Origin of the sequence: Anaerovirgula multivorans, assembly GCF_900188145.1 — a bacterium.
Lineage (GTDB): Bacteria > Bacillota > Clostridia > Peptostreptococcales > Natronincolaceae > Anaerovirgula > Anaerovirgula multivorans.
In genome coordinates this window covers 1-57,671 of sequence record NZ_FZOJ01000020.1, presented here as the reverse complement: position 1 = coordinate 57,671, position 57,671 = coordinate 1, and the positions used below count along the sequence as shown (strand labels likewise).

The 57,671-nt window shown below is 34.2% G+C and carries 52 protein-coding genes and 1 riboswitch (1 of these 53 running past the window's edge); of the genes, 8 read left to right on the top strand and 44 right to left on the bottom strand.

Features of this window, described 5'->3' with window-relative positions; genetic code table 11:
• The 6 genes from CHB72_RS17140 to CHB72_RS17120 form a co-directional block, all read right to left on the bottom strand.
• A protein-coding gene (locus CHB72_RS17140) for an ABC transporter ATP-binding protein (RefSeq protein ID WP_089284100.1) crosses the window boundary here: on the bottom strand, positions 1–336 show its 5' portion. Its footprint begins 444 nt before the window's first position; 336 of the gene's 780 nt are visible here — the first part of the coding sequence; its start codon is at positions 334–336; the stop codon falls past the left edge of the window.
• Positions 326–1,309, bottom strand: a complete 984-nt coding sequence (locus tag CHB72_RS17135) for a FecCD family ABC transporter permease (protein WP_089284099.1) — start codon at positions 1,307–1,309, stop codon at positions 326–328. The genes CHB72_RS17140 and CHB72_RS17135 overlap by 11 nt, the downstream gene beginning before the upstream one ends.
• A 7-nt stretch (positions 1,310–1,316) precedes the next feature.
• Complete coding sequence (gene isdE / locus CHB72_RS17130) at positions 1,317–2,186, bottom strand: heme ABC transporter substrate-binding protein IsdE (protein WP_089284098.1); 870 nt, start codon at positions 2,184–2,186, stop codon at positions 1,317–1,319.
• 72 nt (positions 2,187–2,258) lie between these two features.
• Positions 2,259–2,414, bottom strand: coding sequence for a hypothetical protein (locus CHB72_RS26680; protein WP_176431435.1), 156 nt, complete (start codon positions 2,412–2,414; stop codon positions 2,259–2,261).
• 188 nt (positions 2,415–2,602) lie between these two features.
• Positions 2,603–3,277, bottom strand: coding sequence for a heme-binding Shp domain-containing protein (locus tag CHB72_RS17125; RefSeq protein WP_089284097.1), 675 nt, complete (start codon positions 3,275–3,277; stop codon positions 2,603–2,605).
• Positions 3,278–3,489: 212 nt separating this feature from the next.
• Entirely contained in the window at positions 3,490–7,764 is a 4,275-nt protein-coding gene (locus CHB72_RS17120; protein ID WP_089284096.1) for an NEAT domain-containing protein, read from the bottom strand.
• 657 nt (positions 7,765–8,421) lie between these two features.
• Here CHB72_RS17120 and CHB72_RS17115 point away from each other — a divergent pair.
• Genes CHB72_RS17115 through CHB72_RS17095 form a run of 5 tightly spaced genes read left to right on the top strand, consistent with a single transcriptional unit; the run spans position 8,422 to position 13,159 of the window.
• Complete coding sequence (locus tag CHB72_RS17115; protein ID WP_176431434.1) at positions 8,422–9,051, top strand: Crp/Fnr family transcriptional regulator; 630 nt, start codon at positions 8,422–8,424, stop codon at positions 9,049–9,051.
• Positions 9,052–9,067: 16 nt separating this feature from the next.
• Positions 9,068–9,424 (top strand): YbaN family protein, encoded by a 357-nt coding sequence (locus CHB72_RS17110; protein WP_089284094.1) that lies wholly within the window; start codon positions 9,068–9,070, stop codon positions 9,422–9,424.
• Between the two features lie 32 nt (positions 9,425–9,456).
• Positions 9,457–11,199 (top strand): ABC transporter ATP-binding protein/permease, encoded by a 1,743-nt coding sequence (locus CHB72_RS17105; RefSeq protein WP_089284093.1) that lies wholly within the window; start codon positions 9,457–9,459, stop codon positions 11,197–11,199.
• Positions 11,192–12,856, top strand: a complete 1,665-nt coding sequence (locus CHB72_RS17100) for an amino acid ABC transporter ATP-binding/permease protein (RefSeq protein WP_089284092.1) — start codon at positions 11,192–11,194, stop codon at positions 12,854–12,856. Before CHB72_RS17105 ends, CHB72_RS17100 begins: the two co-directional genes overlap by 8 nt.
• Positions 12,857–13,159 carry a nitrous oxide-stimulated promoter family protein gene (locus CHB72_RS17095; protein ID WP_089284091.1) on the top strand — a complete coding sequence of 101 codons (303 nt, stop codon included), beginning with the start codon at positions 12,857–12,859 and terminating at the stop codon, positions 13,157–13,159. It begins immediately after the preceding gene.
• 55 nt (positions 13,160–13,214) lie between these two features.
• Here the strand turns inward: CHB72_RS17095 and CHB72_RS17090 are convergent, their stop codons facing one another.
• The 3 genes from CHB72_RS17090 to CHB72_RS17080 form a co-directional block, all read right to left on the bottom strand.
• On the bottom strand, positions 13,215–14,999 hold the full coding sequence (locus tag CHB72_RS17090; RefSeq protein ID WP_242975172.1) for a 5'-nucleotidase C-terminal domain-containing protein: 1,785 nt from the start codon (positions 14,997–14,999) through the stop codon (positions 13,215–13,217).
• 141 nt (positions 15,000–15,140) lie between these two features.
• Positions 15,141–16,289: a DUF362 domain-containing protein gene (locus CHB72_RS17085; protein ID WP_089284090.1), complete on the bottom strand. Its 1,149-nt coding sequence runs from the start codon at positions 16,287–16,289 to the stop codon at positions 15,141–15,143.
• Positions 16,290–17,126: a Cof-type HAD-IIB family hydrolase gene (locus CHB72_RS17080; RefSeq protein ID WP_089284089.1), complete on the bottom strand. Its 837-nt coding sequence runs from the start codon at positions 17,124–17,126 to the stop codon at positions 16,290–16,292. It lies immediately after the preceding gene.
• 207 nt (positions 17,127–17,333) lie between these two features.
• Between CHB72_RS17080 and CHB72_RS17075 the strand changes: the two genes are divergently transcribed.
• A complete protein-coding gene (locus CHB72_RS17075) occupies positions 17,334–17,744 on the top strand; it encodes a transcriptional regulator PerR (protein ID WP_089284088.1) in 411 nt (136 codons plus the stop codon).
• A 174-nt stretch (positions 17,745–17,918) separates the two neighbouring features.
• Here CHB72_RS17075 and cobD read toward each other — a convergent pair whose 3' ends face one another.
• The 8 genes from cobD to CHB72_RS17035 form a co-directional block, all read right to left on the bottom strand.
• Positions 17,919–18,998: a threonine-phosphate decarboxylase CobD gene (cobD, locus tag CHB72_RS17070; protein WP_089284087.1), complete on the bottom strand. Its 1,080-nt coding sequence runs from the start codon at positions 18,996–18,998 to the stop codon at positions 17,919–17,921.
• Between the two features lies 1 nt (position 18,999).
• On the bottom strand, positions 19,000–19,950 hold the full coding sequence (gene cbiB, locus CHB72_RS17065; protein WP_089284086.1) for an adenosylcobinamide-phosphate synthase CbiB: 951 nt from the start codon (positions 19,948–19,950) through the stop codon (positions 19,000–19,002).
• 2 nt (positions 19,951–19,952) lie between these two features.
• The gene (locus tag CHB72_RS17060; RefSeq protein ID WP_242975171.1) at positions 19,953–21,479 is read right to left on the bottom strand and encodes a cobyric acid synthase; all 1,527 of its coding nucleotides are present in this window, start codon (positions 21,477–21,479) and stop codon (positions 19,953–19,955) included.
• Positions 21,480–21,545: 66 nt separating this feature from the next.
• The gene (locus CHB72_RS17055) at positions 21,546–22,202 is read right to left on the bottom strand and encodes a histidine phosphatase family protein (protein WP_089284085.1); all 657 of its coding nucleotides are present in this window, start codon (positions 22,200–22,202) and stop codon (positions 21,546–21,548) included.
• A gap of 48 nt (positions 22,203–22,250) precedes the next feature.
• Entirely contained in the window at positions 22,251–22,991 is a 741-nt protein-coding gene (gene cobS, locus CHB72_RS17050) for an adenosylcobinamide-GDP ribazoletransferase (RefSeq protein ID WP_089284084.1), read from the bottom strand.
• Positions 22,991–23,536, bottom strand: a complete 546-nt coding sequence (locus tag CHB72_RS17045; RefSeq protein ID WP_089284083.1) for a cob(I)yrinic acid a,c-diamide adenosyltransferase — start codon at positions 23,534–23,536, stop codon at positions 22,991–22,993. Before CHB72_RS17045 ends, cobS begins: the two co-directional genes overlap by 1 nt.
• A gap of 14 nt (positions 23,537–23,550) precedes the next feature.
• Positions 23,551–24,114: a bifunctional adenosylcobinamide kinase/adenosylcobinamide-phosphate guanylyltransferase gene (gene cobU, locus CHB72_RS17040; protein ID WP_089284082.1), complete on the bottom strand. Its 564-nt coding sequence runs from the start codon at positions 24,112–24,114 to the stop codon at positions 23,551–23,553.
• Between the two features lie 102 nt (positions 24,115–24,216).
• A riboswitch (cobalamin riboswitch) is annotated at positions 24,217–24,394 on the bottom strand.
• A gap of 243 nt (positions 24,395–24,637) precedes the next feature.
• Positions 24,638–25,783: a CAP domain-containing protein gene (locus CHB72_RS17035; protein WP_089284081.1), complete on the bottom strand. Its 1,146-nt coding sequence runs from the start codon at positions 25,781–25,783 to the stop codon at positions 24,638–24,640.
• A gap of 315 nt (positions 25,784–26,098) precedes the next feature.
• On the opposite strand from CHB72_RS17035, the gene CHB72_RS17030 reads away from it, so the two are divergent.
• A complete protein-coding gene (locus CHB72_RS17030) occupies positions 26,099–27,274 on the top strand; it encodes a TraB/GumN family protein (protein ID WP_089284080.1) in 1,176 nt (391 codons plus the stop codon).
• Between the two features lie 9 nt (positions 27,275–27,283).
• Here the strand turns inward: CHB72_RS17030 and CHB72_RS17025 are convergent, their stop codons facing one another.
• From CHB72_RS17025 to ytxJ, 19 genes are all read right to left on the bottom strand, one after another.
• Positions 27,284–28,588: an esterase/lipase family protein gene (locus CHB72_RS17025; RefSeq protein ID WP_089284079.1), complete on the bottom strand. Its 1,305-nt coding sequence runs from the start codon at positions 28,586–28,588 to the stop codon at positions 27,284–27,286.
• A gap of 85 nt (positions 28,589–28,673) precedes the next feature.
• The gene (locus CHB72_RS17020; protein WP_089284078.1) at positions 28,674–29,198 is read right to left on the bottom strand and encodes a methylated-DNA--[protein]-cysteine S-methyltransferase; all 525 of its coding nucleotides are present in this window, start codon (positions 29,196–29,198) and stop codon (positions 28,674–28,676) included.
• Complete coding sequence (locus CHB72_RS17015) at positions 29,191–29,886, bottom strand: DUF2225 domain-containing protein (protein ID WP_089284077.1); 696 nt, start codon at positions 29,884–29,886, stop codon at positions 29,191–29,193. Before CHB72_RS17015 ends, CHB72_RS17020 begins: the two co-directional genes overlap by 8 nt.
• A 110-nt stretch (positions 29,887–29,996) precedes the next feature.
• On the bottom strand, positions 29,997–31,442 hold the full coding sequence (locus CHB72_RS17010; protein ID WP_089284076.1) for a VanW family protein: 1,446 nt from the start codon (positions 31,440–31,442) through the stop codon (positions 29,997–29,999).
• Positions 31,443–31,576: 134 nt separating this feature from the next.
• On the bottom strand, positions 31,577–33,532 hold the full coding sequence (locus tag CHB72_RS17005) for a cell division protein FtsA (protein ID WP_089284075.1): 1,956 nt from the start codon (positions 33,530–33,532) through the stop codon (positions 31,577–31,579).
• Between the two features lie 131 nt (positions 33,533–33,663).
• Positions 33,664–34,308: an endonuclease III gene (gene nth, locus CHB72_RS17000; protein WP_089284128.1), complete on the bottom strand. Its 645-nt coding sequence runs from the start codon at positions 34,306–34,308 to the stop codon at positions 33,664–33,666.
• A 14-nt stretch (positions 34,309–34,322) separates the two neighbouring features.
• Positions 34,323–34,604: a DUF503 domain-containing protein gene (locus CHB72_RS16995; RefSeq protein ID WP_089284074.1), complete on the bottom strand. Its 282-nt coding sequence runs from the start codon at positions 34,602–34,604 to the stop codon at positions 34,323–34,325.
• A gap of 24 nt (positions 34,605–34,628) precedes the next feature.
• Positions 34,629–37,700: an efflux RND transporter permease subunit gene (locus tag CHB72_RS16990; protein ID WP_089284073.1), complete on the bottom strand. Its 3,072-nt coding sequence runs from the start codon at positions 37,698–37,700 to the stop codon at positions 34,629–34,631.
• Positions 37,687–38,802: an efflux RND transporter periplasmic adaptor subunit gene (locus CHB72_RS16985; protein ID WP_089284072.1), complete on the bottom strand. Its 1,116-nt coding sequence runs from the start codon at positions 38,800–38,802 to the stop codon at positions 37,687–37,689. The genes CHB72_RS16990 and CHB72_RS16985 overlap by 14 nt, the downstream gene beginning before the upstream one ends.
• 316 nt (positions 38,803–39,118) lie before the next feature.
• Positions 39,119–40,306, bottom strand: coding sequence for a glycine C-acetyltransferase (locus CHB72_RS16980; protein ID WP_089284071.1), 1,188 nt, complete (start codon positions 40,304–40,306; stop codon positions 39,119–39,121).
• A 175-nt stretch (positions 40,307–40,481) separates the two neighbouring features.
• Positions 40,482–42,830 (bottom strand): Lon protease family protein, encoded by a 2,349-nt coding sequence (locus CHB72_RS16975; protein WP_089284070.1) that lies wholly within the window; start codon positions 42,828–42,830, stop codon positions 40,482–40,484.
• 268 nt (positions 42,831–43,098) lie between these two features.
• On the bottom strand, positions 43,099–44,235 hold the full coding sequence (gene queG / locus CHB72_RS16970) for a tRNA epoxyqueuosine(34) reductase QueG (RefSeq protein WP_089284069.1): 1,137 nt from the start codon (positions 44,233–44,235) through the stop codon (positions 43,099–43,101).
• A gap of 59 nt (positions 44,236–44,294) precedes the next feature.
• Positions 44,295–44,840: a signal peptidase I gene (lepB, locus tag CHB72_RS16965; RefSeq protein ID WP_089284068.1), complete on the bottom strand. Its 546-nt coding sequence runs from the start codon at positions 44,838–44,840 to the stop codon at positions 44,295–44,297.
• A gap of 165 nt (positions 44,841–45,005) precedes the next feature.
• Entirely contained in the window at positions 45,006–45,935 is a 930-nt protein-coding gene (locus tag CHB72_RS16960) for a DMT family transporter (RefSeq protein WP_089284067.1), read from the bottom strand.
• Positions 45,936–45,947: 12 nt separating this feature from the next.
• Positions 45,948–46,427 carry a DUF456 domain-containing protein gene (locus CHB72_RS16955; RefSeq protein ID WP_089284066.1) on the bottom strand — a complete coding sequence of 160 codons (480 nt, stop codon included), beginning with the start codon at positions 46,425–46,427 and terminating at the stop codon, positions 45,948–45,950.
• A 205-nt stretch (positions 46,428–46,632) separates the two neighbouring features.
• Positions 46,633–48,309, bottom strand: a complete 1,677-nt coding sequence (locus tag CHB72_RS16950) for a nucleoside kinase (protein ID WP_089284065.1) — start codon at positions 48,307–48,309, stop codon at positions 46,633–46,635.
• Between the two features lie 153 nt (positions 48,310–48,462).
• Positions 48,463–48,891, bottom strand: a complete 429-nt coding sequence (locus tag CHB72_RS16945) for a CBS domain-containing protein (protein WP_176431433.1) — start codon at positions 48,889–48,891, stop codon at positions 48,463–48,465.
• Positions 48,892–48,965: 74 nt separating this feature from the next.
• Positions 48,966–49,529: a signal peptidase I gene (gene lepB, locus CHB72_RS16940; protein ID WP_089284063.1), complete on the bottom strand. Its 564-nt coding sequence runs from the start codon at positions 49,527–49,529 to the stop codon at positions 48,966–48,968.
• Positions 49,530–49,616: 87 nt separating this feature from the next.
• Positions 49,617–49,973, bottom strand: a complete 357-nt coding sequence (gene ytxJ / locus CHB72_RS16935) for a bacillithiol system redox-active protein YtxJ (protein ID WP_089284062.1) — start codon at positions 49,971–49,973, stop codon at positions 49,617–49,619.
• A gap of 246 nt (positions 49,974–50,219) precedes the next feature.
• On the opposite strand from ytxJ, the gene CHB72_RS16930 reads away from it, so the two are divergent.
• Positions 50,220–50,714 carry a hypothetical protein gene (locus tag CHB72_RS16930; protein WP_089284061.1) on the top strand — a complete coding sequence of 165 codons (495 nt, stop codon included), beginning with the start codon at positions 50,220–50,222 and terminating at the stop codon, positions 50,712–50,714.
• Positions 50,715–50,792: 78 nt separating this feature from the next.
• Here the strand turns inward: CHB72_RS16930 and CHB72_RS16925 are convergent, their stop codons facing one another.
• The 8 genes from CHB72_RS16925 to CHB72_RS16890 form a co-directional block, all read right to left on the bottom strand.
• Complete coding sequence (locus CHB72_RS16925) at positions 50,793–51,500, bottom strand: PrsW family intramembrane metalloprotease (RefSeq protein WP_089284060.1); 708 nt, start codon at positions 51,498–51,500, stop codon at positions 50,793–50,795.
• Between the two features lie 141 nt (positions 51,501–51,641).
• Entirely contained in the window at positions 51,642–52,067 is a 426-nt protein-coding gene (locus CHB72_RS16920) for a thioesterase family protein (protein WP_089284059.1), read from the bottom strand.
• Positions 52,068–52,169: 102 nt separating this feature from the next.
• Positions 52,170–52,745 (bottom strand): manganese catalase family protein, encoded by a 576-nt coding sequence (locus CHB72_RS16915; protein ID WP_089284058.1) that lies wholly within the window; start codon positions 52,743–52,745, stop codon positions 52,170–52,172.
• Positions 52,746–52,765: 20 nt separating this feature from the next.
• Positions 52,766–53,020 (bottom strand): spore coat protein CotJB, encoded by a 255-nt coding sequence (locus tag CHB72_RS16910; protein ID WP_089284057.1) that lies wholly within the window; start codon positions 53,018–53,020, stop codon positions 52,766–52,768.
• A complete protein-coding gene (locus tag CHB72_RS16905) occupies positions 53,020–53,217 on the bottom strand; it encodes a spore coat associated protein CotJA (protein WP_207652592.1) in 198 nt (65 codons plus the stop codon). The genes CHB72_RS16910 and CHB72_RS16905 overlap by 1 nt, the downstream gene beginning before the upstream one ends.
• 250 nt (positions 53,218–53,467) lie before the next feature.
• Positions 53,468–55,003 carry an NAD(P)H-hydrate dehydratase gene (locus CHB72_RS16900; protein WP_089284056.1) on the bottom strand — a complete coding sequence of 512 codons (1,536 nt, stop codon included), beginning with the start codon at positions 55,001–55,003 and terminating at the stop codon, positions 53,468–53,470.
• 266 nt (positions 55,004–55,269) lie between these two features.
• A complete protein-coding gene (gene mnmA, locus CHB72_RS16895) occupies positions 55,270–56,376 on the bottom strand; it encodes a tRNA 2-thiouridine(34) synthase MnmA (RefSeq protein ID WP_089284055.1) in 1,107 nt (368 codons plus the stop codon).
• Positions 56,377–56,678: 302 nt separating this feature from the next.
• Positions 56,679–57,296, bottom strand: coding sequence for a DUF3298 and DUF4163 domain-containing protein (locus tag CHB72_RS16890; protein WP_089284054.1), 618 nt, complete (start codon positions 57,294–57,296; stop codon positions 56,679–56,681).
• Between the last annotated feature and the right edge of the window lie 375 nt (positions 57,297–57,671).

The window sequence follows — 57,671 nt, the reverse complement described above, 5'->3', positions numbered from 1 at the left end:
TTCGTTATTATTTTTTCTATAAAAAGACAAATAGGGTGTTCTTCCATAAGCAATCAGCCTTCTTACTGTTACATCTGCCGGGACAGTATTATATTGATGAACAATAGCAACTTGTTTTGAAAACTCTTTTAAACTTATATCTTTAATATTTCTATTTTCTAAATAAATTCCTCCCTTTGATGGTTTTAAGTTTTTTGTCATCAAATGAAACAAGGTAGATTTTCCACAACCATTAGGACCTATAATTGTGGTTATCTTCCCTCTTTGAATATGAGAAGATATGGATTTTAAAATCAACTGTTTACCATATTGGAAGGATAGATTTCTAATTTCCATAGGTTTTTTCACTCCTTCTAAGAAGAAAAATAAAGAAAGGTCCTCCAATAACTGCCATAATAATAGAAGTGGGTATTTCATAAGGGTAAACAATAACACGTCCTACAGTATCTGCAAATAAGACCGTAAAACTTCCTAATAAAATAGCAAAGGGTATCAATATCTTATGGTTTGAACCAACAAAAATTCTTGCAATATGTGGAACAACAAGTCCTACAAAACTAATAGGACCAACAATGGCTGTTGAAATACTTGCTAACAAAACTGCAATTGAAGATATCAGTACCCTTGCCCCATTTACATTTACTCCTAGGTTTCTAACTGTTTTGTCTTCTAATGATAGTAAATTACATTTATCTACTACACAAAACCCCATAATAAGACCAAAGATCACATACCCTGTAAGCATGTGAACATCATTCCATGTTTTCATAATAATATTAGCACTTATACCAGCGGTAACAGCACTTTGCTTGCCACCTGCTATAAAGCCAAGAGCTTCAATTAAACCTGAAAAAAGAGCATTGACCGCAACCCCTACTAGAATAATTCTCAAAGGACTAAGTCCAGATTTCCATGATAGGGTATAGACAAGAATACAAGCAGTAATTCCTCCTAAAAAAGCAAACAACGGTGTAAAGAAATATAAACTTGGGAAAAACATCACTAGAATAACAGCAAAAAAACTGGCACCTGCAGATATTCCAATAAGTCCTGGATCCGCCAAGGGATTTTTCATAACAGCTTGAAACAGCACACCTGAAACTGCTAAAGCTGCCCCAGACAGCATTGCAATAATTATTCTTGGAAAACGCAAATCAAAGATAATCTCAACATCTCTATTGTATTCAATAAATAAACCCTTTAATAACTTAATAAATGAAATTTTAATCCCGCCTGTATTGACGGCTACGAAAAATAAACCTATAAGCATTATTGCTAGTAAGACAAAAATAATTGTTTTTTTGCGCATGTTCTTTTCAGTCCTCTTCATATAGTAATCCTTGTAAAAATTCAAGCCCTTCCTTATAATTCAAATTTCCGCTCATTCCAAATATATTATGACTAAGATCGTATACTCTTCCTTCTTGGACAGTTCTAAAATGCTTCCAAATATCGTTTTCTCTAAATTCCTTTTCAAAGGCTTCCATTATCATCTCAGGCATAGCATGGGATGTTCTTAAAATAATGTCGGGATCTGCTTGTAACAATGCCTCCGTATTAATACTCAAAAAGGCTTCTTCACCTTCAAATACATTAATACCTCCTCCTAGCTTAACAAGACTCCCTACATATGACTTCTCTGTAGCTACCATATAGGTTCCCGGGAGCCCCATCAAAATTAGAACCCTGGGTTTTTCTTTTCCTTCTATTTTCTGGTTATAATCCCTCATAAAACCATTATACTCCTCAATTAATGCAGTTGCTTCAGGAACCCTATTGTATTTTTTCCCAAGACCTTCAATACTTTTGAACATTCCTTCCAAACTCATCAAGTTCACAAAGGTGGAAGGCACACCAATACTTTCATATTGTGGTTTTAAATCATATTGCAATGAATTAGGGGTAAGAACATCTGTTGGATTCAATGATTTAATAATCTCCATATCAGGTGTCATGGGCGTTCCTACCTCAGTGACATCTTTATATCTTTCTGGCAATTGAAAGGCAGTGTGGGGTATACCCACTAAATCCAAGTCCAATTCCTCCATTATCTCACATAGAGCAGCAGATGTACTTATGACTCTTATCTCTTCTTTATTCTCATCCTCAAAAGAAGTTCTAACTGCGCAGCCTGCCAATACTATTGGCATAAATATACATAAAAACCCTATTAGTAATTTTTTCATTTTTTCACCTAATTTCTTAACTACAAAAGCTCTAAACCTTCATCTAAAATCAAGTCTAGAGACCTTGTCATCTTATTTTTTAAGTTTTTTAATATATATAAAATATCCTCCTAAACATAAGAAAAAAATAGGGATTACAAGCAAAGCAAAGTTAATGTCCCTATCCTCTTCTTCATCTTGGCTTTTTATTACTACTCCTTGTGAATCAAATTCTGCAAGACCTTGCATTTCAGATGCATTTTCTTCTTGACTTTTAATTGCATTTGATTCTTGAACTTCATTGAGATGAATAGAATTTTTTACTACATCTTCTTTAGCGAGTTCATTGGTTTTTAAGGAGTCTTTTTCAATATCAATATCAAGCTCTGCTGCTAATTTAGAATCTTGGAGACTTTTTTCAGCTTCCTCAACTTCTTCTAGAAGACTTGGCTTTTCAAGGTTTTTTTTTCTACTTCCGTTGTTGATTTTTGTCTATTTTCTTCTGAAATGCTATGAACTTCTGAAATTCCAGTAGATTCCTGAACTGTTGATGGCGTTTCTTCATTCGTACTTATACTATTACTTTTTTCAACCTCTCTGGTATAGCCTCCAAGCGAACCATCATCTTCCTTTATAGATGCCGAATTAAAAGATATAAAAAAGACAACATCTCTATTCATAGGGCCAACAAAAAAAGTAGGACTTATACGAAAATCTATTGATGGAATTTCTATTCGGTAGTCTCTAGTATCCTCTTCCTTATTCTCCCCTACAACCTTATAAGAAATAGATTTATAGTCTCCCTTCCCTTTCTCCGACTGTACCTTAAACCGCATATTCTCAATATAAGAAACCATCCCAATGCGGACTGTTATATAATGTTTACCCTCTATTACTTCATAAAAACTCGTTTCATGGGTCATACCTCTAGCCATGCCATCCCCAAGGGAAGTATCACTGCCTCCATCATCAGTTTTTCCTGTGTCTGGATTAACATAAGATGTAGTGTTGGAGACAATATACACCCCATCCTCTAAAGCAAATATATCTACGGCCATCACTCCTACCGCTATAGTCATGATCATTAAAAAACTTAAAATCTTCTTTTTCATATCTTCATTTCTCCTCTTCTCTTGCCTGATTGCAAGACGATTTATTTCTTTTTATTAGAACTATGACATTTTTTTCAATCTTTTTTTATAAACACTATAAAATCTAAATATCAATTGGTGTTTTTAAACTTTATTAATACTTAAATATATTGCTTTGATATCTTCACCACACTTCTCATAATGAAAAATGCGGTGAAGATCATTTAATTCTTTTATTCCTTCAGTGCTTCTGCTGTTTCAATATCATCCTCATTATTAACTTCTGTCATAACTTCCATGTCCTCCACTTTCTCCTCTAGAACATCTAGTATTTTGGCAATAATTGTAGCAACTTCCGCTCTAGTGGCTGATGCCTTTGGATAAAACTTATTGTTGCTTTTCCCCACCATAATACCAGATTGCTTCATTAATTTAACACTGTCCCTGGCCCAAGGGCTGATTTCATCCTCATCTACAAAATTATCTTCAACTTCTTGCAAAGATTTTTTAGTAACTTTTACTTCCTTCAAGTCAATCTCTGCAAATGCTGCATATTTTACAAACATCACTGCCAATTGCTCACGGGTAATAGCATATTCAGGTTCGAATTTGCCTTCTCCAAGACCTTTAACAATGCCTTTATCAGCAGCCCAGTGAATATATTTTGCATAATATTCATCTGGATTAACATCTTCGAATAGAGAAATATCATAGCCTTCAACATCAGCATCATAAAGTTTAGCAAGAATCGTTACAAACATTTCTCTTGTAACAAAACTATCAGGACTAAAAGTTTCTTCATCTATTCCTGTCATGATTCCTTTTCTAACTACTTTTTTGATAAAAGATTCTGCCCAGTGTCCTTCAATATCTTTAAAAGAAATCTCTAAAAACTCTTCCTCCTCAAGGATAAGTTCTTCTAGACCTTCTTCTATTTTTTCAAAAGTAACACTTATTTCTCCTGATTTTTCTATCTTCTCAAAAGTATAGCTTTCTATTGCTCCCACAGACTCATTATCTACTATAACTTCCTTAATTTTGTATCCTTCATCTGCTTTAATAGTAAAAGTCTGATCTTTTCCTGCTTCAACTTCAACCTTTCCATCTGGATCAATGGTTCCTCCCTCACCAGCAGTCGCCTCTATAATATACTTCTCTCCTCCAGCGGATATTGGATAACTCACAGTTCCAGCCTTCAGTGTATTTAGATTAAATACTAATCTGAACTTAGGTTGATACCCTACCATCGCCATAGGAACAGACACCTGCATAACTACAGGTTCATCTAAGTTCTCCACCTCAAAGGTAAGCATAAGCATATTGCTGGAATCATAAAGAGTTCGTTGTACATTAACAAAATTCCCACTGCTGTTTTTATATTTTAATTCCTTTAGCGAATTCATAGGTACATATTCTGTTCCATGCCATGCCATGGTTACTATGATTCTATTTCCTCGAACCTCTAGATTAGCTGGCTCTTTAATAAATTGATTTACCATAGACACGCTATTAGAATTTTCATAAAGGGCAGTGGCTTCAATTGTATAGTATCCATCCTTCAATTCATCGATAGGCACTATTTCCCCTCCACCTGTTGTATCTCTGGTACTTACAACGACAAAGGTACTTAAGTGATCTGTATAAAAGATTACTCTCTTATTATCCACATCAAATATTGCCTTCATATCCTCAAGTTGATCCGTATTAGGATTGTAGTAATAAAGCGTATTTTTCACTGTCTTTGAAATATTTGACACCTGTTCATCTGTTAGGTGAATCATTACTCTTATCTTTTCTCCTAGCTCACTTATATTCTCAGTTTCTCCAGTAGATGACACTAATTGCATACTTAAATCAAATGCTTCAATTAATGTATCATTTCCGGCAATTAATTTTCTAACACTTGCGTCATAATCTTCTCTTATTACAGTTTTGATGATGTTTATATGCTTTGTTTCATCATTTAAATATTGCTTAAATATCTTAACTGGAATATTAATAGTGGCATTAACAATTTTTACTGCCATATTATCAAATTCATCCACATCTTTAACAGTCTCTTTTGTAACCTCGATACTCTCAGTTGCAGTTTCGATTTCTTTCACTGGATTTTTATCTGGATTAATTTCTTTAGGCGTTTCCACTTCATCATCTGACTCAATTTCTTCAAGGCTACTTTCATCAAAGTTAAGGCGTATTGTCATTAGCGATGGTGAACCCATCATTGCTACCATCATGTCAAGCTTTGGCATATTAAGGGTGCTAATCTCAATTCTATAGGTGTTACTTCCTTCCTCTTCATTGACTGTCCCCTTTATACCTGTTCCAGTCGTTGGTGTTGTAGTTTGCTCTGCCCATACCTCCGAAACAGCAGAACCTACAACTGGAACTCCCATGATGTTGCCTTTTATAAACTTGATTGTTGCATACATTTTGCCTTCTGAAACCTCTAACATTGCTTGAGGGGCCAGTAAAGATGCCATCATTGATTGTGTATTGTTTGTGGCATGCCATCCTCTGACATCTATTGTATAGCTTCCATCTGCAAGCATAATAGGTTTTGCCGATATCTGTAATGCTTGATTGACTGCTGCACCGCTTTCTACATGGGTAATTACTAGCTGTATATCATTGATTGCAAGTATATCCCCTTCCTGCAGACTAGTGACGATACCTCTAGCTTCAAAATCTGCAAATGCCACTTCTTCAGTAGAACCATCTTCCTTTATCAAAATTACTTCTAACCCTGAAAGGTCAAGTATATCTCCCTCTATGTAGCCTATCTTTGTTGGTGCTGTTTTTATACTTATTTCCTCCACAGCTACCGAAGGGTCAGGATTGTCTTCTGACTCAATTTCTTCAAGGCTACTTTCGTCAAAGTTAAGGCGTACTGTCATTAGCGATGGTGAACCCATCATTGCTACCATCATGTCAAGCTTCGGCATATTAAGGGTGCTAATCTCAATTCTATAGGTGTTACTTCCTTCCTCTTCATTGACTGTCCCCTTTATACCTGTTCCAGTCGTTGGTGTTGTAGTTTGCTCTGCCCATACCTCCGAAACAGCAGAACCTACAACTGGAACTCCCATGATGTTGCCTTTTATAAACTTGATTGTTGCATACATTTTGCCTTCTGAAACCTCTAACATTGCTTGAGGGGCCAGTAAAGATGCCATCATTGATTGTGTATTGTTTGTGGCATGCCATCCTCTGACATCTATTGTATAGCTTCCATCTGCAAGCATAATAGGTTTTGCTGATATCTGTAATGCTTGATTGACTGCTGCACCGCTTTCTACATGGGTAATTACTAGCTGTGTATCGTCGATTGCAAGTATATGTCCTTCTTGAATACTGGTCACAATCCCTTTAGCTTCAAAATCTTCAAATGCCACTTCTTCAGTAGAACTATCTTCCTTTATCAAAATTACTTCCAATCCTGAAAGTTCTATCATATCTCCTTCTATGTAGGCCACCTTTGTTGGTGCTGTTTTTATACTTATTTCCTCCACAGCTACCGAAGCAGGATCAGGGAATGATAAGCCACCCTCCTCCAGTGTCTCCATATCAAAATTTAAACGTATCGTTTGTATGGTGTTCATAGGATCTCCTACATACATGGAAAGCAACGGCATATCTAGGCTATCTATTGAAAATCTATAGGTTTGACTCTCATCTACCCGTATTGTACCCGTTTGCCCAGTACCCGCTTCCAAACCTGCTGCTGTCGATCCCGGCCATATCTCTTTAACTGCTGTTCCAGTAATGGGAACCCCAAAAATGCTAGTAGGAATGAATCGAATAGTAGCATATATTTCACCATTAAAAATTTCTAACATAGCTTTTTGATCCAAAGCACTTGCCATCATGGATACAGTATCATTTGTAGCATGCCATCCTCTGACATCTATTGTATAGACCCCATTTTCAATAACATCAGATGCTATACCCATCTCCATATCATCTATTATATCAATTTCTTGGTCTAATGTTTCTTCTTCTATCTCTTGAGCATCTTCCTCACTTGTTTCTTCTTCTATCTCTTGAGCATCTTCCTCACTTGTTTCTTCTTCTATCTCTTGAGTGTCTTCCTCACTTGTTTCTTCTTCTATCTCTTGAGTGTCTTCCTCACTTGTTTCTTCTTCTATCTCTTGAGCATCTTCCTCACTTGTTTCTTCTTCTATCTCTTGAGTGTCTTCCTCACTTGTTTCTTCTTCTATCTCTTGAGTGTCTTCCTCACTTGTTTCTTCTTCTATCTCTTGAGTATCTTCCTCACTTGTTTCTTCTTCCGACGCTTCTTCTTTCACCTCCTCGGCTTCTTCCTTTGGTAATTCGGTTTTTTCAACCGTTTGGGTTTCTTCTGTTTCTTGGGTAATGTCTTCGCCTACCTCTGCTAAACCATAACTCGACTCTATTGGTGCATTCATATCAATGGCAAAACCCGTACTTGGAAACATAGTCAGTATCATCATAAATGTCAGCAATATACTAAGAAGCCTCTTTTTCATCACGCTTCTCTCCTCTCTTCCTATTAATCTTAAAACTTCTGGCTATATCTTATTACGGTAAGTTCATAGGATTAATTTTATGGAGGAGCTATAAAAAATCTATATCTTATCATCATCCTCTCCTTTCTTGTGCTTAAACAATAACTTATTGGTACTCTGTCCAAGCAATTTCTAAATAGCAAGTTGCAAAAACTTATATTTAGATTAATTGCTATAGATAACCAATTTTAAACTTTAATTTTGATATACACGATCTACGGTTTCGCTCAAAACCATGGGCTGCAAATATAGCCCTTAGTATATCAAAATTTCACCTTGTATAAGCGACTGCCATGAAATCATAGATTTCAGTCATCTGCTTAAGTTCTGTAGTTAGTTACCCATAGACTATGCTAACACTTAAAATGTACCATTGCTTTTAAAAACGTGTCAACCCGTAAAAGACCATTACGTATCCTCGAATACGTCATTTGATAAAAATCATCATTTGATAATACTTATCATATTAAAATTATTTTCATTTGTCTAGTTTTATGATAAAATTTTTTATAAAGTATGTTGAATTTTTAAAAAAAATTTTAGTACAAATGAGGTGAATACATGTTGATGCAATATATTGAAGCTCTTCAAAACGTCTCCTTATTTAGGGGGATGTCCATGGATGAAATCTCACAAACTTTATCTAGTATGGATACTCTAGTGCGAAAACACCCAGAAAGAAATTGTATATGCTCACAAAATGAAACCTTCTCTACAATTGGCATTATTCTTAAGGGTAAAGTCCAAATTGTTAGAAAGCATATTACTGGGGATATTGCTTCTATACATACACTTGAGACTTATGATACTTTTGGTGAGGATATTATATGTTCTGGGTCCACTACTACGCCTTATGGTATTGAAACTTTAGAAAAATCCATCCTTCTATATATCAATAGTACTGAACTTTTTTACATGGACAAAAATACAAGTACCTTTAGAAGTAAATTTTTCTTAAATATTATTAAGACAGTTGCAAATCGCAGTTTTTTATTAAACGCTCAAGTAGATTATATCCGTATTCTTTCTCTGAAGAAACGAATTGCCACACTATTGCTTGATCACTACTATAACCATGGACAGAATTTATTTACAATTGAATTGAGTAGAGCAGAAATGGCGAAGTATCTTAATGCGACTCGTCCTGCTGTTTCAAAAATACTAGCCGAGTTTAAAAAGGAGGGAATGATTGATTATTACAGAAATTCTTTTAAAATTTATGATGTAGACCGATTATCAAAGCAGTAGAGATTGGAGGTTCTTTATGAAAATATTTTATTTAACTATCGGTGGAATATCACTTGTACTAGGTTTGATTGGTATTGTTTTGCCTGTTCTTCCTACAACTCCCTTTTTGCTCCTTACGTCTTTTTGCTTTTCTAAAGGATCTAAAAGGTTTCATCATTGGTTTACCAATACCTCTCTGTATAAAAAACATCTAGATGATTTTGTTAAAAATAGATCTATGTCTTTGAAAACAAAAATTTCTTTACTTGCTACTGCATCTACCATGCTGCTTTTTCCACTGATTTTAATCAACCATATGGTTATGAGAATATTTATTATTTTTCTATATATCTTTAAATATTACTATTTTGTTTTTAAAATTAAAACGATTTGATCAATATCTTACAAGGAGGCATTTTATTTATAATGATTAATAAGAAACTTATCGCTTTAATACCCTCAAGTATAAAATATATTACCCTTATTGCTTTTAGTAACTGGATTAGTTTATTATTCAATATACTAGCTATTTTTTCAATCGCTTATTTTATTGAAAATTTATTTAATAAAACCATTACACCCCTACATATCCTTATGACCTTTCTCGTTATTTCGCTGTCAGTCATTCTTCGATATGTGTCGGCAATGAAGTCTACAAATTATTCCTATCTGGCAAGCAGCGAAGTTAAGAATAAGCTTCGCTTACTTATTTACAATAAGTTGTTGCAATTAGGTATTAGTTACAATGAAAAAATATCAACTTCTCATGTCATTCAGATGGCTGGTGAAGGAGTCGAACAAATCGAGATCTACTTTAGTAAGTATTTGCCTCAGCTTTTTTACAGTATTGCAGCCCCTTTAACCCTCTTTTTAGTTCTATCCTTCATAAATCTCAAAGTTTCTCTGGTTTTATTAATTTGTGTCCCTTTAATACCTATTTCTATCATCTCTATTAACAAATTAAGCAAAAAACTTTTTCATAAATATTGGTCTTCTTATACGAGTCTTGGTGACAGCTTCCTTGATAATCTTGGAGGTCTGGTTACCTTAAAAATTTATGGCGATGATGGCTATCATAACAAAAAAATGAACCAAGAAGCAGAAGATTTTAGAAAAATTACAATGAAAGTACTTACCATGCAGCTTAATTCTATAACTTTAATGGATTTAATTGCCTATGGTGGAGCTGCTATAGGCATAATCTTTACCCTGATTGAGTTTAATCGTCATACCATTACTTTAGCCCAAGCGATTGCTTTAATCTTGCTTTCAAGTGAATTTTTTATCCCACTACGTCTTTTAGGTTCTTTTTTTCATGTGGCTATGAACGGCATGGCTGCCGCATCCAATATTTTTAGTCTATTGGAATTGGAAGAAAAAACCGTCAAAAAACCGCAACAGGATTTTGTAAATGGCAATATAGAAATCTCAAATTTAAGTTTTGGTTATAACGAAGAAGCCTTTATCCTCAAAGATATTTCTCTTAAAATTCCTTGCAATTCTCTTACCTCAATTGTAGGAGAATCAGGTTCTGGCAAATCAACCATTGCCTCTCTTTTGATTGGATTTAACAAAAATTTTAAAGGCTCCATTACCATTAATAACATGCCTATTAATGGCATTTGTGAAAAATCTATTATGAAAAATATGTGTATCATTAAACATGAAAATTATCTTTTTAAAGGAACTGTTTTTGAAAACTTAATCATAGCAAATAAAACGGCCCCCACTGAAGCCCTTTATAATGTTTTGAAAAAAGTAAATCTTTATGATTTCGTCATAGCAAATGGAGGTCTTGACTTTATGCTTTTAGAAAATGCTTCTAATCTTTCAGGGGGGCAAGCCCAAAGACTGGCTCTTGCGAGAGGACTTTTACACGATGCTAGCATTTATGTATTTGATGAAGCTACGTCAAATATCGATGCAGAGAGTGAAAATGTTATTTATCATGTTATAAAGGAGCTTTCTGATACTAAAACAATCATCCTGATTTCTCATCGCCTTACCCATCACATTGATAGTGATGTTATCTTTGTCTTGAAAGGTGGACGCCTTGTAGAAGAGGGTAAACATGAGGAATTGTTAAAACAAAATGGTATTTACAGTCATCTATATACAGAACAAAAAGAACTAGAAAATCTTTTTACTGGAGGGACACAATGTGCGTAAAACTGGAATAAGTATTATGGCAAAATTAATTACTTTAGTCAAACCTTTTGCTGGTATCATGATGATTACAATTTTAATGGGTACCCTTGGATTTCTTGCAGCCATTGGAATAACCGTGGTAGCTACTATAGGAATTTTACATATTCTTGGTTTTTTCATTATGGAGTGGTTTCCTTCTCTTTACCATATATCTTTTACTCTTTTAATTATTGCTTTTGCCCGAGGGATTTTACGCTACTTAGAACAATTCTCTGGTCATTATATTGCTTTTAAGCTTTTGGCATTCATTCGTGATAAGGTTTTTAAGACCCTCCGGAGATTAGCTCCTGCTAAAGTTGATGGTAGAGATAGCGGTCAACTTATCTCCCTTATTACATCTGATATAGAACAATTAGAGGTTTTCTATGCACATACTATTGCTCCGATTGTCATTGCCATTCTTACCTGTAGCATTTTGCTATTTATCATAGGGTATGAATCTTTTGTTTTAGGATTTATTGCTTTGTTAGCCTATATAACAATTGGCTTTATCATTCCTTTTACTACAGCTAAAGCTACTAGGGAACACGGTCGGAATTACAGACATGAGGTAGGGGATATGAATTCCTACTTTTTACAATCTTTACGGGGTATCAGAGAAATTATTCTCTTTGAGGACGGTGAGAGAAGAAAATCTATTATTAATGAAAAAAGTATACAAGCCAACAAAAGTATTGAAAACTTAAAAAAGCACGAAGGCAGGACGCGTGCTATTATGGAGGCTACCATTTTAAGTTTTTCTACAATAATGCTGTTTGTAGGAAGTATACTATGTATTTATGGATACATATCCTTTGCTTCTTTTTTAATATCCTTCATTACACTTATAAGCTCTTATGGCCCCGTCATAGCGCTTAGCAATTTATCTAATAACCTGCTCCAAACCTTTGCTAGCGGTGAACGTGTCTTAGCACTTTTAGAAGAAGAAGAGGTTATTAAAAAAGTTACAACTGGTGCGGCTGTAAGAAATACCGATATTACGCTTAAAAATGTCAATTTTGCTTATGAAGATGAGGTTATTCTAAATAATCTAAATTTAGAACTTAATAAAAACCAAATCATTGGTATTCTTGGGAAAAGTGGATGTGGCAAATCCACCCTTTTGAAATTGTTAATGCGCTTTTATGATGTTCAAGAGGGAAGTATTAAATTTGGTGGTGATTCTATCAAATATATTAATACCTCCAGTTTAAGGAGCACAATAGCCTATGTTACTCAAAGCACTTATTTGTTCAATAGTACAATTGAGGAGAATTTACGTGTTGCTAAGCGTGACGCAACAATGGATGAAATCATATCCGCTTCTAAAAAAGCAAATATTTATGATTTCATTATGAATCTTCCCGAGGGTTTTCAAACTCAGGTTGGAGAACTTGGAGATAATCTGTCTAGCGGTGAGCGCCAAAGACTTGGGTTAGCAAGAGCTTTCTTGCATGCTGGTAAAGTTATCCTTTTAGATGAACCAACGAGCAACCTTGATAGTTTGAACGAAAATATTATTTTAAAATCTCTTAAAAACCATAGTCAGAATAAAACCATTATCTTGGTTAGTCATAGACCTTCAACCCTAAGTATTGCAGATAAAATTTATCATTTTAATAGTAGGAGAGTATCTTAAATGAATAGGATAGAAAATGAAAAACGAGTTATAGTATGTATGATCAGAATATACTGCCTTAAGCATCATCACCAAGAGCGACTATGTGATGAATGTCAACAACTTCAAAACTATGCACTAAATCGCTTAAGTCGTTGTAGATATGGAGAGAACAAATCATTTTGCAATAAATGTCCTACCCCTTGTTATCAAAAAACACATAAAGACCAAATTAGAAGAGTTATGGCCTTTAGTGGTCCAAAAATGCTTTTTCATCATCCCATTATAGCTTTAAAACATCTTTTGTCCAGTGCCATGGGCTGAACAATGCTTTATACAAAAATGCGGCTCTTTAAAGGAGCCGCATTTTTATTATTAATTAATAGATTACAATCTCTTGTCCTGGAAAAATCAAGTTAGGATTTTTAATTCCATTAATCTCTTGTAGGTGTTCCCAAGAAGTATTATATTTAATAGCTATTTTAGATAACCAGTCTCCTGGCTGAACAACATATATAATTGTAGTAACTTCTTCTTTTACTTCTTCCTTGTGAGGTTCTTCTACAACTGTTTCCTCAAGAATTGGATCTACTCCACCCACTTCTTCTACTACTTCTTGTACTTCTTCTTCCCTAAGCTCTACCACAGTGATTCTTCCTTCTACCGCTGGGGCGATTACTCCTTCTTCGTTAATATAAGCAATTAAAGCTTCATCCATTGCCATTAATCTTCTGGTTGTTGGAGTGGCTTGAATCATAGTATATCCATCACCACCAGCTGCAATAAAATCATTGGTGGCTAAAGTATACTCTTTATCCATCTCTAATGCTGATCCATTAACCATGATATCAACAATACGATCCCCTACAGGTTTATTTAAATCTATTTTATAACTCATACCTGCTACTTGAGGAAAAGCTCCCTTTGGTTCAGGGTAAGCATCTGTACCAAGCTCTAATGCCTCTTTGATTATTTCTCCAGTTACCTTTTTCACTTCAAGAGAATTACCAAATGGAAAAACAGTGATAATGTCTTTTCTGGTTATTTCCCCTGCTTCTATAGATGCACGGATTCCTCCACCATTGGTTAAAGCTACATCTGCACCAGTAGCTTCAATAAATACATCGGTAATGAGGTTGCCTAAGTTGGTTTCCCCTGCTCTTACCTGTTCTCTTTCACCATCAAGGGTAACAGCAGTTTCACCAACCACTTCATTCATGACTTCTTCCACTATTTCATTAATTTCATGAACAATTTCCATGATGGCTTCATCTTCTTCAACTTCCGCTGCTTCTTCTTTAGAAATTAAATTGGCTTTTTTAGATATTAAACTACCATCTTCTATGACTAGTTCAACAACGCCAAGATATTTTCCATATTCTCCAGCACTTACTAGTAATGTATCTCCTACTACTTTTCCCTCTTCCAATACAGAATGGCTATGTCCATCAACAAATACATCAATTCCAGGAACTTCTTCTATAACCTTTACACTGGTATCTACACTTTCTTCGTCGATTCCTACATGACCAAGTGCAATGATAATGTCTACTTTATCTTCTAGTGCTGCTACCATTTTCAATGCTGTTTCCACAGGATCGTCAAATTTTAGCCCCTCTACTCCTTTAGGATGGGATTTAAACAGGGTTTCAGGTGTTGCTAAACCAAATATGCCTATCTTCACCCCGTCAACATCCTTAATTACATAAGACTCTAATAGGTTCTCTCCGTTAGCTTTTTTAACATTGGCAGCCATAATTGGAAATTCTGTCATTTCGTTTAATTCCACTAGTCTTGCCTGTCCATAGTTAAAATCATGATTTCCTGCCGCCATTGCATCATAACCAATGGCATTCATAATCGTTGCTATACTTTCTCCCTCTACACTAGTAGCGATTGACAGTCCATGGAAGGTATCTCCGGCGTCCAACAACAATGTATTGGGATTTACCTCTTTGAACTCTTTTACTAGTGTGGCAATTTTACCAAACCCCATACCATCATAGGCATCTTCCAAAACTCTACCATGAATATCGTTGGTGTGTAAAATAGTAATGGTTGTTGCTCCAGCTGTTTCGCCATAGCTAAATAAACTCATGGTTGTAAACAACATAGTAAAGATTAGTATAGTGACAAACACCTTCTTCATGTTATACTTCTTCATCTTTTTTCCTCCCTTGATTTTTTAAACCATTCTTCTATAAATAATAGATGACTTTATAATTATTTCAATATTATGGAGGATTTTCCTGCTTTTTTTATTAGTAAATTGTAAAATTTCTGTTATTATTCTGAAAATAGATGTCTACCATCTCATTAATCTTCCAATTATTTTCGGTCGTTTTATTTCTACAGCTTTTTTAGGGCAAAGCTCATGGCAGCAAAAACATCGGATACATTTTTGCAAATCTACATAAGGCCTTTTTTCTTCCATAGTGATAGCCTTGGGTGGGCAGCTTACCTCACAATCTCTACAGCCTATACAATCTTCATGCTGAAAAATAGGTTTTGGCTGACACAATCCAAGCAAATAGTTTTCTAAAAAGGTAGGGACTCTACCCTTGAAAAAATTAATACTGGTTATATTTGGGTACTTAAAATCTTCCACACTACATTCTTGTATAGAAACCCCCTCTAAACTGTAATCATCTAAGGTTTCATTGACAATACCTCTTTCGATACAGCGCTTAACAGTAGGAATATCTGGAGGGTAAATTCCTATTAATTGAGAAGCAACTACATCCAAATAGTAGGGGCTATTTGAGGCAATAACAGCACCAATTTTTCTAGGGTTTCCAGCAGAAGGGCCTTCTCCCTCCATGCCAACGATTCCATCCATAAAAGATAAAACTGGCTTAGCATATAGGCAAATATCCACTAGCATATTAGAAAAATCTTTAATATCTGGCATTTTGAAATGATACTCTACTTTTTGTAGTCCTGGAATGATACCAAATAGATTTTTAACCGCTCCAGTGAATAACGCCATACCATGGGTTTTCAGTTTAGAAACTGAAATAACTACATCCACTTCCTTTAATACCTCTATCGCATTAATTTTCTTTAATAGTAGTCCATCAGGATGATGATCTTCATACTCATTGGTATTATAGTTTAATATAAAACCACTCTCCTCAGAAATTTTCTCTATCCCACAAACCTTATATACGCCTTTAAGGGCTCTTTCTGTAAAAGGACCGCCAGGACTATCTCCAATAAGGACTTCACAACCATATTCTTTTAATATATTTCCTAATGCCTTAACAAATACAGGGTGAGTAGTGGTAGCCTCTTCTGGTTTCTTTTTCATTAATAAATTAATTTTTAATAAAACCTTTTGTCCTTTACCTATATATTTCTCTAATCCACCTAGATGAACAATGCTTTCCTCAATTGCCGTTTTCACTTTCTCATAATCATAGTCTTCGCATTTAGTGAGGGAAACAATATTCATTTAAGCATCTGCCTCCTCAAATACAATTCTTCTAATCCCCTTTGCTACCCCATCTTCATCATTAGTATCAGTGATATAATCCGCCTTCTGCAATACATAATCTTCACCATTTCCCATGGCAACAAAGGTCTCAGCATAATTCTTCATAGAAAGATCATTGTAATTATCCCCAAAAGCAATGATTTGACTTTTTTCAATTTCTAAGATTTTTCCTAATGCCTCGATAGCCTCTCCCTTTGAAACATCCTTATTCATAATTTCAATGTTATTAAACCAAGATTTTACAATTTCTATAGTATCTAATTGAGCTATTTCCTTTCTAACCTGTTCTAGTTTATGAAGGTTTTCGTCCATTACAACAAACTTTAACACCTGGATGTCATTGGTTTTTAAGTATTCTGCAGCATTTTCTAGGTGAACAATATGAATTTGATCTTCTTCTTTTTGTTTTAAGTTCCACTCATGGTACTTCAATGAACTATGCTTTATCTCTTCCGTATAGAAATTCTCTTGATCATAGAACTGAAAGTATATGTCATGTTTTTTACAGGTTTCTATGATTGCTATTACATCCTCTTTATTCATTGTATTACAATAAATAATTTCATCATTATGATGATTTTTTATCAGAGCCCCATTACATGCAATAATCGGGGTAGTTGTCCCCACTAGTTTTGCAAAATATCTGGCAGAAGTATAGATTCTTCCAGTAGCAATGGCAACCTTTATTCCTTTATTTATTGCTTCCTTTATAGCAGCTTTATTTTCTTGACTAACATCATGGTGGTTATTTAATAGTGTTCCATCCATATCTACTACGATTAGTTTATATTTCATATTACCTCTCCTTATTGTCTTTTTCTTATATTTTTATATTTTATCTCTTTTGAATCGTATTATGATGTTATGTTTTATGAGAATAGATTAGTTTATACAACTTTTATCAAAATAAGGCATCTTCTATTTGACAAATTATTAACATTATCATATAATTAATATATATTTCTAAATAAGAATGTATCAAATTTAGGGGGATAAAAGACTATGGATACGTTAATAAAATTGTTAAAAAACCATAATTGCAAGATTACACCTCAACGAATAGCCATTTACCATGCTGTAAGGGAAAACCATGACCATCCTAATGCTGAAGCAATATATAAAATGTTGGCTCCTACATATCCAACTATTAGTTTAGCCACTGTATATAAATCTTTAGAGCTATTTGCTAGCCTAGGACTGGTAAAAGTTATTAACATTGGAGAAAACAGTTTTCGTTATGATTTCAACACCACTAGTCATCCCCATGTAGTATGTACTGTGTGCCAAAGAGTTGAGGATTTGGATAATGAATTCTTTGCTCATTTACCCAAGAGGGTAGAAAGTTTAACAAATTACAAAATTTCAAACCAGCAATTATGCTTTTACGGGACATGTTCCAAATGCGCGTCATAGACACTTGTGAATTCAAGTGTCTATTGTTTTTTTACCTTGTATAAGTGACTGACACAAAATCATAGATTGCACTGTGTGAAAGTGACTGACACAAAATCATAGATTGCACTGTGTGAAAGTGACTGACACAAAATCATAGATTTTGGTCATCTACTTTTGGTCATCTACTTTTGATCATCTGCTTATCTCTCTTAATGCTTTAATGAGCGCATTATTATCTTGTGGATTTTTAATGGCTACTCTGAAGAACTTTTTATTTAGGTTTGTAAAATTACTACAATCTCTTATCAAAATATTTTTATCTAAAAGCTTCTCTTTTAACACATCCACCGTTAGATTATATTTCTCTATTTTTAATAAAATGAAGTTTACTGAAGGTGTAAATGCTTTTATCTCCTCTATTTTGTGTAGTTCTTCTATAAATCTTCTTTTTTCTTTTTTGAGCCATTGATGGGTTTTTTCTACATATTCTTCTTCCGATAACAGTACCTCACCAAAATACCCTGCAAAGGTGTTTAAACTCCATGGCAACATTTTTTCTTGTATAGCTTTTAATAAATTGTCATTCCAACATAATCCAAAGCCTAATCTCAATCCCGGAATTCCATAAAACTTTGTAAAGGCTCTAACAATAATTAAATACTCCTCATTTCTGTAGTGTCGCAGCATACTATAAAGCTGCTGTTCCTCAACAAAATCCATGAAGGCTTCATCGATCATTAAATAAGCGTGATGTTTCTTACATTCTGCTAATATTTGTTTAAGCTCTTTTATCTCAATTAATCTACTGGTAGGATTATTCGGATTACATAGAACGACTAGATCTACAGAATCATCAATTGATTTCATTAATTCTTCAACGTTTAAATCAAAGTTATCCTCTTCCCTCAAAGAGTGCTTGACAACATCACTATCAATAGCTTTTAAGGCTCTCTCATATTCACTAAAGGTTGGGGCCAAAATAATAGTTTTTTTAGGTTCTATTGTATGTATTGTATCAAAAATAACTTGTGCCGCACCGTTTCCTAGAAAAACATGCCCTTTTTCAACAGAATAGTATTGAGAAATAGCAGACTTTAAATCATGATAGTCTATATCTGGATAGTATTGAAGATCTTGAATTCTATTCCTTATAATCGTTGCTAAGGTTTCAGGTACCCCTAATGGATTGATATTTGCACTAAAATCTAAAAGGTTTCTTTTATCAATATTACGCGTTCTTTGTATCTCAAATATGTTTCCACCATGTGTCATTTTATATGTCCCCCAACAAAATTTTAAATATTGTAAAAAGAATAATAGCTACTGCAGAAGTCCAGTACATTAAATCAATGGTTTCGATAATATGTTTTCTATTCAACTCTACTAAGGCGTTACCAATGGTTGGTTTATATACCTCTTTGCCAAAGTATTTATTGATCCCTCCAAGCTGTATTTTCAAGGCTCCTGCTACTGCTGCTTCAGGATAGCCTGCATTGGGACTATTATGATTTCCTTTATCTCGGATAATCATTTGTATCGAGTGCTTATAATCTCTTTTTCTAACGAAGGCAGCTGCTACAATAAAGATTGCTGTCAATCTGGCTGGTATATAATTTACAACATCATCCAACTTTGCAGAAAACCTTCCAAAATACAGATATTTATCATTTTTATAACCTACCATGGAATCTAAAGTGTTGATGGCCTTATAGGCCATTGCTAGAGGAACCCCCCCTAGAAAAAAATAAAAGATAGGTGCAATGATCCCGTCTGAAATGTTTTCGCCAACAGTTTCAACAGTTGCTCTTACTATTTCTTTTTCTTCTAAATCCTTTGTTTCTCTACCTACAATATAGGATAAAGCTACCCTAGCCTCTTCAATTGTAGCATTTTCTAATTTTTTATACACCTTTCTTGTTTCTGTATCTAGACTTTTTGTAGCCAGCACAGTATAGCCTAAAATAATTGATATAAATATACCTAAATAGTTGTGGACAGAATAAGCTAAACCAATGATAAGAAAGGTAATAAGATAAGTAATCGAAACAACAGTCACTGTTAAAAGTATTCCCATGAAAAATTGATATCTATGACTTTTTTCTAGTCTTAAAAGCTTTTTCTCTAAATATGTAATCAAATTGCCAATGAAACGGACAGGATGGGGGAATCCCTGTGGATCCCCCAATAGAAGGTCTAATACATATGCGCTTAATAGAATCTTCAACCTTATTCCTCCATTATTTGATAGACTTTTTTCATATCAATATTTTCCTTTACCAGCTTAGCTAGCTTATCATATTCTCTGTCTTTATACTCTTCTAAAGAAATCTGTTGATAGCTAGAGGGAGTTAAACCTTTCTCCTTCATTATATTGGCAATAATTTTTTCAGTAAAGCTTATTTCATCAAATATTCCATGAATATAGGTACCAAAGACACGTCCTTCTCTATTAACGGCCCCATCAAAATATTTTACTTCTTTCCCTAGCTTTTTATTAATTTCTATGAAAGGCTTTACATCCTCCCCTAGCTCTGTTCTTCCCATATGTATTTCATAGCCTTTTATTCTATTGTTTACACAATTTTTTAGTAGGTTTTGATCTTCAAATAGAATTTCTCCCTCTACTTGAGTAGTTACCTTTTCACCTTCAAAACTAGTCTCCACATCCAATAATCCAAGCCCCTTCATCTCAGGCATATTACTTTCTACGCCATTAGGATCTAGAACTTTTTTGCCTAATATTTGATAACCACCGCAAATTCCAAAAACTAAGCTACCTTTTTGATGTGCCCTTAAAATCTCTTTTTCCAAGCCACTTTCTCTTATGTACTTTAAATCAGAAATCGTATTTTTGGAACCAGGGATAATAATGATATCAGGATTTCCTACAGTATCTCCATTAGATATGTAGCGAATATGTACATCTGGTATTGTTTCAAAAACATGAAAATCCGTGAAGTTAGAAATATGAGGCAGATGAATAACCTCTACTGTAATTTTTCCCTCTGCATTGATGCTTCTTTTAAATCGGTCTGTCACACTATCTTCATCCTCAATATTAAAGCTTCCGTAGGGTATTACCCCTATGACTGGTACTCCCGTCAAATCCTCCAGCATTTTCAATCCCGGTTCCAAGATGCTTTTATCACCCCGGAATTTGTTAATGATAATACCCTTTACTCTTTTCCTTTCCGCCTCCGTCAACAGCATAATCGTTCCATATAGAGAGGCAAACACCCCTCCTCTATCAATATCTCCTATCAATAGAACCGGACTATCAGCTATTTCCGCCATCCCCATATTTACAATGTCCTTGTCTCTCAAATTGATTTCAGCCGGACTTCCAGCACCTTCGATCACGACAATATCGTTGGAGACAATTAAATCCTCGTAGATCTCTCCAATCATCTCTCTTAGCTGTGGTTTAAATTCATGATACTCCACCGCTGTCATGTTTTTGTATACTTTTCCCTTAATAATTACTTGGGCAAAGCTGTCACCAGTAGGCTTCAAAAGAATAGGATTCATAGATGCTGAAGGCTTTACCTTAGCAGCCTCCGCCTGAAAAACTTGGGCTCTTCCCATCTCCAAGCCTTCCTCTGTAATAAATGAGTTTAATGCCATGTTTTGTGATTTAAAGGGCACAACCTTATGACCCTCCTGCTGAAAAATTCTACACAATGCAGCAGTTAATAAACTCTTTCCTACCGATGATGCTGTCCCCTGTAGCATAATATTTTTTCCTCTATTCATGCTTTCACCCCTCTAGTTTTCTTGATAGGTCTGTTTTTGAGGTAACGGTTTGAAGTCCCATATTCTTTACAATACAAATTGTCCTTCATCCTTGTTGCCCTCCTTAGCTTGTTCTACATTAGTTAAATGACTGGTGTCATTTAACTTCGTCAATACAGAAAAATCCCCTTGCTTTTCAATTATCGTTATACTACAATGATCTATTTTAAAATTCCAGTGATATTTCATATTTCCTGTAATTAGATGGGCAACGGTGCTTCTTATTACTCCAGAATGAGCCACAATTAAGATGCTTTTACCTATATGCTGCTGAAGTATCTCATCAACCGTAGATGTTACCCTTAGGTGCATATCCTCAAGACTTTCTCCATCAGGAAACTTAGCTTTAGTGTACTCCTTCTCCAATCCCTCATAGACCTCAGGATGGCATTTCTTAATCTCATCAATTGTCAAACCTTCCGCCCTGCCAAAGTGCAATTCTCGTAAATTTTCTATATGGTGCATCGGACATTGAAGATTACCTTTAATGAATGCAGCAGTTTCTTTTGCTCGCTTTAAGCTACTAGTATACATTACATCTATCGTTATATTTTCAAATGCTTCCTCAAGTTTTTGTGCCTGTGCCATTCCAGTATCATTTAAAGGCACATCAATCCAACCACAAAACCTACTATTTCGATTTTCATTTGTTTCTCCATGTCTCACTAAATATAGCTTTGTCATGATTTTCCTCCTATATTGAGGTTTAAATTCGATTTGTTTAGCAAATTACTAATAAATATTTAGGCTTACTAATCCTAATAGAAATAGTACATACAGTACTTCAGTCAACTCACATAAAGCTCCAAGGGTGTCCCCTGTCATACCATCAATAACTTTTTTGCTATGGGCTTTAAATAAGATAGAAAAAATCCACAATACTGGGATAAAAGCTAAAGAACTCCAATCTAGTAGAGCTATGATACTGGCTATTACAGTGGCGGAGAGTACTTCTAGCCCTGTAACTTTGTCAATGTATATATTGCCTAACCCCTCTTCTCGAGCATATTTTGACTGAAAAGCACCATAGACTTGGGCTAATCTTCCTAGTACAGGCATAAGAATTAATGCTAAAGCTGCTTTTTCTTGTGGCAATGTAGTCAGCCCAAAAATCTTTAACAATAAAGAAAATATAATAACAATAACGCCATTGGTACCTAATCGACTATCCTTCATGATTTCCAGCATTCTTTCCCTAGTTCGACTGCTATAAAATCCATCGAAGGTATCCCCTAGACCGTCAAGGTGCAACCCTCCAGTCAATGCCACATAGAGGGCTATTATTAGGCTGCTAGTAATGACGGGGGGAAAAAGATATATAAGTCCTTTATAGGCAATCGCTAATATTAAGCCCAATACCAAACCTACAAGAGGAAAGTAAATTATTCCTTTTTTAAAGTCTTGATCATAGGGGAGGTCTTTAACTACTGTTATTCTTGTTAAGAACTGTAATGTTAAAATAAACCTCTTCATTAGCTTTCAATTCCTTTTCTAGCGTAAACTCCCTTTTCAAAAGGATGCTTAACCATTCCCATTTCCGTCACATAATCTGCTATATCGATCAATGCCTCAGGTGCATTTCTTCCTGTTAACACCATTTCAATATGATCAGGCTTATTTTTGAGAATAGTCAATACTTCAGCTAAATCTACTATCTTATTATATAGCACTGCCATAATTTCATCCATAATAATAAGGTTGTAATTTTCTTCCTTTAAGTGTTTTTTAACAACCTCTAGACCTTCTCTAGCGCTTCGTTGAACCTGCAGTTTTTCTTCATCATTTAACTGGAAATAGAACTTATTCATGGCTGCAAAACGTATTAATTGGAAATCAGGAGCCAATTTTTCTATACTATAGAGCTCTCCAGTATCATCTCCCTTTAAAAACTGAACCATCAATACTTTAAATCCTGCGCCTGCAGTTCTTACCCCCTGGCCTAAAGCCGCAGTTGTTTTCCCCTTTCCGTTTCCTGTATAAACATGAATTAAACCCTTTTCTAATTTTTTTGTATCCATCTATTCTCAGCCTCCTACTTAATTTTACTTGGTATACCACAGACTACAAAATAAACATGATCTGCTTCTTTTCCTATGTATTGATTCATCCTGCCAGCTATATCTCTAAAAATCCTTGCTAGTTTGTTCTCTGGAACAATACCTAGACCTATTTCATTGGTTATAAAAACAGCTGGTATCTCAAGGGATTTTACTGTACAGATCAATGCTTGTACTTCATTGAATATCTTTCTTTCTAATAAATCTATTTGTTGCTGTGTGATATTGTCCCAATCTATAGGCTCCTCCAACATCAGGTTTGTAATCATAATTGTTACACAGTCCAAGAATATTCCTGATATTTTGTTTTTATAGCCTTCTATATTTGTATGTAGACTTTTATAGCCTTCAATGGTAATCCAATTTTCTAGTCTTCCTTCTCTATGCTTTTTTATTCTATCCTTCATTTCGTCGTCAAAGGCTTGAGCTGTAGCTACATACAGAACCTTATCATCTATATTTTCTAGTAGAGATTCTCCGAAGCTGCTTTTACCACTTCTCGCGCCTCCTGTTACTAATATTAAACCTTTTTCTCCCATAAATTCACCTCGATTATTATCATGATTATATAGAAAAGCCCCTACTATGGGTAAGGGCTAAAAATCAAAACCTATGATTTTAAACACGCCTTCCCGCCGAAGGTTTGTTTCAAATAGTAGGCAGGTCTCCTGACTTGTGATTCATTTTACTCACAGCACCTTCCCAGATTATCCAGTGGTATTTGCTGTTTTCATCCTCACTTACAGTAGCGGGGGCTGTAGTGGTATTACACCACTTTCCCTTTTAAGCTCTTAGAGCACCAATACTTTTTATTTATTTTAAATTGTTACATTCATCATATCAAATAATCCCAGAAGTAGCAACAGTTGAATTGTGAATATGGATTTTATAGGCATCCACTTATAGCTACGGGCAAAACCATAGACCCGTGTGTATTAAAATTAAAGTATAGAAAAAAGCATCTATATATTTACTCCATATTCTCAGACAATACAAGCTGATAAGGGGGATTAATTATTGAATAGCATACCCTTCTCTTATTAGGAATCCTGCTCATTATTATTAAAATGGTGTGTGAAATTTTTGAGTGTAATAAGTACTATAATTTCCTCCAAAATATACACCTACCCCGAGCTTTTTAAAGTCTCCTAAAATATTTTCTCTGTGACCTATGGAATTCATCCAATTTTCATGGACAAATATAGCAGAGATTTGACCTACCGCAATATTTTCTCCTGATTTTCTCCAGGCAATCCCTTCGTTATCTAATCGGTTAGAAGGACCTTTTCCATCAGGGTTTATATGACTAAAGAAGTTTCGTTTTGCCATATCAATACTTTGCTTGCTAGCTGCTACCGCTGCTTGATCATCCCATTGAAAAGAGGATAGCCCTGATCTAACTCTTACGGCATTGGCAAGGTCAAAGACTTGTTTTTCAAAGCTTATCCTTAAATCTTCACTAGGTGTTCCATAGAAGCCTAATAATGCCTCTTCTACATTTTTCTCTATTAGCTGTATCGCTGTTACCTTATTGTTATTATGAAGATCGAAGAAAAATGTTACATAATAATTATTTACTAAGTACGTATGACTTTCTTCTAAATTATTTAGATAATATATGGTATTTCCTTTTTTAAAATTTTCTAAGGGTTCTCCGTATAAATTTTTAACAGTTTCTTTACTGGTACCTATTTGCACTCCGGATTTTGATTGCCAATGCAGAGAGTTGGTATATAGCCCCACCACTTGCCCTTCTTGAATTCCAACTTGAAGATACTTAGCATAATCTTGATTATATATATACCATTTGAATCCATATTGACTTGCATCTTTTCGGGCCGGTTCTCCTAATGACTCTATTACATTTTCAGATGAATCACCAATCATTATATCTAATAGAGTGAATTCTTCCTCCGTGTTAACTTGTGTTTTCTTTATATTATTGTTATCCTTTAGTATATATATATTTATGTTATTTATTAAGCTACCTATAGTAGACTTTACTTGTACCTCCACAGCCCCTAAAATTTTAGGCTTTTCTATTTCCATTATTGTTTGAATACTATCACCATACCATGTTGCTGTTTTGGTATTCAGTATATTATTAATGACTTCTTCGCTTTGCAGCCTTAATAAGGATGGATTATAGTATGCCATAATTGCGATTGCTATCATGCAAATTATCGTTAGTTTTTTTAAGGTCTTCACATATGAAACCTCCTTTAGGTAATCCTATTTTTTTCAAATATTTACTTTATTATAACACAAACTAATATGACTTCTTTAATGATTATTTAATAGTATATAACAATTTTACCTTTAAATATACTCATAAATATGGGTAACCAACTCCAGAGCTTAATAACAATTACACATTTTTACGATTTCGCCTGCGCCATGTCTTTTTTAAAATTCATGAAACAGTGTTGCTTTTGATATAATAAAAGTGAATAGTAAAGACAGTAAAGATAAGTTAATCTATACATATGGAAATTATATAAATGAAAAGGAAGTTGATATCATATGTCTCATGAAAATATAACAAAGCTGCAAATGGAAGATAAAGAAATCATTATTATTGGAACAGCCCATGTTTCTAAACAAAGTGCTGAAGAGGTAAAAAGAGTTATCGAAGAAGAAAAACCAGAAGCTGTATGTGTAGAATTAGATCAGCAAAGATACAATGCTATTGTTCATCAAGCCCGATGGCAACAAATGGATATTTTTAAGATAATCAAAGAAAAAAAATCTACTTTTCTTTTAGTTAATCTTATTGTATCCTCTTTTCAAAAACGTATTGCTAAACAATTTGATATAAAACCTGGGCAAGAAATGATACAAGCGATTGAATCTGCAGAAAGGAATGGTTCTTCCATCATATTAGCTGATAGGAGTATACAAGTCACCTTTTTGCGAATATGGCATGGTATTGGTATAAAAGGAAAAATTCAACTTCTTACGAATATATTCTTTGGTTTCTTTGATAATGAGAAAATAACAGAAGACGAATTAGAAAAATTGAAAACTAAGGATACTCTAACTTCATTGTTAGAGGAATTTACAGCATCCTTTCCAAAATTAAAGAATTATCTTGTGGATGAAAGAGATCAGTACTTAGCCCAAAAAATCAAGGAGGCCCCTGGCAAAAAAATTGTGGCTGTTTTAGGAGCGGCTCATGTTCCCGGTGTAGCAAAGGAAATCTACAAAGAGCATAATTTAAAGAAATTAGAAACGCTTCCCAAGAAAACCAATAGATCTAGGATCATATCTTGGATTGTACCCTTAGCTATCATAGGTATCATTGGATCTACTTATTACTTTAGTCGTTCTGCTGCTGCAGATTTAACATTTAGCTGGATTCTTTGGAATAGTATTTTATCCGCATTAGGAACTTTAGTTGCTCTAGGTCATCCCCTTTCTATTCTAACCTCTCTAGTTGTTGCACCCTTCACCTCCTTAAATCCTTTTTTTGGTGCAGGATGGGTTGCTGGGTTTGTAGAGGCTTTTGTTAGACGACCAAATGTAAAGGATTTTGAAAACTTATCTGAAGATATTTTTACATTTAAGGGATTTTGGAGGAATAAGGTGACCCGCATCCTGCTTGTGGTTGCTTTAACCAATTTAGGAAGTGTTTTAGGAAGTATCATCGGAGGAGCAGATGTGATTCGGATATTTTTCAAAACTATAAAAGGGTCGTAAAAACGACCCTTAATAAATTTCGAATTTATAGATGTAATCTTTTTGATGTGCCTTAATTTCCTGTTCTGTATCTAATTCTTTTAGGTTTTCAGACATAACCATCAAATGAAGATTTTTAGGCTGGTAGTTATCCACTTTGATAGAGTAAACCCCTTTAGGAATGTTCTGTATTATTATCCATTTATGCTCTTCGGGGAACTTTTCATAAATATAGGAATAATGGGTATTTATTTGTCCTTCATTTAACTCTATATCTGCTGATTTTTCCCTATAGATGATGATATTAGGCTTTCCTGTAAATATAATATGTAGTGTTATATCTTCTGATTCAACAGACTCTTGTAAGCCTTCTGCTGTTTTAAAACCATAGATATCTTTTATATAGGAAAAACATCCATCCACTATTCGTCGATGGTTTGCTTCAATATAATAATGCTGGAGACCTTCTATTTCTGCACTCTTTACAGCTACTGTTCCATCTCCATCTAAGGTTTCTACTGGGTCTAGAATTATTTCCTCATATTCCTGAAATAGTTTATCTCTATCTATCATTAAATACTCGGCTGTTGAAAAGTTATAGCCAACTATACAGTATACATCATTAATCCGATGAGATAATAAAAATAAATTATTATTTAATTCATTTAGAAAATGATTCTCGTATCGCATATAGTCCCTAGGTACCCTTTGCCATTTGCCATTTCCATTTTCATAACACAAAATACTTCCATAGCCTCCAGTTGGTATTAACTCTCCCACTGATGGAAAAATTTCATGTATTTCCTTCAAGTTTTCTAAGCCAAAGGAGACCTTCATTAGTCGAAGCAAAATCCACATATAACCTCTAGCTATTAAATTAAAGAAGCTTCTACCTTTTTTACTGGGTAATAACCTACCAGTGGACCACAAATAATAGGCTGCTATAGTACCTTTATTTGGAGTGCCTATCATGACTAATCTATTGATATCAAATTGGTAATCAATAGATTGTATATAGGTCCTGGCTACAATCCCTCCCATACTATGACAAATCAAATCAATTTTCTTATTAGGATGTTTTTCCTTAACTTCCCTAATCATAGGCTTTAAATAAGCCTCTACAATGCTACTATTCTTTTTTCTCCAGTCATAGTAACATATAAATAGATTTTCGTTTACTACATATCCTGCTTCTTCTAATTGTTTAACCAAGGGGTCATAGACCCATCGAGCAGTACCAAAACTCCAATTACCGGTCCCTTCAATGATATCATTTCCCATAGAACCCATTAAACCTGGAATAAAAATAATGGGATTTCCTTCTTGAGCCTGCAATATAATCTCCTCCTCACAATACTGAAATAAGCTTTTATATAATTTATGCTAAGTTGTAGGAGGAAAATACAAAAAGTGGTAATTATCAATTTACCACTTTTTCCTTTACGATCTCAATACCTTCAAGTTTTAATAATCGTTCTTTAATGTGCAGTCCTCCACCATAGCCAACAAGCTTTTTATTTGAACCAATTACCCTATGGCAAGGAATAATGATTGGAATACGATTTTTATTATTAGCCATACCAACTGCCCTCATAGCCTTAGGATTCCCTATTTCAACTGCTATATCTTTATAGGATACTACTTTTCCAAAAGGAATTTTTAATAACGCTTGCCAAACTTGCTTTTGAAATTTTGTTCCTATTAGATGCAATGGCGCTGTGAAGGTTTTTCTATTTCCTTGGAAAAATTCTGTCAGTTGTTGAATATAGGGAAGATTTGCAGCCTCATTAAGTATAATTGATCTCTCTGAAAAATCTTTTTTTAAGTCCTTAATAAACTGTTCTTCAATCTCTTCTATTCCTATTGCTACTAGTCCCTTTTCACTGGAGGCTAAATGCAGATCATAACCTCCTATGTTTATGCTACAATAGTAAATATCAAGCATGAACACTGTCCTCCTTTTCTAATCGGTATTGTTCCCTAGCTAAACGCCACTGTTCTCTAGCTAATAATTGTATCTGTCTCTTCTTTTTTATATCTGGATGGTCTAAGGCCTTAGCGTACCATTTTATAGCATCTTGTATATGATCAAATCTTCTATGTAGTTCCCCTACTAAATAGGCTAAAGATATCTCATCAAGTCCTGCAATAGGCAATGGCTCCTTTTGATAAGCCGCTTCAAAGGAATGAAGCGCATGCTTTAAAAATTCAAATTCCTTATCATTCTTTTGTTCTCGATAGAGCCATCCTAACTTTAAGCATATTCCTCCAATGTATCCCTTAGGTTTTTTAAATAATTGAGCTACCATCAATGCTAATTTGTAGCTTTCTTCCGCTTCTTCAAATGTCCTTATACCACCATAATCTCTCTGATTCCATTTTCTACTAATATTTCCTTGAAAAAACAACCTTTGGTCTTTTGTTAAATCTCTATATTCACTTTCTGAAGCACTAAAACCACAATTTGGACAAATCCAAACGTGATAGTAGATAGGATTAATATCTTTATAGGCTACACAGAAATCTGTATGTCTTTCTAAAACCTTTAATCCTCTTCTTCTCACCTTTTTAGTTTTAAAACTATTTTTACAACATGGGCAATCCACGCGTTTATCATAAAATAGATGTTCCATATGCTACCTCCAATATTAGTCGATTCATTGTCCTAATTAATATAATATACCGTTTTTATTAAAAATGGAAGAAAACCTTCTCCATCAATCAGAGAAGGTTGAAAAATAGGCTAAATTTCCTGTGATTCAATAATTTCTTCCTGTTGGGAATGACTCTCCTCTATGAGAAGTTGGTCTGCTTTAGATGTTACTTCTCCTTCAACCACAGAGTTTGGTTTTGTTCCTTCAATAATAACACCGTTAACAACTGCATAATTATCTCTCGATATGTGTTCTCGCTTTATTTCTTTGCCATTTTGAGAGTATATTTTATAAGTATTTACACGATATCCCTTTTTAGGTTCCACTTCCACCTTTTTTTCTCCAATGAACATATCAGGATCTTTCTTAGTTTCTATCTTCGGCTCAATTACTTCTATCACATCAGATAATAAAGTAATCGTAAAATTATCCTCTTTCTTCCCATAAAGCTTAACAAACACTTTATCTCCTACAACAAAACTGTCTATATAAATAGGATTTTGAAAATTATTCTTAAATTGAAAATCAATGTGATTATTGGCGACAGCTGCATCATGGCCTAATGGTACGTAGGGTACTGATAAAGAATGATTTCTTCTGCTAGTCACTTCTAAATTTCCTCGTACAACTGCATTATATAGAGTAGTAGATACTTGGCAAATCCCTCCCCCTATTCCAGGTACCAATTTTCCATCTATGATTACTGGCGCTTCTTGATATCCCCTTCCAGCAGCTTTTTCATTAAAGGAAAATCCTTCTCCTGGCATAAGTAAAGTACCATTTATACTTCTGGCTGCAATAGATATATTTTGACTTCTTCCCTCCATCTGCAAATTAAAGACTGTACTAAATTCTCCAACTACTTCTTGAATATTTTTCAACGTCTCTTCTGTCAAACTAGGAGTAATATGCGAGATTGGGATAGAGATATCTTTTTGACTAAAGGTCTCTATTCTTTCAATAATTCTTTCTACTAATAGATCTTTGTCAATCTCTATACCTAATTGCTCCTTCGTTATTTGAAAAGCACCATTTTGTCGTCGAATAGTAGCATCTTTTGCATCTTTGTTAATATGCTCCTCTATATCTTCGATAAATGATTCCAAAAATTCTTCTTCATAATGGGGTTGTAAACTAATATATACCGGATTTTTCTTTAATGCATAGATATTGCTTATTCTATTAAAAATGTTACCTTCTCTTCCTAATCTATAGGCTTCTTCCACAGCATCATCATATAAATAAGTATATCCCACATCCTTATAGGGCAACTGCCGACTATAATTTTCATAAACAAGGTTTAATTTTAATCCTTCTAATTCTCTTCCAAATATGTTTTCTACTCTTTGTGTTGCCTGCTGTTTTGTTAAATTGCTTACATTGATTGTTTCAATATATACTTCATTATAGATTGTATCTTTATTAATTAATAAAAAAGCTAAGGTTGACATTGTTATAATAGTAGTAATAAATATCCCTGCTATAACCCCTAATATGACTTTTTTCTTAGTTGACTTTTCGACAGTCGACTCCATAACATCACTCCTTGATGCAATTATACTTTACTGATAAAGTAGAAACAATATAGTTTTAAAAAATTCATAAATTCTTTAAGAATAAGTAATATATTTTAATCGTATTACTATCTAGAAAAAAATATTCATCAAGGTCATTCCCAATAAATCATTAGTTCATCCCCATCCTGAAGAGGTTCTGTATAATTGGCTGGATTTCCATTGTGCTTGAGAATTAATCTGCCTTTTACCTTAGTTCTGTCAAAATCGATATAATTGAATATATCAACAAATATCAAATTTTCTTTATTAGCAGCAATTTTTAAAGATTCTCCATTACAAACTACTTCTATAATACGCTCTTCTTTAAGCTGCTGTGCTTCGACCTTCTGTTTTTCTTTTTTATCGATTATAATTTGTTTTACACCTTCTAGATTTTGGTACAACTCAGCTTTTTTACCATCCACATAGATATCATGTTCTCCAAATGAAGTGTTCATAAGCTGACACAAATCCTGTACTGTGTTTAAAAGGATGTATTCTATTCTATCTCCCTGCTGTAAAAGATAATGGGGAGAAGCTTGCTTTCCGTTCACCTTAACATAGTTAAATGGATTAATTCTACTATCGTTCACAAAGAAATCTTCCTTTAAATTAATTACTTCTCTTAACTTAGCTACAGCATTTTTCCCTGCAGTGGCAGGATGTATAGTAATCGTATCATCGTGTTCAATTGATGTGTCTAAATGTGCAATTCTACTATTTACCACTATTTTTGCTGGTTCTCCATATTCCCCATAAATGATTTTTTCTTCATTATTAAGATAAACCTTCAAGCTCTCTCCTTTTTGAGGTATTAAATCTCTAGGATTAAAACCTATCAATACTAAAGCATCACTTACTCTTAAAACCTTTGTCTTTAGCATTCTAATATTATTATTATTTACTTTCACCTCAATATAATCACCCGATTTATTCTTCAAAGCCTTCACTAAAATACCAATAGGAGTGATCCCCTCAGGTCCTTCAATGATAGATGCATCCCATTGAAGATTTTGGATTATTTCCATCCCCCTGACAACAACTCTTTCCTTTGGTAACTGTAAATACTCGGCTAACAAGGTATTTAATCGTGATGTTTGGCTGCCTCCACCAATTAAAAAAACTACACTGGGAGATTTGCCATTTTGCATCAATATATTATCAGCAATTTCTTTGGCCACTAACTCAATTGCTGGTTGAATTTGATCTAAAATCTCCTTAGATTCTATTTGATGAGGTATACCTACAATATCAGTAAAGCTTTGCTGTTCTGCTTTGGAAAGATTACACTTTATTTTTTCCGCGGTATCAAAATCTAATAAATAAGTCCTAGCTAATTCTTCTGTAATCTCATCGCCAGCTGTAGATGTCATGCCAAAAGCTGTCACGGTTCCTTCCTTTGTAATGGCAATGTCAGAGGTTCCAGCCCCAATATCTACTAGAACAATGTTCAATAAACGCATATTTTCTGGAACAGCCACTTCTATTGCGGCGATAGGCTCCAACGTTAGATATGCTACCTCTAACCCTACCTTGCCCATGACAGTATATAAACTATCTACTACAATTTTAGGTAAAAAGGTAGCCAGTATATCTATCCTAAGCTTTTTTCCTCGATGCCCTATAGGATTTGTAATTAGCCCATCATTTAAATAATAATTGATCACCGTATGACCTACACAAAAATAATTGGTTGTTTCATGATAATCTTTTTCTAACTCCCTCTGCGCTTGTTGAATTCCTTCTATTTCCACGCTGTCAATTAGATGCTTGTCAATTTCTTTGTACTCATCTAGATCCTTTTCAATGGTGGTCTGAAAGGTTTTTAATGCTCTTCCAGCAGCTGCTATAGAAACCTCCTTTAGTGGAAACCCCGTGATTTCCTCCATTTTTTCCTTTACTCTTTTAACGATCTCCATAACTCCTTCAACATCATGAATTTGCCCATCATACATCACTCTTTTTCTATGAAATTCTACAACTGCTTGCTGAATCACAAATTTTTCATCCTCTAAAGTACCTAATAAACCTACAATACTCCTTGTGCCAATGTCAAGAACAAATATCATTCTACTACATCCTTTCTCCTAATCCTTCTTTCTTATAATAGATAATTCTCCGTTAAGATGAATTTCTCCTTTTAAAAAGACAAAGAAAGATGTCTAAATTTGCAATAGACATCTTGAAAGAAATAGTAATATTAAGTTAAGCTTCTATAATACAGGCATAGTTTTGTTAATGGACACTTTTCACAGAGAGGTCTTCTTGCTTTGCAAATCCTTCTGCCATGGAAAATCAGCCAATGATGTGCTTCAGACCATTTATTTTTTGGTATGTTTCTCATTAGTTGTTCTTCTGTTTTATTAACATCTTCAGCGTGTGCTAACCCAATTCTATTGGAAACCCTGAAGACATGGGTATCTACTGCAATAGCGTCTTGCCCAAAAATATTACTAATAACTACATTAGCGGTTTTTCTACCAACTCCTGCAAGTTCCATCAATTCTTCTCGGGTTTGGGGAACTTCTCCCTTGTATTTTTCAGATAATATTCTACAGGTTTCTAGAATGTTCTTACTTTTATTTCTGTAAAAACCACAGCTTTTTATCCAGTTTCCTAATTCCTCCTCGGTAAGCTCTAAATAGTCTTCTGGTGTTTTAAACTTTTTAAACATTTTTTCTGTGACCTCATTTACTCGCTTATCGGTACATTGAGCAGACAATATTACAGCAATTAAAAGTTCGAAAGCATTCTTATAATTAAGTTCTGATTCTGCATCTGGATAGGTTGTATATAAAATATCCAGCACTTCCTTTATTTCTTTATTCGTAAGCATCTTTTTCATAGGTTTTCCTTTCTCTAAAGTATTTCTACCTGACATTCCGTAATATCTACTCTTCCATCCATCTCAATAAAATGAATGACATTGTTAATCATCTCATCCACATGCTTGCTACTATTACTTACACAGCAAAAGCCAATTTCAGCAATCTTCCATTTATCTTGCTCCCCTACTTCAGCAATAGATACATTAAATCTAGACTTTATTCTTTCAATGAGGCTCTTTAAAATCTGCCTCTTTCCCTTTAAGGAGCTTACTTCATACATAATAACCTTCATTGAACATGTTCCTATTAACATCTTCTCACGTCCCCCATGATTAGTTTATTTCTTCTTTCTTCTATTGCTTATATATACAGCAAAGTCATTAAATATAGAATAAACAATTGGTAATACAATCAATGTTAATGGAGTCGATAGAACTAATCCTCCAATAACTACAGTAGCTAAAGGTACTTGAACCTCGGAACCTTCGCTTATACCCATAGCCAGTGGAATCAAGCCTAAAACGGTAGTTAAGGTTGTCATCATTATGGGTCTTAGCCTTGTAGTACCTGCTGTAATAATAGCTTCTTTTGTCTCTATTTTATTTTCCCTCAAAATATTGATATAGTCAATCAGAACTATTCCATTGTTTACTACAATACCTGCTAAAACGATGGCCCCAATCACCGCTGGTATACTTAATGGTATCCCACTAACAAGTAGTCCCAATGCTCCACCGGAAAAAGCCAATGGTACCGATAGCATAATGATAAAGGGATGTAGTAATGATTGGAATTGTGTAGCTAATATCATATATACCAGTAAAATCGCTAAAATCACAGCTAACACTAGACTAGAGTAGGCCTCCTGCAATTGTTCCTTCTGTCCCCTATATTGATAACTGTAACCAGCTGGTAAGGAATAACTCATTAATTTTCCTTCAATATCTTTAATTACGCTATTCATATCCCTCTGGAAAGTTGTAGCTTTTACCGTAATAGAACGCACCTGATTAGAACGTCTTATGACATTAGGTCCTTGAGATATTCGATATTCCACCAATTGCTCAAGTGGTACATTTCCCCCTGCCAAAGTAGGAATCGGTATCTGTATAAAGTTTCCTATGCTTTCCCTTAGATAATTTTCACCACCAATTACTACATCATGCTCTTTGCCGTCTATTCGTAGTCTTGTAGCTGATACTCCTTGAATTAAGTTCCTAATAGTTGATGCAATCTGCATCGTCTGTAACCCATAAGAAGAAGTAATATCTCTATCTAAATATAATTCTAGTTGTGGCCTACCATCAGTAAAATTCGATGCAACTTCTCTAGTTCCTTCTACAGAGTCGATAATTTTCATGAAGTCTTCTGATATTTCTTGCAAAACATCAATATTGTCACCTCTTATTTCTACTTCAACTGTTTCCCCCCCAAATCCTACTCCAATAAAGGAAAGATTAGCTACATTTATATCTGCACCAGCTATAGCTTGTAACTCCCAACGGATTTCATCAATCACTTGTGCTGTTTCTTTTCCCCTTGCTCTATAGGGCTTCAATCTAACATCAATGGACCCACGATTGCTTCTTCTTCCAAAGCCACCATAGTAATCATCACCACCACCGATATTCGTAAAAATCCCATCAATATCTTCGTTTTTTCTAAGAATTTCTTCTATTTGGTTCACTATTGTTTCCGTATCTTCCAACCTGCTACCATGAGGTAGAGATATACTAATTGTAAAGGTTCCCTCATCAAACTCAGGAAAGTATTCTGCACCTATCCATAATAAAGAGATAGTGGAAACTAGAAAGATAATGGTTGCTACGGTCATAACGACCCCTCTATGTCCTAAGCTCCATTCAAGGATACTTCTATAAAAACGATTTGCCTTTTTAAAATTTTCTTCTACTCTATTCAGGAGTTGATGAGCCCTTTTTTCTTTAATTTCTATTACTTTTGAGGATAACATAGGTATTAATGTTAAGGAGATCCCCAAAGATGCTAATAGAGAAAATGTTACTGTTAAGGCTAACTCTTTAAATATTTCTCCTGTCATTCCTTCTACAAATACAACTGGCAGAAAAACTGCTACCGTTGTTAAGGTAGAGGCTGCGACTGCTGCTGCAACTTCTTCTGCACCATGAATAGCTGCATTAACTGGAGAATAGCCTTTTTCTCGGAAGCGGTATATGTTTTCCAACACTACAATTCCGTTATCTACCAGCATACCAATGCCTAAAGCAAAACCACCTAAAGACAATAGATTTAATGTCAACCCTGTAAAATACATAAGTGTAAAAGTAGCTATAATTGAGATAGGTATGGATAAGGCAATCACTAATGTGTTTCTTATACTTCTCATAAATAGATACAGTATTAAAATCGCCAATATTCCTCCAAGTCCTGCAGTTTTCCCTACATTGCTAATAGATCTTCTAATAAATAATGATTGATCTGTAACAATTTCCAATTGAATATTGTTTAATTCCTCTTGTATTTTTGTCATTTCTGTATATACTCCGTTAGCTACCTGTACAGTATTAAAAGTAGGCTGTTTTTGCATCGTAATTCGTATACTAGGAACACCGTTTATCTTTGCAATTTGCAGTGAATCATTTTCTTGGAAGTTTATTTCTACTAAGTCTTCTAATTTGGCTGTTTGTCCCATTGGCAAAGTTATAGGTAATTTTTTTACTTCCTCTAGACTTTGAAATTCTCCTACTGTTCTTACGGTTAGATATTTTCTATCATCTAATATCTCTCCACCAGGAAGGTTGATGTTTTCTGCCCTTAATAGTGCCATCAACTGCTCCTGACTGATACCTTGCATTTCAAGCTGAGTAGGGTTAATAGTAATCGCTACTGACTTTTCTCTTCCCCCAGAAATTTCTACAGAGGCAATTCCTTCCAATCGTTCTAGCCTTGGCTTAATTCTATATTCTACAATTTCCTGAAGCTTTTCTAAATCATCTCCTGTCACACCTAAAGTCATAATAGGGAGAGCATTCGGATCTATTTTTAGTACAATGGGCTGTAGGATATCTTCAGGTAGATATCTTTTTATTAGATCAATTTTTTCTCTTATTTCCAAAGTAGCAAATTCCATGTCTGTTCCTTGATTGAATTCTATTACTATAATCGAGCTTCCCTCCATCGAGGTAGAGTTAATATGCTTTACATTATGTACCGTTGCCACGGCCTCTTCGATAGGTCTGGTAATAAGATTTTCTACTTCATAAGGACCTGCCCCTAAATACTGTGTATTCACTACAGCCACAGGAATATTCATTTTAGGCAATAAATCCATAGGAAGCCTCGATAAAGAGACCCCACCTAATAGTAGAATGATGGCAACAATCATTAGAACTGAAATAGGCTTTTTAACAGCCCAGCTAGGTATCTTCATCATCGTCACCTCTTGTTACGATTAACGAAGTATTTTCATCAATATAATGCTGTCCTTTAGTGATAACCATTTCTCCCTCTTGTACTCCCTTGATCGCCTCGATCATTTCTCCACCATCGATTCCTAATTCTACTTGCCTTTTTATAGCTCTTTCCTGATCTTCTATGTACACTGTAGGTATATCACCCTCAAAAAAAATAGCTTTTTTAGGAATAATTAATGTGTCTTGATTTTTTTCTCTTTCCATTTTTAGTTTACATAAAGAACCTGCCAACAATTTCTTTTCTCTGTTATCCACAAGAATTTGTACATAATGGAGGTTTGTTCTAAGATCTGCTACATCATTTACTATTGTCACTTTTCCTTTATGCTCTTCATTTTCAGTGAAGAATACCATCTCTTTTCCTAAATGTAGTGTATTATATAAGGCTTTTGTAACGTATAGATCCATTTTTAACTGATCCACATTGCTAATGATTAAAGCTGGTTGTGTATTCATGGCCATTTGATTTTCTAAAAGGTTATTTTGAGTAACGATCCCATTCACTGGTGCATAATATTCCATTTCATCTAATTGCTCTAAAGCATTAACATATGCCAATCTAGTCTGTTCTAGCTGCACTTCTGCTGTGAGTAATGAATCTTGTGACATATCTCCTTGTGGAATTTGAGGGTTTCTTCCATTTGTTATCATACTGGTAGGAATACTAGGTGTGAATTCTGCCATTTTCTCCATTTGCTGTTTTTGAATGCGATAGTTATTTTGAGCCTGTTCATAAGATTTTCGTGTGGCTTCCACTTGTCTTCTTATCAAGGTTTTATCTAATTCAAATAAAAAATCTCCCTCTTTTACTGTGTCTCCAACATTTACAGCTAACTTTGTTACTTCCAATCCGGGAGCTTTTGGTATAATCATTATATTGTTTAGTGGCTGTAGCTTTGCCGCTATCGTAATTTCCTCCACTATACTACTTCTCTTAACAGGAGCTACTTCCACTGCAACTCTTCTTTCTTCGTTTCTTTCTCCAGTTTCCCTACAGCCCCCTAGTCCTATTTGAAAAGTTGTTAGGATGATCATCATGATTAAAAACTTTTTTGTCATAAAAAAACCTCCAAGTAAGTCGCTTCATCATAAGCCTGCCATTTTAGGATGTGCATTTTCTTGAAGATTTAAACGAGAATTCGTTTGACAAAATCCGTATTATAAGCATATACCTCTAAATTTTAATATACTAAGGGCTACATTTGCAGTCCTTGGCTATGGTTTTCAGCCGAGGGCGAAACCGTAGGCCGTGTATATTAAAATTAAAGCATAGAGGTCTATATATACAATAGCCACTGTTTTTACCTTGAATAGAAAAACAGGCTAAAATAGTCTTAACGATATTTAAGCCTGTTTTTGAAATTTTATCAGTTTTCTAAAACAATTTCATCTCTTCTCCTACTGTTTTAAATATATCTACTGCCCTATCTAATTGTTCCTTTGTATGGGCAGCTGTTACCATACAACGTACTCTACCTGTTCCTTTAGGTACTGTTGGAAAAACAATCCCTGATGCAAATACACCATGATCAAAAAGTTTTTTACTAAACTCCATCGTTTTACCTTCTTCTCCTATGATTACAGGTGTAATAGGGGTGCCACTATTCCCTATATTGTATCCTAATTTACTTATTTTTTCTTTAAAATATTTGGCATTATCCCATAATCTATCAGTGTATTCTGTAGTGCTCATCAATAGTTTTACAGCCTCCATAATTGCTCCTACTGTTGCTGGTGGTAAAGAAGTACTGAATAAAAGTGGTCTACCACGATGGCTCAACCAATCCTTCATAGTATGGCTTCCCGCCACGTAGCCACCTATTACTCCTATGGCCTTCGATAGGGTTCCAATTGTAAAGTCAACTCTTCCATGTAATCCAAAATGATCTATTGTTCCTCTACCACTTTCACCTAGCACCCCAGAACCATGAGCATCATCTACATAGGTCATAGCATTGTATTTTTCAGCTAGATTTACAATGTCAGGTAGTGGTGCAATATCACCGTCCATACTAAATACACCATCTGTAATGATCAGTATATTTCTATATTTATCCCTATTTTCCTTCAATACTTCTTCTAAATGGTTCATATTTGCATGCTTAAATACTGTTTTGTCTGCTCTACTTAATCTGGCTCCATCAATGATACTAGCATGATTTAGTTCATCAGATACGATTAAGTCTCCCTTTTCTGTCACAGCTTGAATCGTACCAGCATTACAATTAAATCCTGACTGAAATACCATAACTGCCTCTTCTCTCTTAAATTCAGCCAATAATTTTTCCATTTCTTCATGAATATCCATATTGCCGATGATGGTTCTAACAGCTCCTGCTCCGACTCCATACTTATCTACTACTTCGACAGCAGCTTTTTTTAATCTTGGGTGATTTGCAAAGCCTAAATAATTGTTAGAAGATAAGTTAATAACCTTTTTACCGTTTAATATTACCTCTGCTTCATTGGCTCCTTCTAAAACTGGTAGTTTTCTGTAGACTCCTTGGTCTTTTAATTCCTGTATCTTTTCTTTAAGGAACTGTAGTTCATGTACATTTGACATTACTATGACCTCCTAATTTAAAATATTTACCATTAATTTAATACTACATTTTCTTTTCTTTTCCTTCTTAAATAATGAAAGTTATAATATTTTCATTTTTCCCCCCTTACAGAAATTTAAAACATCTTAAAAGAAATGTCCCTAAAATAGTGACATTTCTTTTATCTGAAAGCTATTATTTATTTGTTTTTTCTATCATTTGATTATAGTATTCTATTTTTTTCTTCACTTCTTTAAATATCTTTTCATAAGACTCTCCTGTTATTATTTCTATTCCTTCTTCTATATGTTTGATAGCATATATATGAAAATTCTTCCTTTTAATCGCTTCTACAACCTCATCACACAACATCAAATTATCAATATTTTGATAAGGTATCATTACCCCTTGACTTTTAGTAAAGCCTCTATTTTTGCATAATCGATAAAATCCTTCTATTTTTTCTGTAACACCACCCACTGGTTGTATATCTCCCTTTTGATTAACAGATCCTGTTACAGCTATATCTTGTCTTAAAGGAATACCAGAAATACTAGAAAGCAAAGCATATAGTTCTCCACTGGAAGCGCTGTCTCCATCTATACCTCCATAAGACTGTTCGAAACAAATGGAAGAGGTGATGCTTAAGTTTGTGTCTTGAGCAAAATTTTCTGTTAAAAGCCCAGTTAGTATCATTATTCCCTTGTCGTAGATAGCACCACTTAAATTGATTTCCCTCTCTATATTAACAATACCTTCCCTGCCTATTCCACTGGTAACAGTAATAACACTTGGCTTTCCAAAGGTATATTCCCCTAAATTAATTACAGATAAACCATTAATCACTCCGACCTTCTCGCCCTTTACATCAATCAATACCTTTTGTGTCTCAAAAGTTTCTTCAACTCTAGTTTGATATTTATTAAGTCTAGCCCACTTTTCGTGGATAGCCTTATCTACCTGTTTTCCTGTGATGATATCACTATATTCTAGCTTTGCCCATTGATTTGCTTCGATAACTATCTCAATTATTTTGTTAAATCTAGTAGTTAATTTATTTTGGTCACCTGTAAGACGGGAGCTATATTCTATAAGCCTTGCCACACCATCAGCACTAAAATGCCTTATACCATAGCATTCAATATAGGAGCTGATGAAAGCTGCTATTTGTTTTTCATGTTCAGCAGTTCTAGGCATTTCATAATCAAAGTCTACCAATACTTTAAAGTATTTTTGAAAGTCCTCATCATAATGATAAAGCAGGTGATATAAATGTTCACTTCCTATTAAAATAATCTTCAAATCAATGGGGATAGGCTCTAACTTTAAAGAAGTAACATCAATTCCCAATTGACTTCCCATATTTTCCACAGTTATTTCTTTAGTATGCAGAATTCGTTTCAACGTCTCCCATGCATAAGGAATCTCTAACAATTGCTTCATTTCTAATATTAAATAGCCTCCGTTGGCTAAATGAATAGCTCCAGGCTTTATATGCAAAAAATCTGTTCGTAAGGCCCCATTAATATTTTCATATTCTATTTTACCGGTTAATTTGTTTAAAGTAGGATTGAACTCTGTAACTACCGGTGCTCCCTTCATTCCGCTATTATTAATCAGTAGATTCACTTTATATTTTTTTACAAAGTCTTCCGTCTCAGCCTTTTTAGATACATTAGGTGTTTCCTCTTCCTCACTTACAAACTGATATATATTCTCTATTAAGTCTTTTTCAACTCTTCTTAAGTATTCAAGAACATTATCACAATCCACATATTTCTCTATTAAATCATGGATAAGTGGTTTTACAACGAAGAGACCTACCTTCATTTCTAATTGAATCAGTCTCTTTTTCGCTAATCTTTCAAGATTTTTTATTTTTAACAAGATGTCCAAGGCTGCTTCTTGAATCTCTTCCAGTTGTATTTCCAGCCTCCTTGATTCTTCATCATTTAGCAGCTTTAATTCTTCGTCACTCATTTCTTCGCCATCCTTTAAAGGAATAAAGACGAAGCCCGTACTGGTATTCTTAATACCAAATTGTTTCTTGTCTGCATACTCAGTTAAATAATGTAATAACTTGCTTTTTTGTTCCTGATATTGCTTCATAATTTCATTTCTTCTTCGATCATAATCATCACTATTAAAGGCTTGTGGTACTTGGGTAAATAGTTCTTCTACTAATTCACTCATGTCCTCCTGTAGTGCTCTACCTTTCCCAGCAGGTAAGTTTAAAGCCATTGCTTTGCTACTGCTTTCAAAGCTATATACGTAGCACCAATCATCAGGAACATCTCCGGTTGATGCAATTTTTTTTACGATTTCCTTCGTATAGGTGGTTCTACCCGTTCCTTTGCTACCGCTAATATAAATATTGTAGCTTGGATTATCAATTTGTAATCCAAATGCCATTGCTTCTTCTCCCTTTTTTTGTCCCATGATACCCTTTAATGGTTCTACTTCCTCTGTAGTCTCAAAGGAAAGATTCTCCATGTCACAATACCTTTTTACTTGTTTATAGGATAGTTCAGCGTGCTTTTCCATACCCGTCCCTCCTTCACTGTAAATAGAACAAAACTTAATTCATAAGTAGACAATCGAAAGTTTGCTTTGTAACTTTCGTGTTGGTCACTTAGTTTGTTTATCCAGAGGGAGTTTTTATTCCCACTGAATTGTAGCCGTGTTTACTTGGAGGATGTAGTGCTTGATCTCCCGGAAGATCAAGCACTACATCGAAAGGTAAACCTTACTAACATACTATTCAGAAGGAGGGTTATATTCTACTAATTCCTTTAAGAAAGCATTTTTTATTTTATCGCTTTTTTTCACAGGAGATCTTTTTGCAATAATATTCTATTGTCTTTAATACCTCTTCATCCTTCTCTTGTTTTTTAACTTTCATAAGAATCTGATATGCTTTGAAAGGATCTAATTCGCAAATAGCCCAAATAGCATACTTTCTAATTTCTGGTCTGTTATCCTGCAGCAACGGTAATAAATAAGGAATTGTTTTTTTATCACCATGATTTACTAAAGCAATAATGGCATTCCTTTGTAAAATTTTTTTCCCTCTCCACCCCGCTGAGGTTTCTCCATAAGTCTTCTTAAACTCCTTATTAGACATGGATAGGAGCTGTAATAGGTCTGGTTTATGCAAAGCTTCCTTGGGATAAAAATCTTCTTCTGTTTCCTTCTTTATCTCTTTATTGTGGGGGCAAACCTGTTGGCATATATCACAACCGTAAAGACTTTTCCCTAAGCTTTTTCTATCTGATTCTTTAATATCTTCTTTTTGTTGTAATATATTAGATAAACATTTTTTTGCATTAAATTTATAAGGTGCTTCTATAGCACCTTTAGGGCAATGCTTTATACATAAATTGCATCCTTGGCAGCTCCTATTGTTTAAAGGCTTATCTGAAGGAATTTCTAAATTGTTAAGCATATATCCGATAAAAAACCAAGAGCCATATTCATCATTCATCAAAATAGAATTATATCCATACCATCCTAGTCCCGCACGATAAGCTACATGTCTATCCACTAAAGGCCCTGTATCAACAAAGCTTTTATAATCAAATTTTTCTTTTTTTCCTTTTATAAACGTCGCAATTTTCTCCAGCTTTTCTTTAACCACATCATGATAATCTTTACCCCATGCTGTCCGTGCTAATTCTCCGTGAAATAAAGGTGTTTCTTTCTGTTGTAAATTTTCCTCATCAATATAATAGGGGAGGGCTATAACTAGAATAGATTTAGCCTCTGGCATCGTCTTTTTCGGGTCAATCCGGAGATCAATATCCTTTTCTTCAAATCCTGAAAGATATTCTAGTTTTTTTCTTTCCTCTAAGATTCCCCTTATATCTTCAAAAGCCTCAGCACTGGTAAAGCCAATCATACTTACTCCTATTGATTTAGCATAATTAACTATTTGTTCCTTTAAGGTCAAGATAAAGCCTCCTCTCTCAGGTGTTATACAATAAAATTAGGAGACCATTATATGATCTCCTAAGAAAAAGGATTTACAAAAGTCCTAATTTCATTTAGCGGCCATATTCTCATTATAACTTTTCCTCTTATTTGCTGTGTATAAATGCAACAAAATCTTCTACTATCATTACTATTATTTCTATTATCTCCCATTACAAAAACCTTATCTGTCGGAACTGTACCATAGGTGTGTTCATAATCTTTATCTACATATATTTCTGCACAAATATACTCTTCTGCTATTTCTATGTCATTAATAGATAATACGCCCTTTGCGATACAATAAGCATCTCCTTCAGTGGCTATCACCCGTTTTACGAAGAGTTCATCTCTTGCTAGCTCCTTAGGAGGTTGAAATATGACAATATCTCCTCTTTTAGACCTGTTCCTAAAATAGGGTAGCTTTACATATATTAATCTATCGGAGGAATTTATAGTTGGATACATCGACTCCCCCTCTACAACCGCTAGGCTAAAAACATAGTAATCTACTATAAATAGTAGCATTAGGGTTATAGTGATCGTCTTTAATAAATCATATTTTTTAGAATTAATTTTCTTCATACAATCACATCCTATAAATGACTATAAGTAAAAAAATTCTAAATTAACCCTCACTATGGATGTTAACCGAAATTTTTGATTGAAACTTCTCCTTCGGTGTATTGCTTTTAGCCTGCCGCTTCAGCAAGCGACAGTCCAAGCACTACATCCTCAAAATAAACTAGGCTACAATTCAGAGGGGGTAAAGATTCTCTCTGAATTAAGTCTCGTTTTGTCTTCCTTGACAGAAGCTATCATAAAAATATATAGACCTGTTAAAATTAATACTCCACTAATGGCTTGCGGAAGGGTTGGGATTTCTTTTAGCAATATTATTGCTAAAAAAGTAGCTCCTACTGGTTCCCCTAGCATTGCAGTAGAAACCCTATTGGCTTCAATATAACGTAGTGACCAATTAAAAATCGTATGACCTCCGATGGTGCATATTACAGCCATTGCTAAGAACAAAGCATAATCCATTTGAGAATAACCTATTAATGGGGTTTTTAATATAACATTGATGCCTACTAAAAGTAAGGCACACACACCATAGACAAAAAATCCATAGGTTACTGTAGATACTCTTTTTCTGATGCCTCTCCCCATAATGATATACAGTGCTCCAAAAAAACCTCCTAACAGTGCTAAAACATCGCCATATAGATGTTCCGAACCAAGTTGGAAATCAAAAATGCCCATAATGCTACTTCCTGCGATCGCAGTAAGCATGCCTATTATACTCACTTTATTCAGCCTCTCTTGGTATAGAAAATAACCAATGGCAGCAGTGAAAATTGGCTGCAATCCTACTAAAACTGTAGAGGAAGCCACTGTCGTATACTGCAAAGATGTAATCCATGTACTAAAATGCAATGCCATGAATCCTCCACTAAGAGCACACAAAAGAAAATCCTTCAGTTTAATTTCTTTTATTTCTTTCCATCTTGTGATTAATGTTACAGGAAGGAATAGTAAGAAGGTTATCACCATACGATACATAGCTATGATATTTGAAGGTGCAGTAGTATTTTTAACAAATATTGCAGAAAAAGAAACGCTAATAATACCGATAATCAGTATAAAATATACTCTATTTATTTTATGATTTTCCTCCAAGATAATCTCCCCTTAATAAATAAGATAGACAAAGCTTCCTACCATAATGCCTGTTATCAATATTTTTACAGATAAGCTAACAATATACCCAATAACCCCAGCACTTCCTGCTTTTATTGCTTGCATTAACTCTTTTCCTGAAAGGATCTCTCCTAAGATTAACCCTATCACCTGCCCTATTAGTAGTCCTATAACATTTAGAATAACAAGGCCTCCAAACCCACCCAAAATCATTCCTATCATTCCCCAGGTAGACACATTAAATCTCTTTGCTGTGAAAAAGGAGGCTAAATAGTCTACTATAATGGTAATAAAGGTTAGTATTGCAAATATAATAATCCAATTGAAAGTGATAACAGCAAAGTCTGTTATGAACCCATATAAAACTATACCCATTAGGACCAAAATGGGTCCTGGCAGAATCGGAATAAAAATTCCTAATACTCCTAAAATAATTAAAACAAAACTAATTACCATTGACGCATTTTCCATAATAATCACCTATACTTTATTTATTCTAAAAGATTCCCCAAAATCCTTTATTCTCTTTAGTATTATTTACTATAATTTGTTTGCATTTTAGAACAAAAATATCCATATAAAAAAAAAGATGAAGATGATCTCCGTCTTTTTTTTGCACTCTATGAAAGTGACTGACACCAAATCAAAGATTTGGGTTATCTACTTTTATATCATTTTAGTGAAAGCTGCTGCCTCCAATAAACTCTCTTAGAATAGAAGTTTTAGGAATATCTTCTTCTCTTTCTAAAGCTACAAAGTAGCTTAAAAATTTCATCAGCCGTTTTGCTTCAGAGAAGTAGGGACTGGTATTATCTACTTGCCTTAATAAGGGTTCGGCATATTTTTTTAGCAGGCTTAGCTCATAAAAAAGTGCTGAGTTAAACATGGCATCCGCTTCCTCTTGAAAAGGAAATATATTCTTTTCTTCTCCTCTTCTTACAGACTTCCACATAGCCAGCGTAGCCTCCGCATCCTTTGAACGATATTTGCTATCTCGAACGATACGTCTTATTAGTCTTGTATCAGTGGTAGGTATTCTGTTATGTTCGTCTACATTTAGCTGTGTCAGTGCACTAATATAGATTTTAAACTTTTTGTTCCTAGCTATGGCAGAAGTCAATTCATCGTTTAATGCATGAATGCCTTCCAGTATTATAGGTTGATTAGATTGAATCTGTATTTTGTGACCCCGATACTCTCTTTTTCCTGTATGAAAATTGAAGGTAGGTATTTCTATTTCTTCACCCTGTAATATTCTTTCTAAATCCCTATTAAATAGCTTTAAATCGATAGCATAAAGGGATTCAAAATCATATTCTCCCTTTTCATCTAAAGGTGTTTCTTCTCGATTTACAAAATAGTCATCTAAAGAAATAGCCACTGGTTTAATGCCGTTTACCTTTAATTGTATCATCAATCTTTGAGCAAAGGTTGTTTTCCCTGAAGAGGAAGGTCCTGCAATTAATACTACTCTTTTTTCATGGATATTTTCTGTTATACTATCAGCTAGTTCAGCAATTCTCTTTTCATGAAGCGCTTCAGCAATTCTAATAAACTCATCTTCCTTTTGAGTTACAATCAGGTCGTTTAATGCTGCAACATAATCAATTTCCAGTATTTCTCCCCATTTTTCTGCCTCTCTGAATACTTTAAATAGCTTTGGATGCTCATGAAATTCTGGAATTTTTCCCCCATCTTCAAATCTAGGGAACTGCAACACAACTCCTGGAGCATAGTATTGTAATTTAAATTCCTTCAGATACCCTGTTGAAGGTACCATATATCCATAAAAATAATTTTTTAGCCAACCACATTGATAAATGTTTATATAAGGTTTCTCCCGATATTTTAATAATTTTTCTTTTCCTGTTTGCCCATAATCTCTAAAGATTTCTTTAGCTTCATCTACAGGAATTCTACTTTTTTCTAATCGGACATCTTCAGAAACAATCTCTTTCATTCTTTCCTGAATTCTAATGACATCCTGATCATTAATAGATCTTTTATAGTGCACTTCACAATAAAGCCCTTTACTAAGCGAGTGTTCTACTGATACTTTGCATCCTGAAAAAAATTCCATACATGCTCTTATAAAAACAAAAGATAGACTTCTTTGATAAATCCTTGATCCAATAGAAGAACATATATCAATGAGTTTAATATCACAATCCTCATCTAATGTATATTTTAACTCCTTTAACTGATTGTCAACAAGAGCTGCAACAATCAAATGCTTTATCTTTGGTTGGAAGTCCTTTATTATTTCTTCTAACAAAGTTCCTTCTTCATATTTAAAAGGTCCTTCATCATTTACAGTAATTGAAATATAATTTTGTATCTTATTACTTTCCATCCAGAGTCCCCCTATAGATTTAAAATTGAGTAATAAAACTCCTATATACTATTATATACTTTTTTTTGCTTTAATAACAATTGAAAGTATGCAACCTTTTTAAAAAACAAATCCCTAGCAGGATAACTACTAGGGATGAGATGTATTACAGACTTACATCATTGGTCGACTTGGTAGTGAAATATCACTTAAAGCTCTACCTGCATCATCTACATAGACATTTCTAACAGCTAAATCACCTATTGCCACGATACCTATTAATCTACCATCCTCTATAACTGGTAATCTTCTTATTTGATTTTGTGCCATTAGTCTTGCTGCTTCGTGGACATGACTATCAGGAGTAATCGATATTAATTCTTTTGACATAACATTTTCTATTTTATCAGATGATCGATATCCATCTCCAATGCCCCTAACTACAATATCCCTGTCAGTAACAATTCCTACCACGTGATTTTGATGGTCACAGATTGGGATAGTTCCCACATTTAATTCCTTCATTTTTCTTGATATTTCATCAATAGTATCGCTGGTATTAGCCGCTGAAACATGAGTTGTCATAATCTCTCTTACTTTCATTTGCATTCCCTCCTAAACTTATTCTAAATATATGATTTGCATTTTAGAAGGTTTTTATAAGTAGAAAGAATTTGTTAATTTAATGCAGTAATATATTCCGAAGTTAAAGCTACATCAGTAGCTAGAAAGCCCATTCTATTAAATGGATATAATCTTAAAAAAGCCTTTCCTACAACATCATCTATATCTATTGGTCCTAGTATGTCATCTCTACTATCTAAGCTATTACGTCTATTATCTCCCATAGCAAAAATTTTACCTTCAGGTATAACCATGTCTATGTTTCCTTCTGTATAAGTATCTACTAGGTACGGTTCTTCCAAGTGCTGTCCATCAATATATACATCGCCGTTAGATATTGTGATTTCTTCTCCTGGTAAAGCTATTACTCTTTTAATTAATAACTTATCTTTACCAGTTGCAGTTTTTAATGGAGATTTAAACACAACAATATCTCCACGCTTTGGGGTTCCTAGGTTATATAAAAGTCTATTTACTATTAAAAAGTTATTTTCATCTAATGTCGGTATCATAGAATAATTTTTTACAATCGTTGGTTTAATAAAGGTAGTGATAACTAATGCTATTACCAATGATAATATTATAGTTTTTATCCATTCTAGGATTTCTTTTTTCATCTTATGTCCCCCCGTATTCTATTTTGCAAAAACTCTATAACTATTTTAACACTGTAGTATTTTTAAAGCAACTAATATTAACCATAGTTATATTGAAAGGTACTCATTTACAACTTCAATTAGGTTATCAAAATTAATATTGTTTTGTTGGTCATCCCAAACGACTTCCTCATCCATAAGCAATATTAGCTGAGGGACCTCATGGTTAATCTCTAACTTTTCTTCAATAGCTTCTGAAACCTCTAAATACTCTCTTACATCTACCATGGTAAATACTATATCTTCTTCATTTTCTTCCATGAATTCTAAATACTGTTGATAAGCTTCTTCACTTTCTACAATCGCAACATCATGTTTAAAAATAAAAATTGGTTTTTTGCTAGATTTTTGTATAATTTTATCTAAATCATCTACTGTGGTGATTTTTTTAATACGCTTTGCCATTATACACTCTCCCCTTCAAAATACATTTTTATTACTGTATTTTCTTGATTTTATTACTTTTATATTATTGTTTTACTGATATTATAACTGCTAGTGCAAATATTATGTAATTAAATTATTAAAAGTCACTATTTTATATATTTATATACTTGTGTTAATATTTACATCTATCCTTTTATTGAAAAGGAATAGGTAAATATGATATGCTTAAGTATATAAGGATAAACAACAAAAGGTGGTAAACAAATGGAAAAAATTAAAGATATACTTCACGATTTTAATGATGTTTTTATTGCTCTTATTATTGCAGGACTTATGTTTGGTGTAGTAGCTTGGAATTTGGGAGACTGGTTTAATAAAGACAGTATTGCTTCTGCTATAAATACAGTACCTACTGTAGAAGAGTCTGATATTCCAAAGGAACAAGAAGAGGATTCACAAAAGACTGTTGAAGAGGGTATAGAAGAACCTGTAGAAAAAGAACAACCAGAAGAAAAACCTTCTACAGATCCAATTCAAGTAGTTGTAGTAGACAACAAACAAATAACAATTCCAAGTGGTACTTCAGGAGGCGGTATTGCTAGAATTCTTTTAGAAAATGACTTGATTGATAATACCCAAGAGTTTATCCAGGTTGTTGAAAGTTTAAACTTAGCTTCAAAGTTAAAATCTGGCACCTTTGAAATATCTGACAACTTAACTCTTGAGGAGATAGCAAAAATTATTGCTGGACAAAAGTAAGTGACTCAAACCTCTGATTTGATGTCAGTCACTTTCACAGAGTAAAATTAGAAGCGACAATTGTCGCTTTTTTTATTTTTATTCTTTATCCTCTATAATTTTATTATAATCCCCTCTGCTGTATTTCGTGTATTTATTTAATCTAATAAGATTCACTCTCCATAAATAAATCACATAGGGGATAAAAAGAAGCATCAGTATAGGAATTCTTGCCATTAAAATAAAGTTGAACAAACCATGAAAAATAACAGGTATTAATAAAGATTTCGAAAAATACCTACGTTTCTCATTTTCATCTTCACTATATTTTGCTAAAGAAAGATAATATCCCATCGTGACTGCAAATAATATATGGGCAGGTACTGATAGCACGCCTCTCATAATTCCAACATAATAGTTGCTACTAAATCTAAATACTACATACATGATATTTTCAACTGTAGCAAAACCTAAAGCAGAAAAAGCACAATAGACGATTCCATCTAATTTTTCATTAAAGTGTCTACTATTATAAGCACTAAATAATACCACTGCTCTTTTAAAGTATTCTTCTGTCACTCCTGCAATAATGAATGCAGTAAAGGCAGCTCCGAATAGACCGGGAAAGATATTAACTCCTACTAAGATCCTTTGTATTATGATGACAGGTATTACAGATAAAGCGCCTAAAACAAAAACTTTAATCAACAAAGATAACGGTTCTCTATCATATCGATCCGTAAGATATATGGCTGCCGCAATAGCTATGCTAGGTATAACCGCAATAATAAATAATCTTATAGCCATTGTTTTCTCCTTCCTAAATAAGTACTGTTTTATTAATAGTATTTAATAATACCTTTTATATATCCAAATATTTTATTCCTATAAAAGCATAATCTTCCGAAGGATAAAATTTTATAAAAAAAAGGCACTCAATGAGCACCCTTATCTATCCTTTTGTTCTAATGCTTCTGCTCTTTCATGAGCCTTATGAATTAGAGCCTTCTTGTTTACTATATAACGTTCTTGCTTAGCAATAGCGATTTCTCCTACCTCATCATAGCATATATTTGTTAAATATAGTACATTCCCTTTAATTTTATCTAGTCGTGCCTTTACTGTCACTGTCATTCCCTGCAAGGTAGGTTTCTCATGGTCTATCTCCATTTTTTTTACAACAGTAATAAAGCCTTCTGGTATATTCTTACCGACTAAATCAACTGCTGCCTCAACCATCATTCCTACCAACGCTGAAGTAGAAAGCAAGGTTTCTATACCGCTCCTTCCAAAGCTTAATGTTGTATCTTCATAAGCCACTTTTTTTTGTATTGTATAGGTCATACCCTCTTGGAGTTTTACATCCTTCATCATGTGATAAACCTCCTCTTCTCTTTTATATATATATATACCTTACTTTCTATTAAAATATCACAGAAAATCAAGTATGTAAAAAAGACCGGGTAAAATCCGGTCTTAATAAATTTTTTTGGCATCTATATATTCTTGCACGATTCTTAATGCTTCACCAAATCTTTGGAAATGCACTACTTCTCTTTCCCTTAAGAATCTCAAAGCATCTTTTACACCAGGGTCATCAGTAAGATTTAATAAATGCTCATACACTGCTCTAGCTTTTTGCTCGGCAGCCATATCTTCATGTAAATCCGTAATAGGATCTGAATGGGCTTGGATGTAAGTTGCCGTCCATGGTACTCCGTTTGAATCTGAATAAAATAAAGCTTTATCTCTGATTGCATAGAAAGAACCCATATCTACGGCCTCGTAATCCTCAACAGTTGCATCTTTTGTTAATTGGTAGATCATCGTTGTTATTATCTCTACATGAGCTAGTTCTTCTGTGCCTATATCTGTTAATAGTCCCTTAGCTTCATTCGTAGGGATAGTGTATCTCTGATTTAAATATCTTAATGCTGCTGAAAGCTCACCATCTGGGCCACCATACTGTGTCAATAAATATTGGGCTAGTTTAGGATTAGGTCCACAGGTAACCCTAACAGGGTACTGCAACTTTTTTTCATAAATCCACATATACTTTCCTCCTTATACTCCTAAAATTGTTCTTCCCAAGGCCATGGACTATCTAACCATTTCCAAGGATATGGGCTAGGTGAAAAACCATATTGTAATAGTGGTCCATACGCCATGTCATATTGTTGTTTAAGCATTAAAAGCTGCTGACTATAACAGTTAAAGTCCATCAAGGCTTTTTGGTCAAAGGGGTGTGTATCTAAGTATAGCTGTAGCTCCACTAAAGCAAACTCCACATCTTGAATTTTCCTCATTAAGGCTTTTCTTTCCATCATTATTTTTCCCCCTTCCAATGTGGATCTTTTTCAATATAAGGCTGATATAACTCGGGAAATAGAGTTCCTTTCTGTATGGCTTCTGTTAAAGGGTAGGCCTGTATATAGGTCTGATAAGGTACATAGGCACGGGCCATCATTACATACATAGGCATAAAGGGGATAGGATATATGCCAGGATAAGGTGTATGCATCATGTTATCTCCTCCTCTTAATTAATTTGATCTATGACAAGGAATTCTTGTAGTAATATTGTATTCAAACCCATTAGTTTTTGTGTTTTATTTGTCATAAATTAATTCCATAGAGCATATACTTAATATTTATGAGCAATAAAAAAACAGAGGTTTTTCCTCTGTTTATTCATATCTTGTTGCTCCAGTACTGGTCAATATAGTAAAAAGGAATAAAGGCTCTATGGTCAATCTTTACTACTGCTTTGTACTTTTAAAATTTCAATAACTCCTTTATCCCATAGGGTATTTCCTCAAGAATATCTCCTGCCAACATGCTATACTGTCCATACTTTTCAGCTGTCCTATCACCAGCTTTCCCATGAAGATAAGCCGCGGTAATAGTAGCCTCTAATGGAGAAATCCCTTGTGCCAACAAGCCTGTAATCATACCGGTTAGAACATCTCCGCTTCCTGCAGTTGCCATGCCTGGATTTCCAGTGCTATTGATATAAACATTTCCCTTTTCATCCGAGATAATCGTCCTAGCTCCCTTCAATAATGTGATTACCTTCCACTTTAAGGAGAAACCCCTTGCAACATCTATTCTGTTTCTGTTGATCTCATCAATAGAGAGGCCTGTAAGCCTAGCCATTTCACCAGGATGGGGCGTAATGATACATGGAGCTTTTAAGGACTTTAAAATATCTATATTCTCTGCTAATAGATTTAATCCATCTGCATCGATTACTACAGGCACAGTAGCTTCTTCTACTACAGCTTCTAATAACTTTTTAAATGCTTCAGCTCTTCCACTCCCAGGCCCTATAGCAATAGCATCTTCTCCCTTTAGTCTAAAAGCCTGTTGATTATCTTGATTCCATAATTCTTCTAAAGATACAGTTATTGCTTCTATAAGCTGGTTTTCTATAATAACACTTAGTTCCTTTGGTACTGCCGTCTTTACAATGCCTGCCCCACTTCGCAATGCAGCTTTAGAAGCCAAAATAGCGGCTCCAGTCATACCAAAAGAACCTGCAATAATTAAAGCCTTACCATAACTACCCTTATGGGTATCGGAATATCGCTTAGGTAAAAGGGCCTGTACCATCTTTTCTGTAATAAGACTTATTTTTGCTTCTATAGCATCAATAGCATTCTTAGGAATACCAATATTCTCAATCAAGAGCTTCCCACAATAATCACTGCCTGGATAAAGAATATTACCTATCTTAGGCAATTGAAAGGTAATGGTTTTGTTGGCTTTAACAGCTTCTCCATAGACTTCCCCATCATCACCATTTATCCCTGAAGGTATATCAATTGCTATTATTTCTTTCTTACTTTTATTAACGATAGCTATAACTTCTTTTATTACTCCCTCTATTGGTCTTTGCAATCCCGTTCCTAGTATGCCATCTACTAAAATACCGCATTTCTCCAAAGAATCTTCTAACATTGCTAAGTCTTCTTCATCTTTAATAGTAGTAATAGAAGCTTTTAGATGAACTAGTATCTCGTAATTTATCTTTGCATCTCCCTTGATGCTAGAGGTGTTTCCTATAACATAGGTGTCAACTCCTAACCCGTAACTTATTAAATGTCTTGCGATAACAAAACCATCCCCGCCGTTGTTGCCTAGCCCACAGAGTATAGCCACCCTTTTATTTTCTTTTATTTCTAAGGACTTTACTATCTCTTTTACTACAGCGATTCCCGCATTCTCCATCAAAATAATACCAGGAATTTTATACTCCTCTATAGCTATTCTGTCTAAATTCTTCATTTCCTCATTACTAAAGATTTTCATAGCAATTTCCCCCTTAGTTCTCTATTCATAACTCTATACATTTCCTAGGAAAATATAACTTAAATGCTTTTCTGCTTCCTGTTTCGCCGTCTCCATAAAGTCAATATCCGTTGCCGGCTGATGATATTGATATCTTGGAAAATATCTAGAAAATGGAGATGTTAAATCCATAAAAAATTTGTGTGTCCGAGCGTAGCAAGTTCGCAAACTTTAGGATTTAACCTCGAAATAAAATGAGACTTAGTAGAATTGGTCTAGATCCTTTCCTAAATTTCAGCTTTATCTAGTATTTTATCTATAGTAGCTCCTCCTAAACAAACTTCTCCATCATAAAAAACAACAGCCTGACCTGGAGTCACCGCCTTTTGAGGGATATGAAATATCACCTTACATTCATCCTCTTTTGTGATAAATACCTTTACCTGTTGATCCTTCTGTCTATATCTGAACTTCGCTGTACACTCAAAGCCAGAATTAGGCTTTTTTTCGCTTACCCAACTTAAATCAGTGGCTAATAATCCATAGGAGTATAAGGCGGGATGCTTTTCTCCTTGAACTACATATAAGATATTATTTTTCAAATCTTTACTGACTACAAACCAAGGCTCGCCAGATCCACTGCCTCCAATTCCAAGTCCTTTTCTTTGCCCTAAAGTATAGTGCATTAATCCCTGATGTTTTCCCTTTATTTCTCCAGATAGACTTTTTATTTTTCCTGGCTGAGCTGGTAAATATCTAGATAAAAATTCGTTAAAATCTCTTTCTCCTATGAAGCAGATTCCTGTACTATCTTTCTTTTTTGCAGTGGCTAAATCATTTTTTTCTGCAATTTCTCTTACTTGTGATTTTGTTAAATGTCCAATGGGAAACATCGATTTCGATAATTGATATTGTCCTAAGGCATTTAAAAAGTATGTCTGGTCCTTATTAGAGTCTACGCCCCGTAATAGTCTATATTCTCCCTCATGATAGTCAATTTGAGCATAATGACCTGTAGCAAGATAATCAGCTCCCAATTTTAGTGCATGCTGTAGAAAGGCTTTGAATTTTATTTCTTTATTGCACATGACATCAGGATTTGGAGTTCTTCCTTTTTTGTACTCATCTAAAAAGTAAGTGAATACCTTGTCCCAGTATTCCTTTTCAAAATTTACAGTGTAATAGGGGATGCCAATTTGATCACAAACTCTTCTAACATCTTCATAATCCTCTGCAGCAGTACAGTAACCAAACTCATCAGTTTCATCCCAATTTTTCATAAAAATGCCTATAACATCATACCCCTCTTCCTTTAATAATAAAGCGGCTACAGAAGAATCTACCCCACCAGACATACCTATAATCACTTGTATATTTTTTTTTGGTTTTATCATCACTTTTCCCTTCCTTTACTGGTATAGATGTTCGTTTCTATACTTTATATGCTTGCATAATTTTTAATTCCAATACATTAAAGGGCTACATTTGAAATCCATGGTTACATCCTTTAGGCATGGAAGAGACCGTAGCCCCGTGACATTAAACTTAAATATTAGCATGATTTTTTATACCTTCTTTAACTATTATTAGTTTATCTATATACCTATATTGTATACTTTGTAGAAAATAATTAAATACCTAAATGAGAAAAACTGCTATCATAATAGCAGTTTTCTTATAAATTTATTTGCAATTATTATTTGCTAGTAGCTATAAACTTTAATGGCCCTTGTTTATTAACAATGTCCTCTAACTCATTATAGGGAATACCAAACTCTGGTATACCATATGCGTAAGGGGTGTATTCATACAACTGGAAGAAAACAGTTAAAGCTTCCTTGGTTAAATAGAAGTCCTGTTTTTTGTCAATAGTTTCAAATTCTACTAACATCGGGATATCCTTTTCAACCATTTCTTCTTTTATAAGTTCGTTGATTTTATTTACGTAGCCACTGTTCTTTATAAATAAATCAGCTAATTCATAGGTTTTTCCACTTTGTAAATCAAAATTTATCGCTTTTAAAGCCGTTAGTCCATGGGCTGCTCCTTTTGAATAGGAATGAATATAGATTAATACGCTTAAGAGATTGTATTCATTTAGTTCCACTTTATAATCTCCCCATATTTCCTTCGTATAATCCTCCTCATAACCCTGTTCTATAATCATTTTATATATCTCTTCTTGAATCGTTCCATTAATAGCTTGCTGTATATCTTCGTTATCTAACCCTATGATATCCGGATAGGTTAGACCTATCCTATGTCTGATTAGTTTTCTCTTTTCAATCTTTGCCTTGCCCTCTTCCTTGATCATGTATCTAATCACCTCTTTACATTTTTTATCCCGTCTCCCATAGTTTCTCTATATTAAGTATACTATTCAACTACTAGTAAGAGTGTTACGAAAAGTATCAGGCTAAATAAAAAAGATGTCTCATGTTTAAAATAGAATAGTAATATATCATCCTAATTAATAGCAAAATGAAGTCAATCACCATTAATTAAAGAGGCAGCTCAAAGAGTTTCTGGGGATGGATATTACATTTTTTTCTAAAGTATGCAAAGATGAAATCAGTAAACTTAAATAAGTAGAAAGGGGATATCGGGAAATTGAAAATTTCAGTTGAAATCCTCAAAAAATAATCAAGCCTATCGAATTTAGAGTTTATAATAACTCTAGACCTCGATA

Excerpts from the sequence above, each read along its gene's own strand:
- CHB72_RS17110 (WP_089284094.1), top strand. The coding sequence starts at position 9,068 with ATGAAAATATTTTATTTAACTATCGGTGGAATATCACTTGTACTAGGT.
- CHB72_RS16975 (WP_089284070.1), bottom strand. The coding sequence starts at position 42,830 with ATGGAAAAGCACGCTGAACTATCCTATAAACAAGTAAAAAGGTATTGT.
- CHB72_RS16930 (WP_089284061.1), top strand. The coding sequence starts at position 50,220 with ATGGAAAAAATTAAAGATATACTTCACGATTTTAATGATGTTTTTATT.
- CHB72_RS17085 (WP_089284090.1), bottom strand. The coding sequence starts at position 16,289 with ATGAATATTGTTTCCCTCACTAAATGCGAAGACTATGATTATGAGAAA.
- cobD (WP_089284087.1), bottom strand. The coding sequence starts at position 18,998 with ATGACACATGGTGGAAACATATTTGAGATACAAAGAACGCGTAATATT.
- CHB72_RS17030 (WP_089284080.1), top strand. The coding sequence starts at position 26,099 with ATGTCTCATGAAAATATAACAAAGCTGCAAATGGAAGATAAAGAAATC.
- cobS (WP_089284084.1), bottom strand. The coding sequence starts at position 22,991 with ATGAAGAGGTTTATTTTAACATTACAGTTCTTAACAAGAATAACAGTA.
- CHB72_RS17020 (WP_089284078.1), bottom strand. The coding sequence starts at position 29,198 with ATGCTTGATATTTACTATTGTAGCATAAACATAGGAGGTTATGATCTG.
- CHB72_RS17060 (WP_242975171.1), bottom strand. The coding sequence starts at position 21,479 with ATGAATAGAGGAAAAAATATTATGCTACAGGGGACAGCATCATCGGTA.
- CHB72_RS17090 (WP_242975172.1), bottom strand. The coding sequence starts at position 14,999 with ATGAAGAAGTATAACATGAAGAAGGTGTTTGTCACTATACTAATCTTT.
- CHB72_RS16920 (WP_089284059.1), bottom strand. The coding sequence starts at position 52,067 with ATGATGAAGGATGTAAAACTCCAAGAGGGTATGACCTATACAATACAA.
- CHB72_RS17075 (WP_089284088.1), top strand. The coding sequence starts at position 17,334 with ATGGATACGTTAATAAAATTGTTAAAAAACCATAATTGCAAGATTACA.
- CHB72_RS17095 (WP_089284091.1), top strand. The coding sequence starts at position 12,857 with ATGAATAGGATAGAAAATGAAAAACGAGTTATAGTATGTATGATCAGA.
- CHB72_RS17135 (WP_089284099.1), bottom strand. The coding sequence starts at position 1,309 with ATGCGCAAAAAAACAATTATTTTTGTCTTACTAGCAATAATGCTTATA.
- CHB72_RS17015 (WP_089284077.1), bottom strand. The coding sequence starts at position 29,886 with ATGGAACATCTATTTTATGATAAACGCGTGGATTGCCCATGTTGTAAA.
- lepB (WP_089284068.1), bottom strand. The coding sequence starts at position 44,840 with ATGAAGAAAATTAATTCTAAAAAATATGATTTATTAAAGACGATCACT.
- CHB72_RS17005 (WP_089284075.1), bottom strand. The coding sequence starts at position 33,532 with ATGATATTTGTTCTTGACATTGGCACAAGGAGTATTGTAGGTTTATTA.
- CHB72_RS17115 (WP_176431434.1), top strand. The coding sequence starts at position 8,422 with ATGGATGAAATCTCACAAACTTTATCTAGTATGGATACTCTAGTGCGA.
- CHB72_RS17080 (WP_089284089.1), bottom strand. The coding sequence starts at position 17,126 with ATGAAATATAAACTAATCGTAGTAGATATGGATGGAACACTATTAAAT.
- CHB72_RS17105 (WP_089284093.1), top strand. The coding sequence starts at position 9,457 with ATGATTAATAAGAAACTTATCGCTTTAATACCCTCAAGTATAAAATAT.
- CHB72_RS16950 (WP_089284065.1), bottom strand. The coding sequence starts at position 48,309 with ATGGAAAGTAATAAGATACAAAATTATATTTCAATTACTGTAAATGAT.
- CHB72_RS17055 (WP_089284085.1), bottom strand. The coding sequence starts at position 22,202 with ATGACAAAGCTATATTTAGTGAGACATGGAGAAACAAATGAAAATCGA.
- CHB72_RS16990 (WP_089284073.1), bottom strand. The coding sequence starts at position 37,700 with ATGAAGATACCTAGCTGGGCTGTTAAAAAGCCTATTTCAGTTCTAATG.
- cobU (WP_089284082.1), bottom strand. The coding sequence starts at position 24,114 with ATGGGAGAAAAAGGTTTAATATTAGTAACAGGAGGCGCGAGAAGTGGT.
- ytxJ (WP_089284062.1), bottom strand. The coding sequence starts at position 49,973 with ATGGCAAAGCGTATTAAAAAAATCACCACAGTAGATGATTTAGATAAA.
- CHB72_RS16945 (WP_176431433.1), bottom strand. The coding sequence starts at position 48,891 with ATGAAAGTAAGAGAGATTATGACAACTCATGTTTCAGCGGCTAATACC.
- mnmA (WP_089284055.1), bottom strand. The coding sequence starts at position 56,376 with ATGATAAAACCAAAAAAAAATATACAAGTGATTATAGGTATGTCTGGT.
- CHB72_RS17045 (WP_089284083.1), bottom strand. The coding sequence starts at position 23,536 with ATGGATACAAAAAAATTAGAAAAGGGTTTAATTCATGTTTATACAGGA.
- CHB72_RS26680 (WP_176431435.1), bottom strand. The coding sequence starts at position 2,414 with ATGCAAGGTCTTGCAGAATTTGATTCACAAGGAGTAGTAATAAAAAGC.
- CHB72_RS16995 (WP_089284074.1), bottom strand. The coding sequence starts at position 34,604 with ATGTTAATAGGAACATGTTCAATGAAGGTTATTATGTATGAAGTAAGC.
- CHB72_RS17010 (WP_089284076.1), bottom strand. The coding sequence starts at position 31,442 with ATGGAGTCGACTGTCGAAAAGTCAACTAAGAAAAAAGTCATATTAGGG.
- CHB72_RS16955 (WP_089284066.1), bottom strand. The coding sequence starts at position 46,427 with ATGGAAAATGCGTCAATGGTAATTAGTTTTGTTTTAATTATTTTAGGA.
- nth (WP_089284128.1), bottom strand. The coding sequence starts at position 34,308 with ATGAAAAAGATGCTTACGAATAAAGAAATAAAGGAAGTGCTGGATATT.
- isdE (WP_089284098.1), bottom strand. The coding sequence starts at position 2,186 with ATGAAAAAATTACTAATAGGGTTTTTATGTATATTTATGCCAATAGTA.
- CHB72_RS16905 (WP_207652592.1), bottom strand. The coding sequence starts at position 53,217 with ATGATGCATACACCTTATCCTGGCATATATCCTATCCCCTTTATGCCT.
- CHB72_RS16915 (WP_089284058.1), bottom strand. The coding sequence starts at position 52,745 with ATGTGGATTTATGAAAAAAAGTTGCAGTACCCTGTTAGGGTTACCTGT.
- CHB72_RS16900 (WP_089284056.1), bottom strand. The coding sequence starts at position 55,003 with ATGAAAATCTTTAGTAATGAGGAAATGAAGAATTTAGACAGAATAGCT.
- CHB72_RS17120 (WP_089284096.1), bottom strand. The coding sequence starts at position 7,764 with ATGAAAAAGAGGCTTCTTAGTATATTGCTGACATTTATGATGATACTG.
- lepB (WP_089284063.1), bottom strand. The coding sequence starts at position 49,529 with ATGAAAAAAGAAATCCTAGAATGGATAAAAACTATAATATTATCATTG.
- CHB72_RS16985 (WP_089284072.1), bottom strand. The coding sequence starts at position 38,802 with ATGACAAAAAAGTTTTTAATCATGATGATCATCCTAACAACTTTTCAA.
- CHB72_RS16925 (WP_089284060.1), bottom strand. The coding sequence starts at position 51,500 with ATGGCTATAAGATTATTTATTATTGCGGTTATACCTAGCATAGCTATT.
- CHB72_RS16910 (WP_089284057.1), bottom strand. The coding sequence starts at position 53,020 with ATGATGGAAAGAAAAGCCTTAATGAGGAAAATTCAAGATGTGGAGTTT.
- CHB72_RS17125 (WP_089284097.1), bottom strand. The coding sequence starts at position 3,277 with ATGAAAAAGAAGATTTTAAGTTTTTTAATGATCATGACTATAGCGGTA.
- CHB72_RS16980 (WP_089284071.1), bottom strand. The coding sequence starts at position 40,306 with ATGTCAAATGTACATGAACTACAGTTCCTTAAAGAAAAGATACAGGAA.
- CHB72_RS16890 (WP_089284054.1), bottom strand. The coding sequence starts at position 57,296 with ATGATCAAGGAAGAGGGCAAGGCAAAGATTGAAAAGAGAAAACTAATC.